We start from the raw sequence: 57,671 nt of genomic DNA, 5'->3' as shown, positions 1-57,671 counted from the left end.
GGTGGAACACATATGCCATTTGAAGAAATTGGATTGTTACGTTTAATTCCTAAATCAATCATTTTTGAAGCAACTGATGATATCCAATTTCGTGAAATCTTGAACCAGACATTAGAATTAAAAGGACTAAAATATATTCGAACAATTAGAAAAGCTCCAGAGGCTGTATATCAAGGTGGAGAAGATTTTTCTAAAGGCTACATTGAGTTAAGACACGGTGAAGATGTTGTAATAGTTGCTTCTGGCATAATGGTTGCTCCAAGTATTCGAGTTGCGGATGAACTGTCTAAATTAGGTTATTCAGTAGGTGTGATAGATTTATTTAGAATCAAACCGATACCAGAACAGATAAAAACAATATTAAGTGGAAAAACTATATTTACTGTAGAAAACCACAATCAGATAGGTGGAATTGGCAGTGCTTTATGTGAATTATTCTCTGATGATGGAATAACAAAAATTCATCGGATGGGTGTTCAAGAAAGATTCGGTCAAGTAGGGAAAATGGATTATCTTCTTAATGAGTATGGTTTGAGTGAATCGAATATAAAAGAGAAAGTTCTAGAGTTTTATAATGCAAGATAGATGTTAAATACACTTATCTGAAAGAACTTCTGTAAAAATTACATTACGTTATTTAAAGCAAGCGGATTAAAAGCATATTCTGGTAATCAGAAAGTGCCCTGATCCGCTTTGTTGTTTTTAATTTAAAATGTTTATATATGTATAGAATTTTCTGAAAATTCAAGAATTTTCTTCTGTTCATTACTTTTAAAATGTGCTATAATAGTAAAAACTGAAATGGGAGGGAACAAATGACTGAATTAGATAAACGTCACCGCAGTAGCATTTATGACAGCATGGTAAAATCACCAAACCGTGCCATGCTTCGTGCGACTGGTATGACAGATAAGGACTTTGAAACACCGATTGTAGGGGTTATTTCGACCTGGGCGGAAAATACACCATGTAACATTCACTTGCATGATTTCGGGAAATTGGCTAAAGAGGGTGTCAAATCAGCAGGTGCTTGGCCTGTGCAGTTTGGGACTATCACTGTAGCGGACGGGATTGCTATGGGAACGCCTGGTATGCGTTTCTCTTTGACATCTCGTGATATCATCGCGGACTCTATCGAGGCGGCGATGGGTGGTCACAACGTCGATGCCTTTGTCGCTATCGGTGGCTGTGACAAGAACATGCCTGGTTCTATGATTGCTATTGCTAATATGGATATCCCAGCTATTTTCGCCTATGGTGGAACCATTGCACCGGGAAATCTTGATGGCAAAGACATCGACTTGGTTTCTGTTTTTGAAGGTATCGGAAAATGGAATCACGGTGACATGACGGCTGAGGATGTGAAACGTCTTGAATGTAATGCCTGCCCTGGCCCTGGTGGTTGTGGTGGTATGTACACTGCTAATACCATGGCGACAGCTATTGAAGTTCTCGGTATGAGTTTGCCAGGTTCATCCTCTCACCCAGCTGAATCAGCTGACAAGAAAGAAGACATCGAAGCAGCAGGACGTGCTGTTGTTAAGATGTTGGAACTTGGTCTCAAACCATCAGATATCTTGACTCGTGAAGCCTTTGAAGATGCCATTACTGTGACTATGGCTCTCGGTGGTTCTACAAATGCCACTCTTCACTTGCTTGCTATTGCCCATGCGGCTAATGTTGACTTGTCACTTGAGGACTTCAATACGATCCAAGAGCGCGTGCCTCACTTGGCCGACTTGAAACCATCTGGTCAGTATGTCTTCCAAGATCTCTATGAAGTCGGTGGTGTGCCTGCGGTTATGAGATATCTCTTGGCAAATGGATTCCTTCACGGAGATCGCATCACATGTACTGGTAAGACTGTAGCTGAAAACTTAGCTGACTTTGCAGACCTCACACCAGGTCAAAAAGTCATCATGCCACTTGAAAATCCTAAACGTGCGGATGGTCCGCTTATCATCTTGAACGGGAACCTTGCCCCTGATGGTGCGGTTGCTAAAGTATCAGGTGTTAAAGTGCGCCGTCACGTTGGACCAGCTAAGGTCTTTGACTCAGAAGAAGATGCTATCCAGGCTGTTTTGACAGATGAAATCGTTGATGGCGATGTAGTCGTTGTCCGTTTCGTTGGACCTAAAGGTGGTCCTGGTATGCCTGAGATGCTGTCACTTTCATCAATGATTGTTGGTAAAGGTCAGGGAGATAAGGTGGCCCTCTTGACGGACGGACGTTTCTCTGGTGGTACTTATGGTCTGGTTGTTGGACATATCGCTCCTGAAGCTCAGGATGGTGGACCGATTGCCTACCTCCGTACAGGCGATATCGTTACGGTTGACCAGGATACCAAAGAAATTTCCATGGCCGTATCCGAAGAAGAACTTGAAAAACGCAAGGCAGAAACAACCTTGCCACCACTTTACAGTCGTGGTGTCCTTGGTAAATATGCCCATATCGTATCATCTGCTTCACGCGGAGCCGTGACAGACTTCTGGAATATGGACAAGTCAGGTAAAAAATAAACTCAAAAAGCAAGCCAATCTCGACTTGCTTCTTTTCATCTCCAAAAGTGATTTGCCTGCTTATACTCAATCAAAATTAAAGAGCAAACTAGAAAGCTAGGCGCAGGTTGCTCAAAACACTGTTTTGAGGTTGCAGATAGAACTGACGAAGTCAGTAACATCTATACGATAAGGCTAAGCTGACGTGGTTTGAAGAGATTTTTGAAGAGTATTAACGAGGTGGCAGTCCAAGGGCAATGCGGCCGTAGCGACTGATTCGTGTAATCTTCCAGGCAGGCGACCAGGTAACTTCAACCTTGACATCTTCGATACCCTCGATTTGTTTCAGACCTGCCACGATTTCGATAGGCAGGCTTTCGGCGCAATCGCAGGCGGTGTCGGTGAAGGTCATGACAATTTTGCAGAGGCCTGTTTCGTCTAGATTGATCTCATAAATCAGCCCTAGATTGTAAACATCCAATTCCACATCTGTATCAAAAACCTTCTCTAGTTTTTCGATAATTTGGTCTTGCAAGGCCAAAGCCCGGTCATTGATTTTGATATCGTCTCTCATTACAGTCCCTCCACGTGATAAATATCCTCTATTTTCTCATAATTCTGACAATTTGGCAAGTTTTTGATGAATTTTCTGAAAAAATATGATAATATAAAGAAAACACTGAATCAAGGGGAAGCCTATGGAGCAGATTGGAAAAGTCTTTAGACAATTACGAGAGTCAAGAAATATCTCGCTGAGACAAGCAACTGGGGGACAATTTTCGCCGTCTATGTTATCTCGCTTTGAAACAGGTCAGAGTGAGCTTTCGGTGGAAAAGTTTCTATTTGCCCTAGAAAATATATCTGCCAGTGTAGAGGAAATCCTCTTTCTAGCGAGAGGTTTTCAGTATGATACAGATTCTGAGTTGAGAAAAGAAATCCTAGATGTCTTGGATCCAAAGAATATAGCACCTCTTGAAGACCTGTATCGCAAGGAGTACCAAAAGCATACCCATTCTCAAAACAAACAGAAACATATTCTAAATGCCATTATTATCAAGTCTTATATGAAGAGCATGTATGATACGGTAGAGTTAACGGCAGAGGAGGGGAAAGTCCTTCATGATTATTTGTTTTCTACCGAGATCTGGGGAATCTATGAACTCAATTTATTTTCAGTCAGTTCACCATTTCTATCTGTTTCTCTTTTCACTAGGTATGTTAGAGAGATGGTACGTAAATCTGATTTTCTAATGGAAATGTCTGGTAATCGAAACCTTTTTCACACTATACTCTTGAATGGTTTTTTAGCCAGCATTGAGTGTGAAGAATTTACCAATGCCTCTTATTTTAAACGTGTCATCGAAGAGCATTTCTACAATGAAAATGAAACCTATTTCCGAATTGTCTATTTGTGGGCGGAAGGTCTCTTTGATAGCAAGCAAGGCAGAGTCAAGGAAGGGCGAAAAAAGATGGAGGATGCTGTCCGTATTTTTGAGATGCTTGGCTGTAACAAATCTGCTGAATACTATAGAAAAACCCCCGATTATTGAATATCTGCAAACTAAGAAAATAAGTTGAAATTTGAAGCGATAGAACTGTTGGGCTCTCTCGTGTCACTGGAGGGATTCTATCGTTTCTTTTTGCTCATTTTATTTGTTGCATATATTCAAAAGTTTTTCCTCTAAAATTTCTAAGTGCTATACTATAGTCATACTTCACATAAAACTTCGAACAAGAAGGGAGATTACCTATGAAACTATTGTTCAGAAATCAAGCTTATCGTCTCTTGACTTTGTCACGCTTCTTCAATGCTTTTGGTGCTTCGATTTTCAATCTGGTCTTTATCGTCTATGCATCGACCTTGTCACAAGCATCTTTTGCTGTTGCTATGGCGAATATTGTCATGCTTCTTCCGACTCTCTTTACAGTTTTTGTAGGGATTCGGGCAGATTACACGAGGGACAAGGTCAAATGGATGGTCTATAGTGGTTTGTTTCAGGCGGTTTTATTTTTTCTAGCAGCCCTAGTTGTTCAGCAAGCTAGTCTCTTTGCCTTTTCTAGCCTGTGTTTAATCAATGTCATTAGCGATGTCATCAGTGATTTTGCTGGTGGTTTGCGCATGCCTCTTATTAAGGAAAAAGTAGCTGAAGATGATCTGATGGAGGCTTATTCTTTTTCCCAGTTCATCACCTATATTTCAGCCATTGGTGGTCAAGCTTTCGGAGTCTGGCTCTTAGGGCTATCGGTCAATAATTTTTCTCTCGTTGCGGGAATCAATGCCTGTTTTTTCCTAGTATCAGCCGTTATCCTCTTTTTCGGAAAAAGCAAATTGAGACTGTCGATTTCATCCGCTGATGGTGAATCACTAAAAAATGAGAAGCTTTCTATCAAAGACCAGTTCCTAACAATTTACCGAAATTTACGTCTCGTTTTTCTTAAAGGTGGACAGAAAAACTTTGGATTCATGATCTTTGCTGTCTTGCTTATCAATGCCTTGGGTGGCGCTTTAGGAAGCATCTATAACATCTTCTTTTTGAGCCATTCTCTTTTGGACTTTTCTTACACAGAGGCATTATTTATCAGTCAAGTCTGTGCTTTGTTAGCAATCATCATCAGTAGCCTTACGGGCAATGATTATTTTGGGAAGCAGTCCTTGCCTAGATTGATGATGTGGGTGACCGTAGGACTCAGTCTAGTTGGTCTAGCTAATTTATTCAATCAAGTCGTACTTGGTTTACTATTTCTCTTTTCAACTCTGTATGTGTCTGGTAAAGTTCAACCAAAGATTAGTGCCATGCTTATGAAAAATCTAGCTCCAGAAGTTCTAGCTCGTACCAGTAATTTTTTAGGTTTATTGTTTACCTTATCCATACCTGTGGGAACAGCCTGTTTTTCACTTGTAGCTGTATGGAATATACAGTTGACTTGGATGCTATTTGTTGGTCTTTCCTTGCTAGCTATTCTTTTGACAGTTATTAATCTCAAAAATGATATCTAAATCCTAATTTTTTTCTCACTGTTTTAATCCCTCTATTTATGGTAAAATAAGACTATTAAGTTTAAAGAGGATTCCCTATGAAATTACAAAAACCAAAAGGAACGCAGGATATTTTACCTGCTGAGTCTGCCAAGTGGCAGTATGTTGAGGGCTTTGCCCGTGAGATTTTCAAGCGCTACAACTACGCAGAAGTGCGCACGCCCATTTTTGAGCATTACGAGGTTATCAGTCGCTCTGTCGGAGATACAACGGATATCGTAACTAAGGAAATGTATGACTTTTATGATAAGGGTGACCGTCATATCACCCTCCGTCCAGAAGGAACTGCGCCAGTTGTCCGTTCCTATGTGGAAAATAAACTCTTCGCCCCAGAAGTGCAAAAGCCAAGTAAGTTCTACTACATGGGACCTATGTTCCGCTATGAGCGTCCACAGGCAGGACGTTTGCGCCAGTTCCACCAGATTGGTGTTGAGTGCTTTGGCTCTAGTAATCCAGCTACCGATGTGGAAACCATCGCTATGGCAGCTCATTTCTTGAAAGAAATCGGCATCCAAGGTGTCAAATTGCACCTCAACACGCTTGGAAATCCTGAGAGCCGTGCGGCTTATCGTCAGGCCTTGATTGACTATTTGACACCGCTTAAGGAGACTTTATCTAAGGATAGCCAACGCCGTTTGGAGGAAAATCCTCTCCGTGTCTTGGACTCTAAGGAAAAAGAAGACAAGGTAGCAGTAGAGAATGCGCCTTCTATCTTGGACTTCCTTGATGAAGAAAGCCAAGCACACTTTGATGCTGTGCGTCAGATGTTGGAAAATCTTGGAGTAGACTATATCATCGATACCAATATGGTGCGTGGTCTGGACTACTACAACCACACCATTTTCGAGTTTATCACTGAGATTGAGGGCAATGACCTGACAGTCTGTGCGGGTGGTCGTTACGATGGTTTGGTTTCTTACTTTGGAGGCCCGGAAACTGCTGGATTTGGTTTTGGACTTGGTGTAGAGCGCCTGCTTCTCATTCTTGAAAAGCAAGGTGTTGCTCTTCCTATCGAAAACGCCCTAGATGTCTATATCGCAGTCTTGGGTGATGGAGCAAATGTAAAAGCCCTAGAACTAGTCCAAGCTCTTCGCCAACAAGGTTTCAAAGCAGAGCGTGATTACCTTAACCGTAAACTCAAAGCTCAGTTCAAGTCAGCTGATGTCTTTGCAGCTAAGACCCTCATCACCCTAGGTGAGAGTGAAGTCGAAAGCGGACAAGTAACGGTCAAGAACAACCAAACCCGAGAAGAAGTGGAAGTTGCGCTTGAGACAATCAACCAAAACTTCTCAGAAATCTTTGAAAAACTAGGATTTTAATGATAGATAAACTGGTCAGGAACCTACTCCTGACCTTTTTCTTTTGCAAAATGACAAAAATCATAAACTTTTTGACAAATATGCTTGTCAAAAAGAAAAAGATATGTTACAATGTAAGCAAGTTAAGAGAAAAGGAGAAAGGAATGCTTAAAAATCGTTTAAAAGAGCTTCGGGCTCGCGATGGTCTCAACCAAACCGACCTAGCCAAGCTAGCAGGGGTTTCCAGGCAGACCATTAGTCTACTAGAACGGGATGAGTACACCCCGTCCATTATCATTGCCCTGAAAATATCTCAAATTTTCAACGAAACAGTCGAATCGGTATTTCGCTTGGAGGAGGACGAGTGATGAACAAGTATAAAGTAATCTATTATGTAGTTGCCATAGCTCTATTAGTCAGCGCGTTTCTACTAATTGGGATGGATCTAGGCTGGTTTAATCCCTATCAAAGTGACCAATTTATTTGGGCCTACTTTGCCCTCATCCCAGTAGTTGAATGGATTGAAAAGAAATCCAAAAACCTAGCAAGTGAATAAGGAGAATGAATATGAAAAAGAAACGTGGATTGTTATTATTTTTAATGTCTATTGTCTTGGGATTTTTTTTGGCCATGTTTGTAGGGACGTTTAAGGCACTTGCTGAATCCCACGGAATTATGTTAGATGTAAAAGTCTTGATACCATGGATATCAGCTATTTGTTTAGTGTTAGGTTTCATTAGCATACTTTTGACATTCAATTTCTTAAAGAAAAGCAGAAAATTTCATTCCTTGTATCAAGAGGAAATGGATGATGATCTGAATGAAACCTATTATGTGCAGATGTATCGGAATCTCGAGTTTGGAACCATTGCTTTTAATATTGCAAGTGTAGCGATTTTATTAGCTCTTTTCATCTCAGCAAGTGAAATGGTTGTACTAAATGGAAGCCATATAACCTTACCTCTTTCTTTTTTGGCATTAGTGCTGATTTTCAGTGTTCAAAAATATCTTTTTAAGACCATTGCGATTGTTCGTCAGTTTGATTTGGTATTTTTCTCTACACCAAAGGATATCTTAGAGCATTTCGATTCTTACGATGAAGGGGAGCGCAAGGCTAATTTGGAACAGAGTTTTCGGATTTTATTCCAATTAAATCAATATGTCTTACCAATCTTATATATTTTTCTTTTTATCATTTCTTTCTTGACAGGAAAGATTCAATTACTGTCCTTATTGCTTGTAGGAGCAATCCATGTTTATATCAATGTGATGCAGTTGCCTATGGTGAAACGTTATTTTAAATAAAGGAGTTTCTATGATTCGTGTTGAAAATGTAAGCAAAAGTTTTGGGAGCAAAAAAGCTCTTCATCAGATTTCTTTTGAGATTAAGGAAGGTGAAATCTTTGGTTTTCTGGGCCCTTCTGGTTCAGGTAAAACAACCATGATCAATGTCTTGACAGGTCAGTTGGCTACAGATCAAGGTAAAACAGTTTTGTTAGGCAAGAATTCTCAAGATTTAACCTCAAATGATTTGGAACAAATTGGTATTGTGAGTGATGGCAGTGGTTTTTATGAAAAGATGAGTCTTTATAAAAATCTTCTCATCTACGCTAAGTTATATGGTCTCAAGTCAGATAGAGTAAATCAGGTGCTCCAACAGGTTGGATTGGCAGATGCTAAAGACATCATCGCAGAAAAACTATCTACAGGAATGAAACAACGAATGTTCTTGGCTCGTGCCCTTCTGAATGCTCCTAAGATTCTCTTTCTAGATGAGCCAACCAGTGGTTTAGACCCTACAACATCTAAGATGATTCATACCCTACTACAAGAATTAAAGCAGGCGGGGACAACTATCTTTCTGACAACGCATGATATGCATGAAGCAACTCTGCTTTGTGATCGCTTATCTCTTTTGAATAAGGGAAACTTAATAGAGTATGGAAGTCCGCAAGATATCATCCAGAAGTACCATGTGGATAAGAAAGTACGTGTGGTTTATAATGATGGACGAGAACAGATAGTTCCTTTTGAAGAATTACCACATTTAGATACGACAGATTTGATGGTGGTTCACTCTTGTGAGCCAACTTTAGAAGAAATCTTTATCAGATTGACAGGAGAAAAGTTAGATGTTTAGAAAATTAAATGCCCTACTATGGTTAAGATTACAAGTTCTTATCAGCAATTCAACTTTGTTGGCGACTCTATTGATGCCTTTTGGAATAGCTGTTCTATATAATGAATTCTTCAATAAGAATGGAGAATTGAGTATGTTTCTCCTCTCTTCGAGTTTGACGATGGTCTTGAGTATGGGAAGTGGTTATATGGTATCGATTATGATGGCAGAAGATAAGGAAAAACGCAATCTTAAATCACTCATCCTAAGTGGTGTGACAGCAACAGAATATACTTTCAGTATGCTTGTTCTCCCTATTTTGATAATGTTATTTGCTATGATTGTACTGCCCATCTATCTTAAAGTAGATCTATCAAGTTACTTATTGGCCTATGTTATCTATTTGGTCTTAGCAGCTATTAGTGTTATTTTTCTCAACCTTCTAATCGGTGCAGTGTCAGATACTCAGTCTAAAGCGCAAGTTTATAGTATCTTTCCTGTGTTTATCGTCTCTTTTTTACCCATGATTGCTCTTCAAAATGATACGGTTCAGAAAGTGTTGGATTACTCTTTTATTGGTCCAATTGTAAATCTTTTAAATAAAAAAGGTGGGGAAATATCTTTTTCTAATATTGGTATGTTACTTGCCTGGGTACTTGTGTTAGGAATAGCAAACCTCTTTGTATTGAAAAACAGCTATAAAGCAAGATAGGAGAACTTTATGAAACTACTTAAAAACCTTGGCTGGTTTCTTCTAGCTGTTCTATCCTTTTTATTCATCTATGGCTTCATTCAGGGGCTCGCGACTACTTCGCTTGCCTTAGGCGCTTCACCCTATGCTGTTACCCTACTCTATGTGGCCTTGGCTGGAGTTTATGTGTACGGTATTTACAAATGGTACCAGAAAGGTCCTGTTCATATTGAGAAGAGCGGATTTAACCGATTTATTTGGCTCCCTGCCTTGGTTTGGTTTTTATCTCTTGTCGTTCAATTCTTCTTGCCAAACGACCCTTCAGTAAATCAACAAATAGCGATAGACTTGACCTTGTCTCAACCACTTTTCTCATTCTTTGCGGTCGTTATTTTTGCTCCTTTGACGGAAGAACTTATCTTTAGAGGAATGTTGGCACGCTATCTCTTTCCTAAGCAGGACAATAGTAAACAAACTCTGATTTTTCTTCTGGTATCCAGTGTTCTGTTTGCCTTGATTCATTTCCCAGGTGATGTGCAACAATTTTTGGTTTATGCTAGTCTAGGATTGAGTTTGGGGCTGGCTTATGTAAGTCGAAAAGGTCTTCTTTACAGCATTTCTCTTCACGCTTTGAATAATTTAGTGAGCTTTTTGATGATTCTCATGCTATAATAGAGTCAGGAGGTCACATGAAACGAGTAATTTTATTAGCAGTGATTCAAGCAGTCGTTCTATTTTTCATCATTGGAGCGCTAGCTTATGCCTTTAAGGGCGATTTCTTCTATAACTATCTAGCAGTCGTCTTTGCCCCTATTGCAGGTGTCTTGCGCTTTGGGACAGCTTACACAACGGAAATTGTCTTGCCTCGAAAGGCAGCCGAAATTGCTGAAAAGCGTAAAGCAGGCAACAATTCAAAATAAAAGAGTCCGATGAACTTCATCGGATTTTTGTATGGGCGTCAATTTTTAGAGTCTTCACTTGATTTTTAAAGACTGGCAAACTTTTCTGATGATTTTCATGAAGAGCCTGCGCTTTTATGGTAAAATAGTAACAGAATAAAAGAGGAGAGAAACAATGAAACGTAGTATGTATGCTGGTCGTGTTCGTGAGGAACACATCGGACAAGAAATAACCTTGAAAGGATGGGTTGGCCGTCGTCGTGACCTTGGTGGTTTGATCTTTATCGATCTTCGTGACCGTGAAGGAATTATGCAGTTGGTTATCAACCCTGAAAAAGTATCTGCAGAGGTCATGGCAACAGCTGAAAGCCTTCGTAGCGAATTTGTTATCGAGGTGACTGGACAGGTCGCTGCGCGTGAGCAAGCCAATGATAAGTTGCCAACTGGTGCAGTTGAGTTAAACGTGACAGCTCTGACAGTGCTTAATACAGCTAAAACAACCCCATTTGAGATTAAGGATGGCATTGAGGCTAATGACGATACACGTTTACGTTACCGTTACCTTGACCTTCGTCGTCCAGAGATGCTGGAAAACCTCAAACTTCGTGCTAAAGTGACCCACTCTATTCGCAATTACTTGGATGAGTTGGAGTTTATCGACGTGGAGACACCATTCCTTTCTAAGTCAACTCCTGAAGGGGCGCGTGACTATTTGGTGCCATCTCGTGTAAATAGAGGGCATTTCTACGCCCTTCCTCAAAGTCCACAAATCACGAAACAGCTCTTGATGAATGCTGGTTTTGACCGTTACTATCAAATCGTTAAATGTTTCCGTGACGAGGACTTGCGTGGTGACCGCCAGCCTGAGTTCACTCAGGTCGACTTGGAAACATCTTTCCTTACTGAGCAAGAAATCCAAGATATCACAGAAGGATTGATTGCGCGTGTCATGAAGGAAACAAAAGGCATCGAAGTGACGCTTCCATTCCCTCGTATGAAATACGATGATGCTATGGCTCTTTACGGTTCTGACAAGCCAGATACCCGTTTTGACATGTTGCTTCAGGACCTGACAGTAGTAGTCAAAGGTGTAGACTTTAAAGTCTTTTCAGAAGCACCTGCTGTAAAAGCAATTGTGGTCAAAGGAGCTGCGGACAACTATTCACGTAAAGACATCGACAAGATGACCGAAGTAGCCAAACAGTATGGTGCCAAAGGTCTTGCTTGGGTCAAGGTGGTTGATGGAGAATTAAACGGACCAGTTGCCAAGTTCTTGACTAGCATCCAAGCAGAATTGACAACAGCGCTTGCTCTTGAAGATAAGGACTTGGTTCTCTTTGTGGCGGATACGCTTGAAGTGGCTAATGCAACGCTTGGTGCCCTTCGTGGACGTATTGCCAAAGAGCTTGGTTTGATTGATAATGATAAATTCAACTTCCTTTGGGTTGTTGACTGGCCAATGTTTGAATGGTCTGAAGAAGAAGGTCGTTACATGAGCGCCCACCATCCATTTACTCTACCACAGGAAGAGACTGCTCACGAATTAGAAGGCGATTTGGCGAAGGTTCGTGCCATTGCTTACGATATTGTCTTGAACGGTTATGAACTTGGTGGTGGTAGCCTTCGTATCAACCAAAAAGACCTTCAAGAACGTATGTTCAAGGCTCTTGGTTTCTCAGCCGAAGAAGCAAATGACCAGTTTGGTTTCCTTCTTGAAGCCATGGACTATGGTTTCCCACCACACGGTGGCTTGGCTATCGGGCTTGACCGATTTGTCATGCTCTTAGCAGGAGAAGAAAATATTCGTGAAGTTATTGCCTTCCCTAAGAACAATAAGGCAAGTGACCCAATGACACAAGCTCCTTCAACAGTAGCTCTCAAACAACTAGAGGAACTCAGCTTACAAGTAGAAGAAGATGAAACAAGCAAAACGAATTAAGCGGTGGCGCTATTATCTGCGCCGCTTTGCTCATCAGATAAAAATTTTACGTGTCTTACAAAGCATCTCTCGCGAAAAATATGATGAGAAGATTTCGGCCTCTCTGGTCTATGGATTTTTATCAGCAGTAGCGGTCAATTTCTTTTTCCAACCAGGTCATGTGTATTCGAGTGGTGCGACAGGTCTGGCACAGATTATCTCTGCCTTGAGTAATCACTGGTTTGGTTTTCATATCCCGATTTCGTTGACCTTCTATGCCATTAATTTCCCTTTGATGGTCTTGGCTTGGTATCAAATTGGGCATAAGTTCACCGTCTTTACCTTTATAACGGTATCCATGAGTTCCTTCTTTATCCAGTTTGTCCCTGTGGCGACCTTGACGGAGGATCCCATTATCAATGCCCTTTTTGGGGGTGTTGTCATGGGCTTGGGGATTGGTTTTGCTCTTCGAAACAATATCTCCAGTGGTGGGACGGATATCGTCAGCCTGACTATTCGCAAGAAAACGGGTAAGAATGTTGGTAGTATTTCTTTCTTGGTAAATGGGACCATCATGCTGATAGCAGGCTTGACCTTTGGTTGGGAATACGCTCTCTACTCTATGATTACCATCTTTGTCTCTAGCCGTGTCACAGACGCTGTCTTTACCAAGCAAAAACGGATGCAGGCCATGATTGTGACCAATCATCCAGAGAAGGTAATTGAAAAAATCCATAAAAAATTGCACCGCGGAGCAACCATGATCCACGATGCAGAAGGAACCTATAATCACGAAAGAAAGGCAGTTTTAATCACTGTCATTACACGTGCAGAGTTTAATGAATTTAAACAGATTATGAAACAGGTGGATCCAAGCGCCTTTGTCTCTGTCTCGGAGAATGTTCATATTTTGGGACGGTTCGTTGAAACAGATAATTAGTGATCAAAAAAACCAGCTCGAGCTGGTTTTTATTTTTCGATAATTTTGTGGGCAATCAACTGGCGATAACAAATTTGTTTATTGCTTTTAGCATCATTGATGATCTGGAGAATAGTTTCAAAGGAAACACGACCAAGCTCCAAACTATTGATATCGACATAGGCTGCCAAGTTGAGCTTGGGATTGACTGAGTCGAAGCTGAGGACAGGGACATCCAGTTGGTGTTTTGCGATGTAATCACAGACCCCTGCAGCAAGGAGACTATCAATGGTAATAATAGCGTCAATATTTGGATCGTGTTTGAAGAGAAGTCTACTAAAGCGATAACCATTATCTTCAAGAAATTCAGTAGCAAAGTAAGTCAGATTAGTATCGAGAGGAAGTTGGTATTGTTTTAGAGCTAGCTCGTAACCTGTCAGACGGTCTTGTGTTACGAAGAGTCGCTTAGTACCTCCGATAAAGGCAATTCGCTTGCATCCTTTTTTGATGAAATACTCTGTCGCATCAAAACCAGCTTGGACATTGTCATTATCGACAAGTGGAATGAAGGGAGATAGAGATTTACCTAAGATAAGGAAAGGAAATTGCTCGTCTGCTACTAACTTAACCAAAGGGTCCTCTTCTTGGGCATAGAGGAAAATCAAACCATCTACACGCTTACCATAGACCATCTGAGAAATAGCTTTAAGACGCTCTTTGGCATCTTTACCTGTCGCGATCTGAATGGCGTAGTGGTTTTCAGAGGCGACTTGGGCGATACCACGGAGGACAGATGGGAAGAAAGGATTTTGATAGAAGGCGTCTGAGTCGTCAGGAAGCACCAAGCCGATAACTTGGGTATAACTGCTTACCAAACTACGAGCGTTGAGGTTGGGGTGGTAATTGAGCTCCTTCATAGCCTTACGAACACGTTTTTTTGTTTCGTCGCTAATGGTTGATTTGTTTTGAATAACACGGGTTACGGTTGAAGGTGAAACACCAGCAGCCTTGGCCACGTCTTTAATCGTAACGGGCATAAAAATCTCCTATTTATGGTAATCTGGATCACGGAAATGCGTTTTATAAAAGATAGTGACCAGATACAGAACAAAAAGAATGTTTTGTACAGTGATGAGGTTTGACATATTTTGGCCAAAGAGTCCCAAAATAAGTGTAATCAGAGTTGGTAATCCTAAACAGTTCAAGATAAAATGGTAGCACTCTTTAAAGGTCCTAAATGAAAAGAGGCGTGATTTCTTAGTGATATAAAGGAGAAGACTCGCTCCTAGAGAGACGATAAAGAAATTCAAACCAAAGAGGAAGCTCGCACCGAGAACTAGAAAGAGACTGATATAGACACGATTCTGCTGGTACCAGTCTTTAGAAATGGCTTGGGTCAAGCTGTCTTTACTTTTGAAACTCTCAGTCTCAATCGCTCGGTAAGAGACACGGGTCAGTTCTTTACTTTCTTTGCTGATGACGAGCTCATTCGTATCGAAATGCAGTTGCAAGTCCTTAGGTAATTCCTTGCTTTGACTTGGACCGATCACAATAGAAGGCTCTTGACTAGCTGTTCCAGTATAAGTTAATTTGCCATCAACAATTGTAGCGTGTTCAGAGAGATCCTGTACAACCTTATCTGTCAATGGTTCATAGACATTATCGATAAAGGTTTCTAGCGGATAAGTCTCCTGCGAGCTGTTTTGGATGGCAATAGGTACCATAGATAAGCTGATAAGGAAGATACTGGTAAAGAGAAGTTGGAACCAGTTGAGTCCGAAACGTTTGGACAGGGGCTTACGAAATCCCCAAATACTTGAAAAATAGGAAAATGGATATGGAAGCATAGGTATCTTTCTAAAAGGTGTTTTCTATATGAGTATTATTATATAGAGAAATGTGCTTTATTTCAAGTCTAGGGGATAAATTGCTTGTTGTAAGGATATTACTTACAGTAACAATCGCTAATACTCAATGAAAATCAAAGAGCAAACTAGGAAGCTAGCCGCAGGTTGCTCAAAGCACAGCTTTGAGGTTGCAGATAAAGCTGACGTGGTTTGAAGAGATTTTCGAAGAGTATAAAATGAAAAAGGGTGGCGGGGATATATTATCCCTTGTCGCCACCACTTGTAAGTCCTGAAACAAAGTTCTTTTGTAGGAAGAAGAAGAGAATACAGATTGGAAGGGCAATGAGGATAGCACCTGCTGAGAAGTAGGCAATCTTCAAGTTTTTCACATTGCTAACGAAGGTTTGGAGACCTACGGCAACAGTAAAGTATTCTTTCTCACGAAGCAAGAAACTAGAGAGGATATAGTCTCCAAAAGGTCCCATGAAGGCCCAGAGAGCTTGTACGGCAACCATTGGGCGAACAAGTGGAAGAACAATTTGCCAGAAGCGGCGGAAGTGTCCTGCACCGTCTAGTTTTGCAGATTCGTCTAGAGACATTGGCACTGTATCGAAGTAGCCTTTCATGAGCCAAGCATTCATCGGGATACCACCACCAACGTAGAGGAAGATGAGGAACCAGCTGTGGTTAAGGGCGTTCAACATAAGTGCCATAACGAAGAAGGCTGTCAAAGCGGCCATGGTTGGCACCATTTGGATAATCAAGAAGAAAACCAAACTTTGTTTACGAGCCAAGAAGTTGTAACGGCTGTAGGCATAACCAGCAAGTACGATGATACTTGTTTGAACCGCCATAGTAATCAAGGCGATGATCAAGGTATTGAGATACCAAGTACCGTATAGAGTTTCAGTAAAGAGTCCTTTAAAGTTATCAAAATTGAAGTCGATGTTAGTATCTAGTTTAAAGGCTGCGACGTTACCTGCTTTAAAGGCTGACATGATGGTAATCAACAGTGGATAGATGATTACAATTGATAGGCCAATCAAGTAGAGGTAAGTAAGGGTTTGAGTCAGTCTACGTTTGAGTTTAATTGAGTTATTCATCTTAGACGTCCTCCATATCAAATGCGTGTAGTTTCTTGAATGCGATCATAGAGATTGAGATGACAATGATAGAGATAATCAAGGTAACAGCTGCCGCCATTGAGTATTGAGGAGATGTACCTGTTGTCAAACGGTAGATCCATGAGATCAAGATATCGGTTGAACCAGCTCCACCTCCGACACTACCAGGTCCTCCACCATTGAAGAGGTACATGATAGAGAAGTTGTTAAAGTTGAAGGTGTATTGACTGATCAAAGTAGGTGCCGCAACAGCCAAGATCATTGGGAAAGTGATGTTGCGGAATTTTTGCCAAGCATTGGCACCGTCAATATAGGCTGCTTCGTAAAGATCGTTAGGAATAGATTGTAAGATACCCAAGGTCAATACGTAGATGTATGGGAATCCAAGCCAACCCTGCATCATAATCAAGGCAATCTTAGTCCAAGTTGGGTCTGTTTTCCAAGGAATAAGAGCACCATCAAGGAAAGGAAGGAATTTAGCTAAGATTGGCAATACTTGAGTGTTGATGGCTCCGACACTATCGTTAAACATATTTGAGAATGTCAAGATAGTGATGAAGGCTGGAACAGCCCAAGGAAGAAGGAAAATAACACCAAAGATACGTTTTCCTTTGATAAATGGTTGGTTAGCAATGATAGCTGTGAAGATACCGATGACGATCTGTAAAGTTGAGGCAGCCAAAGCCCAGATGATAGTCCAAGAAAGAACGGCACCAAAGGCAGAACGGAAGGTACTCAAACTCCAGATGTTCGTAAAGTTGGTCAAACCAACCCAGTCCAACAATTTGTTTGGTGGCAAGTGCTGGAAGTCATAGTTGGTAAAGGCGATCATCAAGGTTACGATAACCGGGAAGATAATCGCAAAAGTCATGGCAACATAAGATGGAATGATTAAGAGGTAAGGGAAGCCATTTTCATAGATTCCTTTGACCATTTCTTTAAAGGTAAGTGCTACTGGTATGCCATTGTTAATGTGTTTGGCAGTTGTATGTGCGTCTTTGATATTTGCGAAATAAAAGAGTACATAAACAACTACAAAGATTAAATGGAAGGCACCACGAATCAGCATAAAGAGGGAATTATCACGACCTGGTTTGTCACCAAGAGTGATGAGATTGCTCAATTCAGGGGCTGCAAGTGCTAGGAAGTAAAGGACGAATACGATGGTTACACCAAGGAAGATAAAACCTTTGGCTTTTTGTTTATTGTAAATCTGTCCTAACCCAGGAATGATAGACAGCAGAGCTGCTTTACTAGGTTGTTGCTTTTCCATAATAACTCCTTTCATAGGATACTGGTTTCTAATTAAAACCTAAACTATATATGTTTTTGATTGATAAATTCAAAGGGGGATTTGATTTCCACCCCCCTTGAACAAATTTTTTATTCACCAAATTTTTGTTTGATTGTTTCTTTGATCAATGTTACAGCGTCGTTAGCAGCTGTTTTCGCATCTTTCTTACCACTTACAGCATCAAAGAGCATAGTTTTCGCTGGATCCCAAACTGCAGACATTTGAGAAATGTTTGGCATTGGTTGAGCGTTCTTGAACTGTTTGATAACAGCTGTTGTCAACTCATCATTTTTACCTTCAGCATATGTACGAGCTTCAGTGTTAGCTGGGATTTCGTTAGTTGTATCGTAGAAGGCTTTTTGTTCTTCAGTTGAAACAAGGAAGTCTACAAATTTTTGAGCGCCTTCAAGGTTCTTAGTGCTTGATGGGATGATCCAAGCTTTACCACCACCGAATGCAGCATATTCTTTTCCATTTGGAAGAGTTGGGATAGTTGCAACACCGTAGTTTACTTTAGCATCTTTAAAGGCTTGAGCTTTCCAAGGTCCGTCGATGATAGCAGCTGTTTTACCTTCTTGGAATTGAGTTTGGATTAAGTTGCCAGCACCTTCAGTATCTTGCATACCTTTAGGCCATTTTTCATACCAAGATTTAGCGTAGTTGATACCTGCGATAGAACCGTCGTTTGCAAGACCGATATCTTTAGCGTCTTTACCGTTTTGTCCGAATACGTAAGCACCGTTACCAGCAAGAAGTCCATATGCATAGTAGAAGTTTGTCCAGTCAGCTAGGAAAGCAGAAGTTTTTCCATCTTCTCCAGCGAAGGCATATTTGCTATCTTTAGCAAGGTTTTCTAAGTCAGCAAAAGTTTTTGGAGCTTCTTTTACCAAGTCTTTGTTGTAGTACATAACAAGTGACTCGATAACAGCAGGAGCACCGTAAACTTTACCATCAGCAGCTGTTACAAGAGATTTAGTTTTATCATCTGTTTTAGCGCCGTCGCTCAATTTAACTTCTGAAAGTTGTCCGTCAGTACCAAGGCTACCTACACGGTCGTATGGAGCCATCATAACGTCAGCAGCTTGACCTGATTGGTTGTCAAGAGAAAGTTTGTCAAGCCCACCCATTTGGTCTCCTGTTTTGATGGTAACTTTTACGCCAGCTTCTTTTTCGTAAGCTTTTGCAGCTGATTCAGCAAAGGCTTTATATTGGTCTTCAACGTAGAAAGTGAGTTCTTTGGCTTCAGATGAACCAGAATCAGCAGGCTTATCAGCAGTTTTGCTTCCGCAAGCTACCAAAAGCAAGCTAGCAAGTGTAGCAGTTCCAAGCACAGCAGCGCTCTTCATGAATTTAGATGACATAGTGTATTCCTCCTAAAGAATAACAAATTTTATAATGAGGAAACGCAAACGTTTTCCTTTATGGGACTAGTATAACACAATCAGAAAGCGGTTGCAAGTGTTTTTTGTAAAAATTTTTAAAAAAATTGTAAAAAAAGTAAACGCTTCATCATCATATAATAGTAGAAAATCCCAAAAATTGGTTTTGTTTTAAATTTAAAAAAAGTTGAGAAAACGATTGCCTAATTTACAAATGGAAAGCAGAGAGGATTCTCACTTTATTTTTGCTTAATAAGGTAAGTGAAACCCTTATTCCTATTTTGTTTGTTTCCTGAAAGGATATATATACAAGTAAGAAGAAAAAATTTAAAAAAAATAATCAAAAAAGTTATTTAAAACCGCTTGCATTTATCAAGAAAATAAGCTATACTAGTAATAGCGCAAACGTTTGCGTTCATAAAAATGTAATATCTAACTATAAACACATGAGGTGCTTATTATGAAAAAACGTCAAAGTGGTGTGTTGATGCACATTTCTTCTCTTCCAGGAGCATACGGAATCGGATCATTTGGTAAAAGTGCTTACGACTTCGTTGATTTCTTGGTTCGCACAAAACAACGTTACTGGCAAATCCTTCCACTAGGAACAACTAGTTACGGAGACTCTCCTTACCAATCTTTCTCAGCCTTCGCAGGGAACACTCATTTTATCGATTTAGATATCTTGGTGGAACAAGGCTTGTTGCAAGCAAGTGACCTTGAAGGGGTTGACTTTGGTAGTGATGCGTCTGAAGTTGATTATGCGAAAATCTACTATGCACGTCGTCCTCTTTTAGAAAAAGCGGTAAAACGTTTCTTGGAAGTAGGAGATGTTAAGGATTTTGAGAAATTCGCTCAAGACAACCAATCATGGCTTGAACTCTTTGCAGAGTATATGGCTATCAAAGAGCATTTTGACAATCTTGCTTGGACTGAATGGCCAGATGCAGATGCTCGTGCTCGTAAAGCTTCAGCACTTGAAAGCTACCGTGAGCAATTGGCAGACAAGTTGGTTTACCACCGTGTGACTCAATACTTCTTCTTCCAACAATGGTTGAAATTGAAAGCTTACGCTAACGACAACTACATCGAAATCGTTGGGGACATGCCAATCTACGTAGCGGAAGATTCAAGCGATATGTGGGCAAATCCACATCTCTTTAAGACAGATGTTAACGGTAAGGCGACTTGCATCGCAGGATGCCCACCAGATGAATTTTCTGCAACTGGTCAGCTTTGGGGTAACCCAATCTATGACTGGGAAGCAATGGACAAAGATGGTTACAAATGGTGGATTGAACGCTTACGTGAAAGCTTCAAAATCTACGACATCGTTCGTATTGACCACTTCCGTGGTTTCGAATCTTACTGGGAAATCCCTGCTGGTTCCGATACAGCAGCACCTGGTGAGTGGGTGAAAGGTCCTGGCTACAAGCTTTTTGCAGCCGTTAAGGAAGAGCTTGGTGAGCTAAACATCATCGCAGAAGATCTTGGTTTTATGACAGACGAAGTTATCGAATTGCGTGAACGTACTGGCTTCCCAGGAATGAAGATTCTTCAATTTGCCTTCAACCCAGAAGACGAAAGTATCGATAGCCCACACTTGGCACCTGCTAACTCAGTTATGTACACAGGAACACACGATAACAATACGGTCCTTGGTTGGTACCGTAACGAGATCGATGATGCGACTCGTGAATACATGGCGCGCTACACTAACCGTAAAGAATACGAAACAGTGCCACATGCTATGCTTCGTACAGTCTTTTCATCAGTTAGCTTCATGGCAATTGCAACTATGCAAGATTTGCTAGAATTGGATGAGGCAGCTCGTATGAACTTCCCATCTACCCTTGGTGGAAACTGGTCTTGGCGTATGACTGAAGATCAATTGACACCAGCTGTCGAGGAAGGCTTGCTTGACTTGACAACAATCTATCGCCGAATCAATGAAAATTTGGTAGAATTAAAGAAATAATACAATATCAGGAGACACCTTAAACATGTTATCACTACAAGAATTTGTACAAAATCGTTACAATAAAACCATTGCAGAATGTAGCAATGAAGAGCTTTACCTGGCTCTTCTTAACTACAGCAAGCTTGCAAGCAGTCAAAAACCAGTTAACACTGGTAAGAAAAAAGTTTACTACATCTCAGCTGAGTTCTTGATTGGTAAGCTCTTGTCAAACAATTTGATCAACCTTGGTCTTTACGACGATGTCAAAAAAGAACTTGCAGCTGCAGGTAAAGACTTGATCGAAGTTGAAGAAGTTGAACTGGAACCATCTCTTGGTAATGGTGGTTTGGGACGTTTGGCTGCCTGCTTTATCGACTCAATTGCTACTCTTGGTTTGAACGGTGACGGTGTTGGTCTTAACTACCACTACGGTCTTTTCCAACAAGTTCTTAAAAACAACCAACAAGAAACAATTCCAAACGCATGGTTGACAGAGCAAAACTGGTTGGTTCGCTCAAGCCGTAGCTACCAAGTGCCATTTGCTCACTTCACATTGACATCAACTCTTTACGATATCGATGTACCTGGTTACAAGACAGAAACTAAGAACCGCTTGCGTTTGTTTGACTTGGATTCAGTTGATTCTTCAATCATTAAAGACGGTATCAACTTTGACAAGACAGATATCGCTCGCAACTTGACTCTCTTCCTTTACCCAGATGATAGTGACCGTCAAGGTGAATTGCTCCGTATCTTCCAACAATACTTCATGGTTTCAAACGGTGCGCAATTGATCATCGACGAAGCAATCGAAAAAGGAAGCAACTTGCATGACCTTGCTGACTACGCAGTTGTCCAAATCAACGATACTCACCCATCAATGGTTATTCCTGAGTTGATCCGTCTTTTGACTGCTCGTGGTATCGAGCTTGACGAAGCAATCTCAATCGTTCGTAACATGACTGCCTACACTAACCACACAATCCTTGCTGAAGCCCTTGAAAAATGGCCTCTTGAATTCTTGCAAGAAGTGGTTCCTCACTTGGTACCAATCATCGAAGAATTGGACCGTCGCGTGAAAGCAGAATACAAAGATCCAGCTGTTCAAATTATTGACGAGAGTGGACGTGTTCACATGGCTCACATGGATATCCACTACGGATACAGCGTTAACGGAGTAGCAGCACTTCACACTGAAATCTTGAAGAACTCTGAGTTGAAAGCTTTCTACGACCTTTACCCAGAAAAATTCAACAACAAAACAAACGGTATCACTTTCCGTCGTTGGCTCATGCATGCTAACCCAAGCTTGTCTCACTACTTGGATGAGATTCTTGGAGAAGGTTGGCACCATGAAGCTGATGAGCTTGAGAAACTCTTGTCTTATGAAGACAAAGCAGCTGTCAAAGAAAAATTGGAAAGCATCAAGGCTCACAACAAACGTAAATTAGCTCGTCACTTGAAAGAACACCAAGGTGTGGAAATCAATCCAAACTCTATCTTTGACATCCAAATCAAACGTCTTCACGAGTACAAACGCCAACAAATGAACGCTTTGTACGTGATCCACAAATACCTTGACATCAAAGCTGGTAACATCCCTGCTCGCCCAATCACAATCTTCTTTGGTGGTAAAGCAGCTCCAGCCTACACAATCGCTCAAGACATCATCCACTTGATCCTTTGCATGTCAGAAGTTATTGCTAACGATCCAGCAGTAGCTCCACACTTGCAAGTAGTTATGGTTGAAAACTACAACGTTACTGCAGCAAGCTTCCTTATCCCAGCATGTGATATCTCAGAACAAATCTCACTTGCTTCTAAAGAAGCTTCAGGTACTGGTAACATGAAATTCATGTTGAACGGAGCTTTGACTCTTGGTACTATGGACGGAGCTAACGTGGAAATCGCTGAGTTAGTTGGTGACGAAAACATCTATATCTTTGGTGAAGATTCAGAAACTGTTATCGACCTTTACGAAAAAGCAGCTTACAAATCAAGCGAATTCTACGCCCGTAAAGCTATCAAACCATTGGTTGACTTCATCGTTAGCGATGCAGTTCTTGCAGCTGGAAACAAAGAGCGCTTGGAACGTCTTTACAAGGAATTGATCAACAAAGACTGGTTCATGACTCTTCTTGACTTGGAAGACTACATCAAAGTCAAAGAGCAAATGTTGGCTGACTACGAAGACCGTGACGCATGGTTGGATAAAGTTATCGTTAACATTTCTAAAGCAGGATTCTTCTCATCTGACCGTACAATCGCTCAGTATAACGAAGATATCTGGCACTTGAATTAATACTCTTCGAAAATCTCTTCAAACCACGTCAGCGTTGCCTTGCCGTACTCAAGTACAGCCTGCGGCTAGCTTCCTAGTTTGCTCTTTGATTTTCATTGAGTATAAGATACAAGATTTAGACTAATACACTTTCCTATAAAGCGAATTTCGATTGAAATTCGCTTTTTTGAATGCTATGGATTTGAGCCAATCTTGTCTTAAAAAGAGAGAAATCATAGACACATTGAACGTTTAAAAAGTTGGTTTTACTGTCTTTCAACCTCATGCTTCTTCGTAGTTGATTACCTCATATCTCTTGTATTCACTTACACAAAGTATTATAATATGATTGTAGGAAAGAAGGTGTTCTTATGTGGAAAAAATATTTTTCAAAATATAAATGGACTGATTTATTTTGGATTTTATTTGTTATTTTAACATGCCTCTTGGCGGGTAATAGTAATCTTTACCCCCTTACCCATCAAGAAATCTCTTATCATGGGTGCTTATCGGGAATTACACTTGCCTTATTTCACTTGCTATTTATTGATAAGTTTTTTATTTCGAATCGAAAATAAATGGAGAAGCTAAAAGCTTTAAATGTTTTAGACTTTTGGGATAGATAGTTTAAAAATTGAAATTTAAAACCGCAGATCTTCTTGAAATGCGGTTTTTTGTGTCAATTATAGTTCTCTCCCAACCAAAATCTCTGCTTCAATGGTAATCTCTGTCAGTTGGCTCCAGTCAATCTTGCTCTGGTCGATGTGAAAGAGGAGAGGAGTCATACTGAGTAGGGCTTGGAGCTGCTTTGCTGTGATAGACTGGGTTAGTGAGGCAGTTTGACTAGATAGGATGGTAAAGTGATCTTGGAAATGATTTTTGATATCTTGGTTGGAATAGTCCTTGTTTGTCAGCTGGTCTTGTACCTTCTGACGGATTTCCTTGAGGTGATTTTTAGTTGGAATAACCTTTATCAAGATACCGTCTTTGGATAAAACGCGACGAAATTCTCCATAGTTGGCAGGTGAGAAGATATCAAGCAGGATATCCATACTGGCGTCTTTTATAGGAAGTCGTGCCAAGTCACCAACGAACCAATTGACTGCCCAGTTGGGTTCGCTCTTGGCAGCGATTTGGACGGAATCTTTGGAAATGTCGAAGGCATAGAAGGTTTTGTCAGGATGGCTTTCTTGGAGTTTACGAGAATAGAAACCTTCACCACAACCGATATCTAAAATTGTTTTGGCATTTTTTGAGTTTGAAAGTAAATCAGATACAGCCTCTAGAATAGCTTGATAAAATCCAGCTTCTAGGATTTGCTGGCGATTTTGGAAGTTTTCCTTGTCGTAGTTGGCAGATTGCTTGATTTGAGGTGCCAGATTGACATAGCCGAATTTTGACAGATCAAAAGAATGGTGATTGCTACACTTGAGACTGCTAGCTACTAGAGGTAGCTTTTCTTGACAGATGGGACAGGCAAAGGCAGTAGCAGAAGCAAAACGTTGAAGTTTGGGTTTGAGATTTGTATTCATAGTTTAAGTGTATCAAAAGAGGCAAATGAAAGCAACTTTAGGAATAAGTAGATGGGAGATTCAGTAGAAATAAAACTAATTCTCCAATTTATAGAATAAAATTGCTTTTATATCGAAATTTCTATATAATAATGATAAGGAGGAAATAAGTATGTTAAAAGAAGTATTAACCGTTGCAAAAGTTGCGAAAAAATCATCACTCTTTTTGGGTGGTGTCGCATTTGGTACCCTTGGCTTGAAAATCTTAGCAAGTAAGGAAGCTAAAAAAGGTTATTCTAAAGCTTTGGCTAAGGCTTACAAGTTGAAAGACGGGCTAGATGCATCTGTTTCTGTTGTGAAACAACATGGAGACGATGTCTTGCAAGATGCCAAATATTTGTACGAGCAAGAGAAAAAAGAAGAGCAATTAGATAGCCTTATAGGAGAATAATATGTCTTTTAAAGTGCTACATAGAGGATACCAACATATCCGACTATCATCTTCTTTTTCACTCACCTTGGATATTCAAGACTATCTTCGTTCCTTGGCGAGAGATGAAAAGGGGATTGAGTCTATCCAGTTTTACATGGATCAACAGCACTTTACTCTACGTATAAAAGAAGGCTTTTCTGTATTAGATAATGCAGAAGCCTTTTTAAAAAGAATTGATAAAGGGAAAGTTTCTGAGTTGATGACTCTTCCCATTCGTAGAGAAGAGAGTGCTTATTCTATTGTTTCAGGTGCAGCGATTAAGCGTATACTTTTTCGTAGTTTTGTGCCGTATCCTATTCGCTATATATGGACTTGTTATCAGGCTTTTGGCTATATTAGAGAAGCCTATCAAACACTAGCGCGTAAGGAACTAACGATGGAGGTCTTGGACTGTTCGGCGATTTTATTGTCCTTGTTTATGAACCAATCCAAGACAGCTAGCAATATCATGTTTATGCTTGATTTGGGGAATCATTTAGATCAGTGGTCCTTGAAAAAAACTGCAACAGATTTAGAACAAAGCCTTCTTGCAAAAGAGAGCGATGTATTCTTAGTACAGGGCGATACGGTTGTTAGTATCAAGAGTTCCGATGTTCAAATAGGAGATGTCTTGGTCCTATCTCAAGGAAATGAAATTCTGTTTGATGGACAAGTAGTTTCAGGTTTAGGTATGGTCAACGAAAGTTCCTTGACGGGAGAGAGTTTTCCAGTTGAAAAAAGAGAGTCTGATTTGGTTTGTGCAAATACAGTATTAGAAACTGGAGAGTTGCGCATTCGTGTAACCGATAATCAGATGAACAGCCGGATTTTACAGCTGATTGAGTTGATGAAGAAATCTGAAGAAAACAAGAAAACGAAACAACGCTATTTCATCAAGATGGCGGACAAGGTCGTCAAATATAATTTCTTGGGGGCTGGGCTGACTTACCTATTGACAGGTTCTTTTTCGAAGGCTATTTCTTTCCTATTGGTCGATTTCTCCTGCGCTTTGAAAATCTCTACTCCTGTAGCTTATTTGACAGCTATCAAGGAGGGGTTGAATCGTGAAATGGTGATTAAGGATGGGGATGTTCTGGAGAAATATCTGGAAGTTGATACTTTCTTGTTTGATAAGACGGGAACAATCACAACTAGTTATCCTATAGTTGAAAAGGTGTTACCTTTTGGGGACTATAGTGAGGAAGATATTCTCAGAATCAGTGCCTGTCTTGAGGAACACATTTATCATCCTATTGCTAATGCTATCGTCAAGCAAGCTGAGATAGAGGGAATTGAACATGAGGAAATGCATGGGAAACTCCAATATATCGCAAGCAAGGGGATTAAATCTCATATAGATGGGCAACCAGTTCTTATTGGGAATTATGTCTTGATGCAGGATGAACAGATTCATATCAGTTCAGAACAAAATGCTTTAATTGAAGAGTACAAGAGTCACTACAATCTCTTATTCTTGGCTTATCAGAATGAATTGATTGGAATGTTCTGCATTCATACTCCTTTGAGAAAAGAAGCAAAAGCAGCCTTGGAGAAACTTAAGGCACAAGGAAAAAAATTGATTCTGGCAACAGGGGACACCTTGGTTAGAACAGAGGAATTAGTCAAAGATTTGCCCTTTGATCAGGTCTATACAGACTTGAAACCTGATGGAAAATTTGAGTTAGTAGAGGAACTGCAGAAAGCAGGTCACACTATTTTGATGGTTGGAGATGGCTTGAATGACTCAGCGGCTCTAACCCTATCAGATATCGGTGTGGTGATGAATGAGAGTGCAGATATTTCTAAGCAGATGAGTGATATCTTATTGTTAGATAATCGCTTGGATTTCTTCCAAGAGTTGGATTCGCTATCATCATCTTTGCAAACACTCATCAAGAAGAATATTCAAGATACCGTTGTCGTAAATAGTAGTTTGATTGGCTTTGGCTTGTTTAATTGGCTCAGTCCTTCAAATCTCTCTATCTTACATAATCTAACAACCTTACGTATTGTACTGCGTAGCCTGTCTATTAAGGGATAGGTGGGGACTATTAACAGCAAAAAGGAGTTACCTTTCTCGAGGTTAACTCCTTTTTTATAGGTAAATGTTGAACAGTTTAGTAAGTCAATACAAAGTATTTTTTCTTACCGCGACGGATAACAGTCAGTTCGTTCTCAAGCTTATCTGCGTCACTTAAGACATAGTCAAGGTCTTGGATGCGGTCACCGTTTACGTAGATAGCTCCGTTTTGGACATCTTCACGGGCTTGGCGTTTTGAGTTAACTACACCAGATGAGACGAGTAGTTCCACAATATTGTGGTTTTCGTCTGCTTGTACTTGGTAGTTTGGTACACCACTAAGTCCTTGTTTGAGCTCTTTAACAGAAAGATTCTTGATGTTTCCTGCAAAGAGTTGCTCAGTGATGTTGAGGGCTTCTTTGTAGGCTTCTTCGCCGTGAACGAGTGTAACGACTTCACGAGCCAAGACTTTTTGAGCCAAGCGTTCGTGTGGAGCTGCTTCAAATTGTTTACGGATGTCTTCAATCTCATCAAGTGACAAGAAAGTAAAGATCTTCAAGAAGCGAACAGCGTCAGCGTCCATAACGTTCATCCAAAATTGGTACATTTCGTATGGAGAAGTCTTTTCAGGATTGAGCCAGACTGCGTTTCCTTCTGATTTACCAAATTTCTTACCAGTTGCATCTGTGATCAGTGGAACAGTGATAACGTGGCCTGTCTTGTCAGCCTTACGACGAAGCAATTCAGTACCAGCTGTCATATTTCCCCACTGGTCAGAACCACCGATTTGAAGCGTTACGTTGTGGTCTTGGTTAAGAACGAAGAAATCGTAACCTTGCATGATTTGGTAGGCAAACTCAGTGTATGAAATTCCTGTTTCAATCCGTTTTTTCACAGACTCCTTGCTCATCATGTAGTTGACAGTAAAGTATTTTCCGATATCACGGAGGAAATCAATGAAGCTGATGCTGCCAAACCAGTCGTAGTTGTTGACCATGACAGCTTTATTTTCACCATTTTCAAAGTCAAGAAAACGAGAAAGTTGTCCTTGGATAGACTTGACCCAGCCATCTACTGTGTCTTTTGTTTGGAGACTACGTTCAGCATCTTTGAAGGACGGATCTCCGATGAGACCTGTAGCACCGCCAACGAGCGCATAAGGTTTGTGACCTGCTAGTTGCAAGCGACGACTTGTCAAGATTGCGACAAGATGGCCTAGGTGAAGGCTGTCAGCAGTTGGATCGTAGCCAGTATAATAAGAAACTTGACCTTCTTCTAGGGCTTTACGTAAAGCTTCTTCATCAGTCGTTTGAAAAATCAAACCACGCTCTTTTAGCTCATCAAAAATGTGCATGTGTCTTTTCTCCTTTTTAAAATTATTGTTTCTACCTATTGTATCACAAACTTGGGCAATAGCCTAGCAGAATAGGGAAGAAAGTGGCTATTTTATTGAAAGTTTACCTTTTATGGTATAATAGATAAAGTGAGGAAATCCATGCAAAATCAATTAAATGAATTAAAACGAAAAATGCTGGAATTTTTCCAGCTAGTAAAATCAAAAATAAATCATAGAAAATCAGAGAAAGTCTCAGAAGAGAAGAAGTCGGATGGGACAGGTGGGAAAGTTCTGGCTATCCTAGGTAGCATTTTAGTTGCTATTAAGGGAATTTTGAATACTCTCTTTATTCTAGGCTTTATCGGTGGACTTTTTGGTGCTGGTGTAGCTCTTGGTTATGGAGTTGCTTTGTTTGACAAGGCCAAGGTTCCCCAAGCGGAGGACTTGGTCAAGCAGGTTAAAAATATTTCTTCCATCTCAGAAATTGTTTACGCAGATGGGAGTGTCATTGCATCTATTGAGAGTGACCTACTGAGAACTTCTGTCTCATCTGAGGAAATATCGGACAATCTCAAAAAGGCTATCGTTGCAACTGAGGATGAACATTTTCTTGAACATAAAGGGGTTGTACCAAAAGCTGTGATTCGGGCGACTTTGGGAACCTTTGCAGGCTTGGGCTCATCTAGCGGTGGCTCGACCTTGACCCAACAGTTAATCAAGCAACAAGTGGTCGGAGATGCTCCGACTTTGGCTCGTAAGGCTACAGAAATTGTCGATGCCCTTGCCTTGGAACGCAGCATGAGCAAGGATGAAATTTTGACGACTTATCTCAATGTTGCTCCCTTTGGTCGAAATCATAAAGGGCAGAATATTGCAGGTGCCCAGCAAGCTGCTGAAGGGATTTTCGGTATCGATGCCAACAAGTTAAGTATTCCTCAAGCCGCTTTCTTAGCAGGTTTGCCACAGAGTCCGATTACTTATTCCCCTTATGAAAATACTGGAGAGTTAAAGAGTGATGAAGACTTAAAACTTGGTTTGAAGCGGGCCAAGGATGTTCTCTACAACATGTACCGTACGGGTGCTCTGACTCAGGAAGAATACGACCAGTACAAGGATTATAATCTCAAACAAGATTTTTTGCCATCAGGAACTATCAATGCTGTTTCGAGGGATTACCTTTACTTTACGGCTATGGCTGAAGCGACAGACCGTATGTATGATTATTTAGTTCAACAGGACAATGTCTCTAGTCAGGAGTTGAAAAAGGAAGCAGTTCAAAAGGCCTATCATGAGCGAGCTGAGCAGGAACTAAGTAACGGTGGCTATAAAATCACGACAACAATCAATAAAAAAATCCATACTGCCATGCAAAATGCAGTTGCTAACTACGGTCGTTTGGTAGATGATTCGACTGGCCAGCCTGAAGTAGGGAATGTTTTGATGGACAATAAAACGGGGGCTGTTCTAGGCTTTGTTGGTGGTCGTAATTACCAGACTAACCAAAACAATCACGCCTTTGACACTAAGCGCTCGCCAGCCTCTACAACCAAGCCTTTGTTGGCCTACGGTATTGCCATTGACCAAGGTTTGATGGGAAGCGCTAGTATCTTGTCCAATTATCCGACAAAATTCTCTAATGGCAATCCTATCATGTATGTAAATAGTCCAGGTACAGGCATGATGACCCTGGGTGAAGCCTTGAACTATTCGTGGAATATCCCAGCCTATTGGACCTATCGCATGCTTCGTGAGAAGGGCGTGGATGTCAAGGGGTACATGGAGAAAATGGGTTACGAGATTCCAGAGTACGGTATCGAAAGTTTGCCTATGGGTGGTGGGATTGAAGTCACAGTTGCCCAGCATACCAATGGTTATCAAACAATTGCTAATAACGGTGTCTACCATCAGAAACATGTGATTTCTAAGATTGAATCACCTGACGGTAGAGTAATCTATGAATTCCAAGACAAACCAGTTCAAGTGTATTCGAAGGCAACAGCAACGATTATGCAGAGTTTGCTTCGTGAGGTGATTTCATCTCGGATCACTTCAAGTTTCCAAACGGATTTGGCTTCTATCAATTCAAACTTAGCTCGTGCAGACTGGATTGGTAAGACTGGGACAACCAATGAAGATGAAAATATGTGGCTCATGCTTTCGACACCAAGATTGACTCTAGGTGGTTGGCTAGGGCATGATGACAACCGCCCAATGGCTAAGGGGGCTGGGCATTATCGAAACGCCAAATATATGGCTTACTTAGTCAATGCTATTCAACAGGCTGAACCTGGTGTTTGGGGCAATGAACACTTTAATCTTGATTCTAGTGTGACCCAATCTCAGGTCCTCAGATCTACAGGGCAGAAGCCGGGCAAAGTATCCGTTAATGGAAAAACAGTTGATCTTTCAGGTTCTACTGTAACGAGCTATTGGGCTAATAAGGCGGGAGCTCCTACAACAAGCTATCACTTTGCTATTGGAGGAAGTGAAGCAGATTACCAAAATGCTTGGTCAAGTATCGTTAGCACATTGCCAACACCTTCTAGCTCAAGTACTAGTTCGAATAACAGTTCAAGTAGTAGCTCTAGCGATAGCAGTAACTCAAATGCTACACGACCTTCTTCTTCAAGGACGAGACGATAAGTTTTATAAACTGTGCTAAATGAAGTGGCTAATCAATGGATTGCCACTTTTTTCTTTTTTCCTTTCGTGTTACAATAAAGATATGAATCAGTATCAGAAAAAGATTGTTAAAGGAACCATTTATTCTCTTCTATCCGGCTTAATCTGGGGAATCTGTGGAATTTTAGGAGAATATTTCTTTACTCATTATCAAGTGTCCTCTGGCTGGATTACCTCTATGCGTTTGACACTGGCAGGGAGTCTTGTGCTCATTTGGTCTGCAGTGCAATTAAAATCGCAAGTGCTAGATATTTGGCGAGATAAGAAAAATTACCTACCCTTTTTGGCCTATGCTATTTTGGGGATTTTTTCAGTTCAGTATTTTTTCTATCTCTGTGTAGAATACTCAAATGCAGCGACAGCAACAATTTTACAGTTTATTAGCCCTGTCTTTATCCTCTTTTACAATCGTTTGGTTTATCAAAAACGAGCGTCAAAAAGCGCTATTTTCTATGTTTTGGTTGCCATGCTGGGTGTTTGCTTGATGGCGACAAAGGGAGATCTCTCTCAGTTATCCATGACACCGCTAGCTCTTATAACAGGTCTGCTGAGTGCCATGGGTGTCATGTTTAATGTTATCTTGCCCCAACCTTTTGCTAAGCGTTATGGGTTTGTACCCACGGTTGGGTGGGGGATGATTTTGGCAGGTTTATTTAGCAATGTCCTCTCGCCGGTTTACCAGCTTTCCTTTACTCTGGATATTTGGAGTATCTTGATTTGCCTCATTATCGCTTTTTTCGGGACGGCTTTTGCCTTTTTCATTTCTATGAAGGCAGTTTCCTTGGTTTCTCCTTTGGTGGTTTCCGTTATCAGTGCCAGTGAACCTCTCTCTTCTGCTCTCTTGAGTGTTTTGTTTTTAGGATTGGTAGTAGATTGGTCCCTTCTTCTAGCTATGGCCCTGATTATTTTACCCATGATTTTCCTATCGATAGAAGAAGCTAAAGAAAGTGAATAAAAAGTCTTTTCTTAATTCTAAAAGTGTGCTATACTAGAATAGTCAATAAAACACGGGGAGATAGTTGTGAAGAGTGTTTTTAGGTTGTATCGGTAGGGGCTTGCTTTTACCGACAGCACGTTTTATCTCACATCCCTAAAAATCATACCTAAAAACAAACAAAAAGGCTTCAAATTTGAGGCCTTTTTTGGTAGAATAGGTATCATTAAAATGAACTAGGAGGCGCCTATGACTGCTACAAAAATGAACGCACAAGAAATTATTCAATTTATCGCCAATGCTGAAAAGAAAACCAGTGTGAAAGTAACATTTGAGGGACAACTCGCAACTGCTGTACCTAGCTCTGTTGTCAAACTAGGGAATGTCCTATTTGGAGACTGGAAAGATGTGGCTCCGCTTCTCGATGGTTTGGTAGAAAATCAAGACTATGTTGTTGAGCAAGATGCTCGTAATTCTGCAGTTCCCTTGCTAGATAAACGTGCTATCAATGCTCGTATCGAGCCAGGTGCTATTATCCGTGATCAGGTTGAAATTGGTGACAATGCTGTTATCATGATGGGAGCGGTTATCAATATCGGTGCTGAAATTGGTGCAGGAACCATGATTGACATGGGTGCTATCCTTGGTGGCCGTGCTATCGTGGGGAAAAACAGCCACGTTGGTGCAGGTGCCGTTCTTGCAGGTGTGATTGAGCCAGCTAGCGCAGAACCAGTCCGTGTTGGAGATAATGTTCTCATCGGTGCCAACGCAGTGGTTATCGAAGGAGTCCAAATCGGTAGTGGTTCAGTTGTCGCAGCAGGAGCTATTGTTACCCAAGATGTCCCAGAAAACGTGGTGGTAGCAGGTGTTCCAGCTCGTATCATCAAAGAGATTGATGCCCAAACCCAACAAAAAACAGCGCTAGAGGATGCGCTTCGTACCTTATAATTGTAAAAGTAATAAAGAGGCGGAACCCTTCTTCCAGCCTCTTTCTGCTATATCGGAGGATAGATAGATGTTAGATTTGATTCAGACTAGACGAGATTTGCACCAGATTCCAGAGATTGGCTTGGAGGAGTTCAAGACTCAGGCTTATCTGTTGGATGTGATTGAGAAATTGACTGCGGGCAAGGAGTTTGTTCAAGTTCGTACTTGGCGGACAGGTATTTTGGTTTATTTGCAGGGAAGTCAGCCAGAGCATACCATTGGTTGGAGAACAGATATTGATGGCCTGCCTATCGTCGAACAAACAGGTCTTTCTTTCGCTTCCCAGCACCAAGGTCGTATGCACGCTTGTGGACATGATTTTCATATGACTATTGCCTTGGGCTGTTTAGAGCGCGCCCTTGAAGAGCAACCAAAGAACAATCTGCTCTTTTTGTTTCAGCCTGCTGAAGAAAATGAAGCTGGTGGTATGCTCATGTATGAGGATGGTGCTTTTGGAGATTGGTTGCCAGATCAATTTTATGGCCTTCATGTTAGGCCAGATTTGAAGGTTGGACAGATTGCGACCAATACACACACTCTCTTTGCAGGGACTTGCGAGGTGAAGATCCGTTTCAAAGGCAAAGGTGGCCACGCAGCCTTTCCACATGAAGCTAATGATGCCTTGGTGGCGGCTAGCTACTTTGTGACCCAGGTGCAGTCAGTTGTCAGCCGCAATGTCAACCCAATCGAGGGAGCAGTGGTGACCTTTGGAGTTTTCCAAGCCGGAACCACCAACAATGTCATTACAGACACAGCCTTTTTGCATGGAACTATTCGGGCCTTGACTCAAGATATGAGTCTCTTGGTTCAAAAGAGGGTCAAAACAGTTGCAGAAGGAGTTGCAGTTGCCTTTGATATGGAAGTCGAAGTGGAACTCAAGCAAGGTGGTTATCTGCCTGTTGAGAATAATCCAGCCTTGGCGCGTGAACTGATGGACTTCTTTGAAGAGAAAGACGGAATCGAGTTGATTGATATCGATCCTGCTATGACAGGTGAGGACTTTGGTTATCTCCTTTCAAAGGTTAATGGCGTTATGTTTTGGCTAGGTATCGATAGTCCCTACGCCCTTCATCACCCTCAGATGAGTCCCAAGGAAGAGGCATTAGCTATTGGGGTGGATGCGGTCTCTAGTTTCCTGAAAAAGAAGGCAGCAGAGTAGAGGGGTTGTCTATGAAATCGGAATTACGGAAGCAAGTCTTACAAGAAATGAAGGCTTTATCTCGAGAGCAAAAACAGTTTATAGACCAAGCTTTAACTGAGCGACTTTTACAACACCCCTTTTACCAAGAAGCCGAGGTCATCGCAACCTATCTTTCTTTTTCTCATGAGTTTCAAACGCAGGAACTGATTGAGCAGGCGCTGAAGGACGGCAAGAAGGTTCTGATACCTAAAACCTATCCCAAGGGGCGCATGGACTTTGTGGTCTATGATCCACAGCAGTTGGTAAAAACTTCCTTTGGATTACTGGAACCACAGGGAGATTTGGAAGTAGTGGATGCTTCTCAGATTGATTTGATTCATGTTCCTGGTCTGGCTTTTACGACGGAAGGATATCGGATTGGATACGGTGGAGGTTATTATGACCGCTATCTGGAACATTTTTCTGGTCATACTTTGAGTACGGTTTATCCTTGTCAAATTCAGGACTTTATCTCTGAAAATCATGATATTCCTGTTCAGGAGGTACTGATTGATGAAGGAAATCTTTGATAGACGTTACCCTGTGACGAGTTTCTTTCTCTTAGTGACGGCCTTGGTATTTCTACTAATGTTGGTGAGCACAGGCGGAAACTTTGACAGGGCAGACACATTATTTCGATTTGGAGCTATGTATGGACCAGCTATTCGCCTCTTTCCTGAGCAGATTTGGCGTCTCTTTTCTGCCATTTTTGTTCATATTGGTTGGGAGCATTTCATTGTTAATATGCTTTCGCTCTATTATCTTGGTAGGCAGGTAGAGGAAATTTTCGGATCCAAGAAGTTTTGCTTTCTCTATCTTTTATCTGGAATGATGGGCAATCTCTTTGTTTTTGTATTTAGTCCCAAATCCTTAGCAGCAGGAGCCTCTACTTCTCTCTATGGGCTATTTGCTGCGATTATTGTTCTTCGCTATGCAACGCGTAATCCTTATATCCAACAGCTAGGGCAATCTTATCTGACACTTTTTGTGGTTAACATTATTGGAAGTGTTCTGATTCCAGGAATCAGCCTAGCAGGCCATATCGGGGGAGCAGTTGGTGGCGCATTTCTAGCAATTATCTTTCCAGTCCAAGGTGAAAGACGGATGTATAGCGCTAGTCAGAGACTGGTAGCGGTAGTGTTGTTCGTAGGACTCGCAGTCTTACTTCTCTACAAGGGAATGGGGATGTGAAGAAGTTGGAAGACAATTTGTGTAATGAAAAAAGATAAGGCATTTCGAACCTTATCTTTTTTGTTTTATACTCAATGAAAATCAAAGAGCAAACTAGGAAACTAGAAGCAGGTTGCTCAAAGCACTGCTTTGAGGTTGTAGATAGAACTGACGAAGTCAGTAACATATATACGGCAAGGCGACGTTGACGTGATTTGAAGAGATTTTCGAAGAGTATTAGTCCTTTTCAGCTAATTCTTTTCCAAGTTGGATGAGGTAATCTTTCAAGTCATCTTTGACTTGTGGGTGTTTGAGGGCATAGTCAATAGATGTTTTCACAAAGCCAAACTTATCCCCAACGTCGTAACGAGCTCCTGTAAATTCGCGAGCGAAAACACGCTGTGTTTTATTAAGCGTATCAATCGCATCAGTAAGCTGGATTTCATTTCCAGTACCAGGAGCTTGATTTTCGAGGATTTCAAAAATTTCTGGTGTGAGCAGATAGCGTCCGATAATTGCCAAATCACTTGGAGCATCTTCTGGAGCTGGTTTTTCAACGAAAGTTTCGACACTGTAGAGACCATTAATCCCTTCACCCTGAGGAGCTATAACTCCATATGCTGAAACGTCTTCATGAGGGACAGGCATAACAGCAATTGTTGATGCGTGAGTTGTCTCGTAATCATTCATCAGTTGTTTTGTCAATGGGATAGCCTTGTCGTTAGTAATGTCCATTAGGTCATCACCAAGCATGACAACGAAGGGCTCATTCCCTACAAAAGCTTTGGCTTGTAAGACAGCATCTCCAAGCCCACGAGGATGGCTTTGACGGATAAAGTGAAGGCGAATGCCAGTTGTTTCGTCTACCAATTTTAACAAGTCATGTTTGCCTTTTTCTTTGAGGTTGTACTCAAGCTCAAAGTTTGAGTCAAAGTGGTCTTCAATAGAACGTTTTGATTTACCAGTGACAACCAGAATATCTTCAATACCTGATTTAAGAGCTTCTTCTACGATAAATTGGATAGTTGGTTTGTCCACAATTGGCAACATCTCTTTAGCAAGTGCTTTGGTTGCTGGTAAAAATCGAGTTCCAAGTCCAGCGGCAGGGATGACTGCCTTTCTAACTTTTGATGTCATAAGAATCCTTTCTCTAGAGGGTTAAGACCACTCATTTTCTGCTTTAAATTCATTGTTCATGATGTCGTAAATGGCATCTTTAATATTGGTTCCGTGGTAAATAACTTGGTAAATGGCTTGTGTAATTGGCATATAGACTCCAAGTTCTTGCGCTAGTTCATAGGCTGCTCGAGTTGTTGAGATTCCTTCAATCACCATGCCCATATTGGCTTCGATATCAGCTAGAGATTCTCCACGACCAAGAGCATCTCCGGCTCTCCAGTTACGAGAGTGGATGGAGGTTCCCGTTACGATCAAGTCTCCTACACCGGATAAGCCACTATAGGTCAATGGACTGGCCCCAAGTGCTACTCCTAGGCGGGTAATTTCTGCCAAGCCTCGAGCGATGATGGCTGCCTTGGCATTGTCACCAAATCCCAAACCATGTAAAGCTCCAGCACCGACAGCAATAATATTTTTAAGAGCACCAGCAGTTTCAACTCCGATAACATCCGTATTGGTATAAAGTCGAAAGTAGTGATTACTAAAGAGTTCCTGAACATATTGAGCTGTTTGTAAATCTTTAGAAGCAGCAGTGATTAAAGTCAGGTCACGTACAATGGTTTCTTCCGCATGACTAGGTCCTGAAACAACGACAATATCACTGCGGAGATGTTCAGGAATTTCTTCTTCAAGGATAGTTGATAATCGTTTATGGCTATCAGGCTCTAATCCCTTTGATGCGTGCATGATGATAGCCTTATGGTCTAAGGTTTTTGCAACTTGTTGGGCAACAAGTCGTGTCACTTTTGTTGGGACAACAAACAAAATCGCATCTACATCTTTTAATGCCTCTGCTAAGTCAGTGTAGGCAATGATATTTTCATCTAGAACGACATCTTTAAAGTAGTGCTTGTTAGTATGATAGGTATTAATTTCATTGATTTGCTCGGGAAGATTTCCCCAAATACGTACCTCGTGTCCATTGTCATTTAAGACTTGTGAAAGGGCAGTTCCCCAAGAACCAGGCCCCAAGACGGCGACGGTTTGTTTTTCCATGTTTTCCTCCTTAATAGAGTCCTTTTCATTATTCTATCATATTCTAGAGGATTTTGCACTTGCATTACTGGGGAGTGGTGGCTTTGTTACTTGAAAAATACACAAAAACCGAGACGAAGGGACAAACTCTCAGTCTCGGTTTTTATATTCCTTAAAAGAATAGCTCGGTTTATTTCAATTGATCTGTAATGTCTTTTGACAGTAACATTCCCAGATGATAAGTTTTATTGATGTAAGCAATGACATCATTGATATTTTCAGTCGTGTGAATTTTCTCTTTGATATCAGTCCTAAATGTTTCATCCTTCAAAAGTTGTTCTTGGTAGAGTTTTTGCAGTCTCTCCTTCTCGTACTTATTGAGCAGAAAAAGGAAAACCAAGCTAATCACAACGAGGATATAAGCATATTGGCTCATAGGAAATCTCCCTGTATGATAAAGAAGTAGTAGTGAGTAAATCGATTTAGTGGATCTAAAATAGCAGAACAAGTCAGCAAAACTTGATAAGATTTCTGATAGACCTCTAAACCAAAATCCGTATAGATTTAGTGTAAGTTACTTAGATTGCTTTACATTCTAGTGACTTGAAGATTAGCACCAGCCACTAAGCCAATTAATAGATTTGGTTGACCAATTTAGTGAGGCGTTTAGGCAAGTGTCTCTGGTTACGACGTAAAGAAACATAAATCGATAATATTTATGTTTCTTTACTAGTGAAGCAGTTAGCTAGTCCGCATATAAGCGGCTAGCGTCTAACAATTAGGAACTTTAGTTCCAATTGTTAGTACTGAATCACATCTTCTCAGGTGCTTCTACTCCAAGCAAGCGAAGGGCTTCTTTGAGAACGATTGCTGTTGCATAGCTAAGGGCTAGACGGCTGTCGCGTTCTGAGCTTTCATCCAAGATGCGCGTGTGTGCATAGTACTTGTTAAAGGCTTGAGCTAAGCTAATTGCAAATTTAGCAATGATAGAAGGTTCAAAGTTATCCGCCGCACGGTTGATAATACGTGGGAAGTCTTGGATGAGTTTGATGATTTCCCAGCTTTCAGCATCATTCAAGCTATAGTTGCCAGCTGTTTCTGGTTTGAAATCCGCTTTGCGTAAGATAGATTGGATACGAGCGTAGGCGTATTGAACGTAAGGTCCAGTTTCACCCTCGAAGGATACCATAGCCTCTAGGTCGAAGTCGTATCCATTTGTACGGTCGGTCTTAAGGTCATAGAATTTAATGGCTCCAACCCCAACAGCATGTGCTACCTGGTCTTTGTTTTCTAGTTCAGGATTTTTAGCCTCGATTTGGGCCTTGGCACGGCTAATAGCCTCTGCAACAGTAGGCTCTAGTAAGATGACATTCCCTTTACGAGTAGAGAGTTTTTTCCCTTCTTTTGTAACCAAACCAAAAGGAACGTGAGTAATGTCTTCACTCCAATCGTAGCCCATCTCTTGCAAAACAGCTTTGAGTTGTTTAAAGTGGGCAGATTGTTCTTGACCAACAACGTAGATAGATTTAGCAAATTGGTATTCGTTTTTACGGTAAAGGGCTGCAGCCAAGTCACGTGTGATGTAGAGAGTTGCACCATCAGATTTCTTGATGAGGGCTGGATGTTCAATTCCATATTTCTCAAGATTGACAACTTGGGCACCTTCTGACTCAACAAGAAGTCCTTTTTCAGAAAGAATGTCTACAACTGCATCCATCTTATCGTTGTAGAAGGCTTCTCCGTTGTAGCTATCAAATTCGACTTGCAATTCATTGTAAAGGCGGTTAAATTCCACCAAACTTTCATCACGGAACCATTGCCAAAGAGCGAGAGCTTCCTCGTCACCATTTTCAAGTTTACGGAACCATTCGCGTGCTTCTTCATCCAAGCTAGGGTCGTTTTCAGCTTCAGCGTTGATGCGAACGTAGAGTTTAAGGAGTTCATCGATTGGATGAGCTTTTACAGCTTCTTCGTCGCCCCATTTTTTGTAGGCAACAATCAGCATCCCAAACTGCTTACCCCAGTCTCCCAAGTGATTGACCTTAACCGTTTGATAACCGATTTTTTGGAAAATATGTGATAAGCTATCTCCGATAACAGTTGAGCGCAGGTGACCAATAGAGAATGGTTTAGCGATATTGGGACTAGACATGTCGATAACAACATTTTCTTGTTTGCCAATAGTTTGGTCAGCATAGTGTTCTTTTTCAGTGATAACAGCTTGCAATACTTGAGCAGAAATAGCAGATTTATCAAGGAAAAAGTTGACGTAAGGTCCTGTTGCAACAACCTTTTCAAAGGCTTGGCTGTTAATTTTTTCAGCCAGTTCAGCAGCAATCATTTGAGGTGCTTTACGTTCGACTTTTGCAAGAGAAAAAGCAGGGAAAGCGATGTCTCCCATTTCTGAGTTTTTAGGGGTTTCCAGTAAATTTAAAATAGCCTCTTGGTCCAGGCTATCAATGATGCTAGCCAACTCGCTAGCAATCAATTCTTTTGTATTCATTAAGAGCTCCTTTTTGGACTTTTCTACTATTTTATCACAATTTTAAAGAAAGAAGAAAAAATTTTTGAAATCTCCTGTTTTTTTGGTATAATATAGTTATAAAATTAGTTATAAATATGCATATAAGAGGATTTTATGAGAAAAAGAGATCGTCATCAGTTAATAAAAAAAATGATTACTGAGGAGAAATTAAGTACACAAAAAGAAATTCAAGATCGGTTGGAGGCGCACAATGTTTTTGTGACGCAGACAACCCTGTCTCGTGATTTGCGCGAAATCGGCTTGACCAAGGTCAAGAAAAATGATATGGTGTATTATGTACTAGCAAATGAGACAGAAAAGATTGATTTGGTGGAATTTTTGTCTCATCATTTAGAAGGTGTTGCAAGAGCAGAGTTTACCTTGGTACTTCATACCAAATTGGGCGAAGCCTCTGTTTTAGCAAATATTGTAGATGCAAACAAGGATGAATGGATTTTAGGAACAGTTGCTGGTGCCAATACCTTATTGGTCATTTGTCGAGACCAGCACGTTGCCAAACTCATGGAAGATCGTTTGCTAGATTTGATGAAAGATAAGTAAGGTCTTGGGAGTTGCTCTCAAGACTTATTTTTGACAAGGAGAGACGGACAATGACGACAGAAAAGCTATCACCCGGCATGCAACAGTATGTGGATATTAAAAAGCAATATCCAGATGCTTTTTTGCTCTTTCGGATGGGTGATTTTTATGAATTATTTTATGAGGATGCGGTCAATGCTGCGCAGATTCTGGAAATTTCCTTAACGAGTCGCAACAAGAATGCCGACAATCCGATTCCTATGGCGGGTGTTCCCTATCATTCTGCCCAACAGTATATCGATGTCTTGATTGAGCAGGGCTATAAGGTAGCCATTGCTGAACAGATGGAAGATCCTAAACAAGCAGTTGGGGTTGTAAAACGAGAGGTTGTTCAGGTCATTACGCCAGGGACAGTGGTCGATAGCAGTAAGCCGGATAGTCAGAACAATTTCTTGGTTGCCATAGACCGCAAAGGCAATCAATTTGGCCTAGCTTATATGGACCTGGTGACGGGTGACTTTTATGTGACAGGTCTTTTGGATTTCACGCTGGTTTGTGGGGAAATCCGTAATCTCAAGGCGCGAGAAGTGGTGCTGGGCTATGACTTGTCTGAGGAAGAGGAACAAATCCTTAGTCGTCAGATGAATCTGGTACTTTCCTATGAAAAAGAAGGCTTTGAAGACCTTCATTTACTGGATTCACGATTAGCAGCTGTGGAGCAAGCGGCATCTAGTAAGTTGCTCCAGTATGTCCATCGAACTCAGATGAGGGAATTGAACCACCTCAAGCCTGTTATCCGCTATGAAATCAAGGATTTCTTGCAGATGGATTATGCGACCAAGGCTAGTCTGGATTTGGTTGAGAATGCTCGATCAGGCAAGAAGCAAGGCAGTCTTTTCTGGCTTTTGGATGAAACCAAAACAGCTATGGGTATGCGGCTCTTGCGGTCTTGGATTCATCGCCCCCTGATTGATAAGGAACGAATCGTCCAACGCCAAGAAGTGGTGCAGGTCTTTCTCGACCATTTCTTTGAGCGTAGTGATTTGACAGACAGTCTCAAGGGTGTTTATGACATTGAGCGCTTGGCTAGTCGGGTTTCTTTTGGTAAAACCAATCCCAAGGATCTCTTGCAGTTGGCGACTACCTTGTCTAGTGTGCCACGGATTCGTGCGATTTTAGAAGGCATGGAGCAACCTGCTCTAGCTTATTTTATAGAACAACTGGATGGAATTCCTGAGTTGGAGAGTTTGATTAGCGCAGCGATTGCTCCTGAAGCTCCTCATGTGATTACGGAAGGTGGTATTATCCGGACTGGATTTGATGAGACTTTAGACAAGTACCGTCGCGTTCTCAGAGAAGGGACTAGCTGGATTGCTGAGATTGAGGCTAAGGAGCGAGAAAATTCTGGTATCAGCACGCTCAAGATTGACTACAATAAGAAGGATGGCTACTATTTCCATGTGACCAATTCACAACTGGGGAATGTGCCAGCCCACTTTTTCCGCAAGGCGACGCTGAAAAACTCGGAACGTTTTGGAACCGAGGAATTAGCTCGTATCGAGGGAGATATGCTGGAGGCGCGTGAGAAGTCAGCTAATCTAGAGTACGAAATCTTTATGCGTATTCGTGAAGAGGTCAGCAAGTATATCCAGCGTTTGCAGGTTCTAGCCCAAGGAATTGCGACAGTTGATGTCCTGCAAAGTCTCGCAGTTGTTGCTGAAACCCAGCATTTGATTCGACCTGAATTCGGAGATGATTCGCGAATTGATATCCAGAAAGGGCGCCATGCTGTTGTTGAAAAGGTTATGGGGGCTCAGACCTATATTCCAAATACGATTCAGATGGCAGAAGATACCAGTATTCAACTGATTACAGGGCCCAACATGAGTGGGAAGTCAACCTATATGCGTCAGTTAGCCATGACGGCAGTTATGGCCCAGTTGGGTTCTTATGTGCCAGCAGAAAGCGCCTATTTACCTATTTTTGATGCGATTTTTACTCGTATCGGAGCAGCAGATGACTTGGTTTCAGGTCAGTCAACCTTTATGGTAGAGATGATGGAAGCTAACAATGCCATTTCGCATGCGACTAAGAACTCTCTCATTCTCTTTGATGAATTGGGACGTGGAACTGCAACTTATGATGGGATGGCTCTTGCTCAGTCTATCATCGAATATATCCATGAGCACATCGGAGCTAAGACCCTCTTTGCGACCCACTACCATGAGTTGACTAGTCTGGAGTCTAGTTTACAACACTTGGTTAATGTCCACGTGGCAACTTTGGAGCAGGATGGGCAGGTCACCTTCCTTCACAAGATTGAACCAGGACCAGCCGATAAATCCTACGGTATCCATGTTGCCAAGATCGCTGGCTTGCCAGCAGATCTTTTAGCAAGGGCGAATAAGATTTTGACTCAACTGGAGAGTCAAGGGGGAGAAAGTTCAAGTCTGATGAGGCAAACAAGTGCTGTCACTGAACAGATTTCACTCTTTGATACGGCAGAAGAACATCCTATCCTAGCAGAATTGTCTAAATTGGATGTTTACAATATGACACCTATGCAGGCTATGAATGTCTTGGTCGAGTTAAAACAAAAATTATAAAGAATGAATTCCTTGTCATTCTAGCTGTATCAAGGAGACTTCTTTGACAAGTTCCCACTTTTTTGCTAGAATAACATCACACAAACAGAGTGAGAAGGAGCTGACGCATTGTCGCTCCCTTTTGTCTATTTTTTAAGGAGAAAGTATGCTGATTCAGAAAATAAAAACCTATAAGTGGCAAGCCCTGGCCTCGCTACTGATGACAGGCTTGATGGTTGCTAGTTCACTTTTGCAACCGCGTTATCTGCAGGAAGTGTTAGACGCCCTCCTTGCTGGAAAATATGAAGCTATTTATAGTATAGGGGCTTGGTTGATTGGTGTGGCCGTGGTCGGTCTGGTTGCTGGTGGGGTCAATGTTATCCTTGCAGCCTATATTGCTCAAGGAGTTTCATCCGACCTTCGAGAGGATGCCTTCCGTAAAATCCAAACCTTTTCTTATGCCAATATTGAACAATTTAATGCGGGAAATCTAGTCGTTCGAATGACAAATGATATCAACCAGATTCAGAACGTCGTCATGATGACCTTCCAAATTCTTTTCAGACTCCCCCTCTTGTTCATCGGTTCGTTTATCTTGGCGGTTCAAACCCTACCTTCTCTGTGGTGGGTGATTGTTCTCATGGTAGTCTTGATTTTTGCCTTGACTGCTGTCATGATGGGAATGATGGGGCCTCGTTTTGCCAAGTTTCAAACCCTTCTTGAACGCATCAATGCCATTGCCAAGGAAAATCTGCGCGGTGTTCGTGTGGTCAAGTCCTTTGTCCAAGAAAAAGAGCAGTTTGCTAAGTTTACAGAGGTATCAGACGAGCTTCTTGGTCAAAACCTTTACATTGGTTATGCCTTTTCAGTAGTGGAACCCTTTATGATGTTAGTCGGCTACGGGACGGTTTTCCTCTCTATTTGGCTAGTTGCTGGGATGGTTCAGTCGGATCCGTCAGTTGTTGGTTCCATTGCTTCCTTTGTTAATTACCTAAGCCAGATTATCTTTACCATTGTTATGGTTGGATTTTTAGGAAATTCTGTCAGCCGTGCCATGATTTCCATGCGTCGTATTCGAGAAATTCTTGACGCAGAGCCAGCCATGACCTTCAAGGATGTACCAGATGAAGAGTTGGTCGGAAGTCTTAGCTTTGAAAATGTGACCTTTACCTATCCAATGGACAAGGAACCGATGCTGAAAGATGTGAGCTTTACTATTGAACCTGGTCAAATGGTTGGTGTCGTTGGAGCGACTGGTGCAGGAAAATCAACCTTGGCTCAATTGATTCCACGTCTCTTTGACCCACAGGAAGGGGCTATCAAAATCGGAGGCAAGGATATTCGCGAAGTGAGTGAAGGAACCCTGCGTAAAACAGTTTCTATCGTTCTTCAACGTGCCATTCTCTTCAGTGGAACGATTGCAGACAACTTGAGACAGGGTAAGGGAGATGCTACTCTATTTGAAATGGAACGCGCAGCTAATATTGCCCAGGCTAGTGAATTCATTCATCGTATGGAGAAAACCTTTGAAAGTCCAGTTGAGGAAAGGGGAACCAATTTCTCTGGTGGGCAAAAGCAAAGGATGTCGATTGCTCGTGGAATTGTCAGCAATCCACGTATTCTGATTTTTGACGATTCGACCTCAGCCTTGGATGCCAAGTCAGAGCGCCTGGTTCAGGAAGCCTTGAATAAGGACTTGAAGGGAACAACAACTATTATCATCGCTCAAAAGATTAGCTCGGTAGTTCATGCAGACAAGATCTTGGTTCTAGATCAAGGACGATTGATTGGTCAAGGCACGCATGCAGACTTGGTTGCTAACAATGCCGTTTACCGTGAAATCTATGAAACACAGAAAGGAAAGGAGGAGTAAAATGAAGACAGTTCAGTTTTTTTGGAATTATTTTAAAGTTTATAAGCTATCATTTGTAGTTGTTATCCTGATGATTGTTTTAGCGACTCTTGCTCAAGCCCTCTTTCCGGTCTTTTCTGGACAAGCAGTGACGCAGCTAGCTAATTTAGTTCAAGCTTATCAAGATGGCAATCCAGAACTTATTTGGCAAAGTCTATCAGGAATCATGGTCAATCTTGGACTGCTGGTTTTGGTTCTATTTATCTCTAGTGTGATATACATGTGTCTCATGACGCGTGTGATTGCAGAGTCGACTAACGAGATGCGCAAAGGCCTCTTCGGTAAGCTTGCTCGCTTGACGGTTTCTTTCTTTGACCGCCGACAAGATGGAGATATCCTGTCTCGTTTTACCAGTGATTTGGATAATATCCTCCAAGCTTTTAACGAAAGCTTGATTCAGGTCATGAGCAACATCGTTCTATACATTGGTCTGATTCTTGTCATGTTTTCGAGAAATGTGACGCTGGCCCTCATCACTATTGCCAGTACACCAGTGGCCTTTCTCATGCTGATTTTTATCGTGAAAATGGCACGGAAATATACCAACCTCCAGCAGAAAGAGGTAGGGAAGCTCAATGCCTATATGGATGAAAGTATCTCAGGTCAAAAAGCCGTGATTGTGCAAGGTATTCAAGAGGATATGATGGCAGGATTTCTTGAACAAAATGAGCGCGTGCGCAAGGCAACCTTTAAAGGAAGAATGTTCTCAGGAATTCTTTTCCCTGTCATGAATGGGATGAGTCTGGTCAACACAGCCATCGTCATCTTTGCTGGTTCAGCTGTACTTTTGAATGATAAGTCTATTGAAACAAGTACAGCCCTAGGTTTGATTGTTATGTTTGCCCAATTTTCACAGCAGTACTACCAGCCTATTATTCAAGTTGCGGCAAGTTGGGGAAGCCTTCAGTTAGCCTTTACAGGTGCTGAACGGATTCAGGAAATGTTTGATGCAGAGGAAGAAATTCGACCTAAAAATGCTCCGACCTTCACTCAGTTGCAAGAAGGTGTTGAAATTAGTCATATTGATTTTTCATACTTGCCTGATAAACCCATTTTGAAAGATGTCAGCATTTCTGCTCCTAAAGGCCAGATGACAGCGGTTGTTGGTCCGACGGGTTCAGGGAAAACGACTATTATGAACCTCATCAATCGCTTTTATGATGTTAATGCTGGTGGGATTTATTTTGACGGTAAAGACATCCGTGACTATGATTTAGATAGTCTCAGAAGCAAGGTGGGAATTGTCTTGCAAGATTCGGTCTTGTTTAGCGGAACGATTCGAGACAATATCCGTTTTGGTGTGCCAGATGCTAGTCAAGAAATGGTTGAGGCAGCAGCCAAGGCAACCCATATTCACGACTACATCGAAAGCTTGCCTGATAAGTACGATACTCTTATAGATGATGACCAGAGCATCTTCTCGACAGGACAAAAGCAATTGATTTCTATCGCTCGAACCCTGATGACAGATCCAGAGGTTCTCATTCTCGATGAAGCCACTTCGAACGTAGATACTGTGACAGAAAGCAAGATTCAGCATGCCATGGAGGCGGTTGTAGCAGGCAGAACTAGTTTCGTCATTGCCCATCGTTTGAAGACTATCCTCAATGCAGACCAGATTATTGTCCTTAAAGATGGAGAAGTCATTGAACGCGGTAGCCACCATGAACTCTTGAAACTGGGTGGCTTCTATTCAGAACTCTATCACAATCAATTTGTTTTTGAATAAGAAAAAAGTTGTCCCCTTGGGCAGCTTTTTCTTGTCCATAAAAAATATTTATCACAGCCTTAAAAAAAACATATTAGACGAAAGTCATTTTGAGTGATATGATAAGACTATCGTTAACATTCGAAAGGAGAGGCATCATGGCTAGAACGGTTGTAGGAGTTGCTGCAAATCTATGTCCCGTAGACGCAGAGGGCAAAAACATTCATTCATCTGTATCTTGTAGATTCGCAGAGAGCATTCGTCAAGTCGGTGGTCTCCCTTTAGTCATTCCTATTGGTGATGAGTCAGTTGTTCGCGATTATGTAGAAATGATTGACAAACTTATCTTGACAGGCGGTCAAAATGTCCATCCTCAGTTTTATGGAGAGAAAAAGACCATCGAGAGTGATGATTACAACCTAGTGCGTGACGAATTTGAATTGGCACTCTTGAAAGAAGCGCTTCGTCAGAATAAACCAATCATGGCAATCTGTCGCGGTGTCCAACTTGTCAATGTTGCCTTTGGGGGAACTCTCAATCAAGAAATCGAAGGCCACTGGCAAGGACTACCTTTCGGGACATCTCATTCTATTGAGACAGTAGAAGGAAGTGTGGTGGCTAAGCTATTTGGGAAAGAAAGTCAGGTTAACTCCGTCCATCGTCAAAGCATTAAAGATTTGGCACCTAATTTCCGTGTAACTGCTGTTGACCCAAGAGACCAAACCATCGAAGCGATTGAGTCTATCGACGAACACCGCATTATCGGTTTGCAGTGGCATCCAGAATTTTTGGTCAATGAAGAAGATGGCAACTTAGAATTATTTGAGTATTTATTGAATGAATTATAACGACTGGAAACCTAGTCGTTTTTTTGTCTTATTTCGTTCAAATTTTAATATTGTAACATTTTTTACGCAAATGTTTAAATTATGATAAAATTTGGAAAAATTCAGTATAAAAACTTGAAAAAATCTAAGGTAAGGGTTATGATAGAAGAGAAGAAATTTTGGAGGAATATTATGTCACATATTAAATTTGATTATTCAAAAGTATTAGATAAATTTGTTGCACCACATGAACTAGATTATATGCAGCCTCAAGTGACTGCAGCAGATTCTGCTCTGCGAAATGGTACAGGTCCTGGGGCAGAAATGACTGGCTGGTTGAACTTACCTGAAGAATATGACAAAGATGAATTTGCTCGTATTCAAAAGGCTGCTGCTAAAATCCAATCTGATAGTGAGGTATTGATCGTAATCGGTATTGGTGGTTCCTATTTAGGAGCTCGTGCAGCTATTGATTTCTTGAATAATTCATTTGTAAACTTGCAAAGAAAGGAAGAACGCAAGGCACCTCAGATCCTCTATGCTGGAAACTCTATCTCTTCAAGCTATTTGGCTGATTTGGTAGACTATGTATCAGACAAAGATTTCTCAGTAAACGTGATTTCTAAATCAGGTACAACAACTGAACCGGCTATTGCTTTCCGTGTCTTCAAAGAACTCTTGGTTAAGAAGTACGGTCAAGAAGAAGCTAACCAACGTATCTACGCAACTACAGACCGCGCTAAAGGTGCAGTTAAGGTTGAAGCAGATGCTAATGGCTGGGATACTTTTGTAGTGCCTGATAGTGTAGGTGGTCGTTTTACAGTATTGACAGCAGTGGGGCTCTTGCCAATCGCAGCTGCAGGAGCTGATATCAGCAAGTTAATGGAAGGAGCAAATGCTGCTCGCAAGGCTTATGCTTCTGATAAGTTGGCTGAAAATGAAGCATATCAATATGCAGTTGTACGCAATATCTTGTACCGTAAAGGTTATCTGACAGAAGTTCTAGCTAACTATGAACCATCTCTGCAATACTTCTCTGAGTGGTGGAAGCAACTGGCTGGTGAGTCAGAAGGGAAAGACCAAAAAGGGATTTATCCAACTTCAGCTAACTTCTCAACAGACTTGCACTCTCTGGGACAATTTATCCAGGAAGGTACCCGTATCCTCTTTGAAACAGTTATCCGTGTAGATAAACCTCGCAAAAATGTGCTGATTCCTGAATTGGCAGAAGACTTGGACGGTCTTGGCTACTTGCAAGGAAAAGATGTTGACTTTGTCAATAAAAAAGCTACAGATGGAGTGCTGTTAGCACACACTGATGGTGGAGTTCCAAATATGTTTGTGACTCTTCCTGAGCAAGATGAGTTCACTTTGGGCTACACTATTTACTTCTTTGAGTTGGCTATTGCTCTTTCTGGCTACCTGAATGGTATCAATCCATTTGACCAGCCTGGAGTTGAAGCTTATAAGAAAAACATGTTTGCTCTTCTTGGGAAACCAGGCTTTGAAGAGCTGGGTGCTGAGTTGAATGCACGCCTTTGATTCTCATATGCTTTGAGTTCATTTAGAATATAAAAAGATCCACAAGTTCATTTCTTGTGGATTTTTAGTACAAGCCTCTTAATTAGTTTATTATTTTTTTTAAAAGTGTAAAAAAGAGTGTCTTAATTCTTTTATGAAAGCGCTGTATAATTGCCTTGTAAATAAAATTTGAGAGGTATCAAAATGAATGATTGGTTAAACATAAAAGGCAAAACAGTTCTTGTGACTGGCGCGTCATCTGGGATCGGTAAGGCAATCGTTGAAGAATTGCTGGAATTAGGTGTCAATGTAGCGAATTTCGATCTTAGCGACAACGATTTGCGTCATCCAAATCTATTATTTGTGAAAGTTGATGTAACTTCTCGCTCTGAAGTAGAAGAGGGTGTTGCCAAAATAGTTGAAAGATTTGGCAATATTGATGCAGTGGTCAATAATGCAGGGATTAATATCCCTAGATTATTAATCGATGCAGAAAATCCTAAAGGTCCTTACGAATTGGACGATGAGACGTTCGAAAAAGTAACGATGATTAATCAAAAAGGTTTGTATCTGGTTAGTCAGGCAGTGGGACGTATTTTAGTGAAAAATGGAAAAGGTGTAATTGTGAACATGGCTTCAGAAGCAGGCTTGGAAGGTTCTGAAGGACAAAGTGCCTATGCTGCCACAAAAGCAGCAGTCTATAGTTACACTCGTTCATGGGCAAAAGAGCTGGGTAAGCATGGTGTACGTGTGGTTGGAATTGCTCCAGGAATTATGGAAGCTACGGGACTTCGAACTCTTTCTTATGAGGAAGCTCTTGCTTATACCCGTGGAAAGACGGTAGAAGATATTCGAGCTGGTTATGCTTCAACTTCAACAACTCCTTTGGGACGAAGTGGTAAACTACGGGAAGTAGCTGACCTTGTAGCATTCTATATTTCAGACCGTTCTAGCTATATAACTGGAGTCACTACAAATATTGCCGGAGGGAAAACTCGCGGTTAAAAAAATGAAGGTGAGGAAGAGAGTTGACCATAGTAAATCGATGGTATAACATTTTAGAAAAAATGGTCTCACAGCCAACTTATTCCTTAGTAGATATGCGCTCAGAGCTGGATATTAGTATGCAAACCTTGCAAAAGAGTATCCAACAATTAAATGATGTTTTGGCTCCGAGTATCCAGATTATCTCACAAGATGATAAGTTAATGTTAGAGGTGTATGACTATACTGAGTTGGAAGGGATTTTATCTGGTAGTTTAAAACGGGAGAGTGACTTCAATTCTTCCAGTAAAAGAATTGCCTATTTACTAAAACGTTTAATTAAGTCAACCTCCCCTCTTCTTATTGACGACTTGGCTGAGGAAGCAGGTGTTAGTAGAAGTACCCTTAATAAGGATTTAAAACAAGTAAAATCTTTGGCAGAGAGTTACTCTATCACTATTTCAGGAAAGCCCAACCGTGGGCTGGAGGTCTTGGGGTCCGAGCTGAATTTGCGCTTGCTCTATATTCACCAAGTGGCCCCTTACTTTGAAGGAAAGACACTCACCGAGGCAACATCTTCTTTTCTGGAGACGCTACTCCAGGAGTATAAAATCCCGAAAGAAACAAAGGAACTCCTTCGAAAGACAATTTCAATTATGGTGGAGCGTATTCATGCATCTAGGGTGTTGAGTTGCCCTATTCCTTACTATAGGAATGATTTAACAGAGACACCTTTGGTTGAAAAATTAATCTATCATATTGAGATGACTTATAAGATTTCCCTCAGTCAGTTTGAAATAGACTTTTTGTGTTTTCCGTTTAATATCCGTTTTATTGACACTTTAAGCAAGCCGTCTTATCAATCTGAACAGCTTGCAAACATTTTTCAAGGGATTGTCAAGAAAGTCAAAGAAACAATGTTGGTTAACTTTGATGATGAAGAATTATTTGAAGAAATCAAGTCTCATCTAGGCCCCTTAATCAATCGACTGATTTTCCATGTGCAAGCTAATGATATATTCCATGGCGAGGTTCAAACTCAATATCCTTTTGCTTTTGAAATGGCGAAAATTGCTGGAGAAGAACTATCTGCAATTTTTGGTTCTGAATTGGAATTATCTGAAATCGGATATCTGGCTTTGTATTTTGAAATGATTTTAAGAAAGCAAAACTCTGTTGTAAATGGTTCTCGCAAGCAGATAGCTGTAGTTTGCACAACAGGAAGAGGAACTGCTGCGATGATTATTCAGCAACTCAGACGAATCCTTGGAAATGATGTAGACATTACTCAGTATTCTGAAGAAGATTTTAATCTGGATTTGAATCAGGACTATTTCGCGATTTTTACGACAGTTCCTCTAAAATATAAAGATTCTAAATCTCCAGTCATTCAAGTTAATCATCTTTTTGATGATCAATGGCTGCAGGAAGAATGGCAGAGGGTCAATGCTTTTCATCAAAAAAATCTAGAAACAGTCAGCTTACGTTTTCTTCGGTTGAGTCCCCAAAAAACCTATCAGCAATACTTGCTAAATATGGTTGCAGAGTTAGAGAAACTTCAGATGATTGATGAAGGTTTTAGAAATCGGATAATTGATAGGGAGAAAAAGCAATCAACCATTTTTGGTGGAGGAATTGCCTTCCCCCATACAATTAACCAGGGTTATGCAAAGACTATTTTAATGTTCGGAAAACTAGAAGAGCCTTATCAAAAAGGAGATGAATGGATTGAATTTATCTTTCTAGTCGCCATACCCTCAGAAATTGAAAGAAAAATGGAAAGTGAATTGCTGGAATTGTATGACGATATTTTTCGAATTGCAGGAGAGCCTTCTCTAAAAGAAGCATTGAGGGCTGTAGAAACAGAGACAGAGTTTCTATCATTTTCTAAGAGCAAAGGAGTATTTTAATGAATTCGCTAATAATTTTCGCTGTATTTGTCATGGCAGCTTATATATTTCAAATGTTCCTCGGCTGGCAGCAACTCAAAGACTTCAATAAGACCTATACGATGCTCCGAAAACTGGGGCGCGTAGCGATTGGCAGGAAGTCCGGAAGAATAAAATCCGGTACGATTGTCATGTTCGCGGTTGATGAAAACGGTCGGGTTCTTAAAGCTAGCAAAATGCAAGGAGTCACAATCTTAGCGCGTTTTCAAAATATGGATGATTATGTCGGAGAAGACATCCATTATTTTGACAAGTATAATCCTCTTGTGAGAAAAGAAAATAAGTTGATGCAATCAGCCATAGAAGATGCTAGAAAAGTCTATCTTTGGCATGAGGCAGGTATTGAGAAAGAGACAAGTTCTTCTGATTCTTTTCTGGGATTCGGCTTTTATGCGGATTACTTACAATTATCTATTAAACAGTTATTTAAAAAAAATAAGAAAGGGAGTTCCTTATGAATCACATTACAAATTTTGCAGAGAGTTTTATGAAACTCTTCCAATTAGGTGGAGAAACCTTTATTAGCTGGATGACAAATATTGTACCACTTGTCTTAATGCTATTGATTGCAATGAATACCCTTATCGCTTTCTTGGGAGAAGAGAAGGTCAATTCCCTGGCTAAGATTTCTGCTAAAAATCCTGTTAGCCGGTATATGATTTTACCTTTCATTTCAGCCTTTATGCTGGGGAATCCGATGGCAATCAGTATGGGACGTTTCTTACCAGAATATTATAAACCTAGTTTTGTAGCAGCTCAGATGCAGTTCTGCCATACTTCAAATGGTGTATTTCCGCATATCAATCCTGGGGAATTGTTTGTATGGATGGGAATTGCAACAGGAATTCAAACTTTAGGTTTAAGTCAAATGGACTTAGCCATTCGTTACATGCTTGTTGGGCTTGTCATGAACTTTGTAGGCGGTTGGGTGACCGATTTTACAACTGCTTATGTAGCAAAACAGCAAGGTGTTACCTTGAGTAAAACATTTGATTTATAGAAAGAGTGAAATTATGTCATATAAGAGTATAAAAGTTGTTAAAGGAAATGGCGGTTTCGGAGGACCTTTGGTCATTACACCTAGTGAAGCTAAGCATAAATTCATCTATATCACTGGCGGAGGAGAAAAGCCAGATATTGTGGATAAAATTGCTGATTTGACCGGTATGGAAGCTGTTAATGGGTTTAAAACTTCTATCCCAGATGAGGAAATTGCTTTAGCAATCGTGGATTGTGGCGGTACTCTTCGCTGTGGTATTTATCCTAAAAAGGGGATCCCTACAATAAATATTGTCGCTACAGGGAAAAGTGGGCCTCTAGCTCAATATATAACCGAGGAAATCTATGTGTCAGCAGTTGGCCTTAATCAAATTTCTGCTGCTAATGAAGACGAAAAAGCGACAACTGTGGTAACAGAAAAGCCAACTTACGATACTAGTAAAAAAATTACAGAGCAAAAAGCTGAAACAAGTATTGTAGCAAGAATTGGGATGGGCGCTGGGAAGGTCGTTGCGACTTTCAACCAGGCTGCTCGTGAAGCCATCCAAACAATGCTCAACACGATCATTCCTTTCATGGCCTTTGTTTCCTTGCTGATTGGGGTTATTCAAGGTTCAGGTGTTGGAAATTGGCTGGCAAAATTAATGGTTCCCCTAGCTGGGAACATCTGGGGACTCATTTTGATTGGCTTTATCTGTTCCTTGCCATTCCTATCTCCTTTGTTAGGCCCCGGAGCTGTTATCAGTCAGATTATTGGAACCTTAATTGGAGTTGAAATCGGCAAAGGGAATATTCCGCCCCAAATGGCTCTGCCAGCTATATTTGCTATCAACACTCAAAACGGTTGTGATTTCATTCCTGTAGCACTCGGTCTATCTGAAGCCAAGGCTGAAACAGTTGAGGTTGGTGTCCCTTCTGTGCTTTATTCACGCTTTCTCAATGGTGTTCCGCGGGTGCTAGTAGCTTGGATAGCTAGTATTGGCCTTTATCAGTAAACCTTTGATAGATGCACGTAAACATAGCAACTATTATGTTAAACTTATCTATAAGCATAAGTTTATGACAGATTTGAGAAAGGATGAATAGGAATTAGATGAAGAAAATTTTTGAAGCTAAAGTAATTCAAGTGGGGCCTGAAGCTCAGAATATGATTCAAGATGCCAATATGCTCATTTTGTTTGGAGAAGAAGCTCCGGAAGACTTAGCAGAGTATTGTTTTAAAATCGATAACAAAAATCTTCTAGGTGCAATACTAGAAGGTGGAAAGCTGGTGGTAGATAGTCAGGAATATTCGATTACTGCCGTAGGAAATGTAGTAGAAAAAAATTTAACTGGACTGGGCCATATCACGATTTCTTTTGATGGTTCAAAAGAGGGCAGCCTGCCGGGCACTCTCCATGTTGCAGCAGACCAAGCAGTAGTAATTGAAAAGGACTCTACCATTCAGATTTTCGAAACTGCTTGACCATAACAAAATTTAAAATCAAGCAATTTAGAAAAATAAAAGTCTAAAAAATTGATTCAGAGCCTGGACAAAAAGTCCAGGCTTCTCGGTCTAAATTAGAAAAAATAGATGACGCAGTGGTTGATTGGCAAGTCAATCAAACTAGCCAGTCAGTGTAAGGGAATTTCCAGCAGATGCATCCACAAGGGGTGCTTGAACAGAAGGGAAAGACCAAAAAGGTATCTACCCAACTTCAGCTAACTTCTCAACAGACTTGCACTCATTGGGTCAATTTATCCAAGAAGGAACTCGTATCATGTTTGAAACAGTTGTCCGCGTTGACAAACCTCGTAAGAACGTGATCATCCCTACTTTGGAAGAAGATCTTGATGGACTTGGTTACCTTCAAGGAAAAGACGTTGACTTTGTAAACAAAAAAGCTACTGATGGTGTTCTTCTTGCCCACACAGATGGTGACGTGCCAAACATGTACGTGACTCTTCCTGAGCAAGATGCTTTCACTCTTGGTTACACAATCTACTTCTTCGAATTGGCTATCGCTCTTTCAGGTTACTTGAATGCTATCAACCCATTTGACCAACCAGGTGTTGAAGCTTACAAACGTAACATGTTTGCCCTTCTTGGAAAACCAGGATTTGAAGAATTGAGCAAAGAACTTAACGCACGTCTATAATAGAAGAAAAGAGTGGCTTGTCCACTCTTTTTACTCTCTTTATCCATAGAAATTGGCCTCAGCCAAGACTTGTGATATAATATAGAGAGCAAAAAGGCAGACGCCTAGAGACTTTATAGGAGAAACTATGTCAAAAGATATCCGCGTACGTTACGCACCAAGTCCAACAGGACTACTACACATCGGGAATGCCCGTACAGCATTGTTCAACTACCTTTACGCACGTCATCATGGTGGAACTTTTATTATCCGTATCGAAGATACTGACCGTAAACGCCATGTCGAAGATGGTGAACGTTCACAACTTGAAAACCTTCGTTGGTTAGGTATGGATTGGGATGAAAGCCCAGAAACACATGAAAATTACCGCCAGTCTGAGCGTTTGGACTTGTATCAAAAATACATCGATCAACTATTAGCTGAAGGAAAAGCCTACAAATCTTACGTTACAGAAGAAGAGTTGGCAGCTGAACGCGAACGCCAAGAAGCAGCTGGCGAAACACCACGCTACATCAACGAATACCTTGGTATGAGTGAAGAAGAAAAAGCAGCTTACATCGCAGAACGTGAAGCAGCAGGAATCATCCCAACAGTTCGCTTGGCGGTCAATGAGTCAGGTATCTACAAGTGGCATGATATGGTCAAAGGTGATATCGAATTTGAAGGTGGCAATATCGGTGGTGACTGGGTTATCCAAAAGAAAGATGGTTACCCAACTTACAACTTTGCCGTTGTCATCGATGACCATGATATGCAAATTTCTCACGTAATCCGTGGAGACGACCACATTGCTAATACACCAAAACAGCTCATGGTTTATGAAGCACTTGGTTGGGAAGCTCCAGAGTTCGGTCACATGACTTTGATTATCAACTCTGAAACTGGGAAAAAATTGTCTAAACGTGACACCAACACCCTTCAGTTTATCGAAGACTACCGTAAAAAAGGTTATTTACCAGAAGCAGTCTTTAACTTTATTGCTCTTCTTGGTTGGAACCCAGGTGGCGAAGATGAAATCTTCTCTCGTGAAGAACTCATTAAACTTTTCGATGAAAACCGCCTGAGCAAGTCACCAGCAGCCTTTGATCAGAAGAAACTCGACTGGATGAGCAATGACTATATCAAGAATGCAGACCTAGAAACTATCTTTGAAATGGCAAAACCATTCTTAGAGGAAGCAGGCCGATTGACTGACAAGGCTGAAAAATTAGTTGAGCTCTATAAACCACAAATGAAATCAGTAGATGAGATTATCCCATTGACAGATCTTTTCTTCTCAGATTTCCCAGAATTGACAGAAGCAGAGCGCGAAGTCATGGCGGGGGAAACAGTCCCAACAGTTCTTGAAGCCTTCAAAGAAAAACTTGAGGCGATGACAAATGATGAATTTGTAACAGAAAATATCTTCCCACAAATCAAAGCTGTTCAAAAAGAAACAGGTATTAAAGGAAAAAATCTTTTCATGCCTATTCGTATCGCAGTTTCGGGTGAAATGCATGGACCAGAATTGCCAGATACAATCTTCTTGTTAGGCCGTGAAAAATCAATCCAGCATATCGAAAATATGTTAAAAGAAATCTCTAAATAAGAAGGATGCAACAATGGACATCTGGGAAAAGATGTACGAAGAAGCACAGAAACTGTATAATCCACATGAAGTATCTGATTTTGTTTATACTAATCATGTCGTTGCCGCTGTAGAAGCAGAAGATGGACAACTATTTACAGGATTCTGTATGGAGGGAAGCTGTGGTGTTTTCCATCTCTGCGCAGAACGGGCGGCCCTCTTCAATATGTACCAATTCTCGGGACAAACTAAGGTTAAGAAAGTATTAGCCTTTCGAGATAAACCACCTTATGGTGGAAGTTCAGCCATGCCTTGCGGTGCCTGTAGAGAATTCCTTTTAGAGCTTGATGCTGAAAATAAAGATGCAGAATTTATGATGGACTATAATATAAGAAAAACAGTTAAAGTCGCAGAACTAATCCCATATTGGTGGGGAGAAGAACGGGCTTCCAAGTTTAATAATCAATAGAAGAGTCAGTATAATGCTGACTCTTTTTACTTAAAGCTTAAGTTCAACTGGTTTTACTAATGCTTGATTAGTCGAAAAGAATCGAAAAAAGAGTGCACAAAATCCTCTAATCTGAAAGCGTTTCAGATTAAGTTTCGCTATGGTGGAAGTTACGTTGAGAAGTTACCACTTAAAAAAAGTTTAAAAAAGTTGTTGACAAAAAATAAAAAGCCTGTATAATAGTAAGAGTTGAAAACAG

The 57,671-nt window shown here is 41.0% G+C and carries 51 protein-coding genes and 1 pseudogene (1 of these 52 running past the window's edge); 40 read left to right on the top strand and 12 right to left on the bottom strand.

Annotated elements, in window-relative coordinates; genetic code table 11:
- Positions 1-585 carry the 3' portion of a transketolase family protein gene (locus tag ACLNCV_RS03535; RefSeq protein ID WP_078228436.1) on the top strand. 348 nt of this gene lie to the left of the window's left edge, so only the last 585 of its 933 coding nucleotides appear in the window; its start codon lies beyond the left edge, outside the window; the stop codon is at positions 583-585.
- Between the two features lie 230 nt (positions 586-815).
- Positions 816-2,519 (top strand): dihydroxy-acid dehydratase, encoded by a 1,704-nt coding sequence (gene ilvD, locus ACLNCV_RS03530; RefSeq protein WP_000137346.1) that lies wholly within the window; start codon positions 816-818, stop codon positions 2,517-2,519.
- Between the two features lie 211 nt (positions 2,520-2,730).
- Here the strand turns inward: ilvD and ACLNCV_RS03525 are convergent, their stop codons facing one another.
- Positions 2,731-3,072, bottom strand: coding sequence for a metal-sulfur cluster assembly factor (locus ACLNCV_RS03525; RefSeq protein WP_001204052.1), 342 nt, complete (start codon positions 3,070-3,072; stop codon positions 2,731-2,733).
- Between the two features lie 124 nt (positions 3,073-3,196).
- Here ACLNCV_RS03525 and ACLNCV_RS03520 point away from each other — a divergent pair, with 124 nt between their 5' ends.
- The 12 genes from ACLNCV_RS03520 to ACLNCV_RS03465 all read left to right on the top strand — a co-directional run bounded on the left by ACLNCV_RS03520 (position 3,197) and on the right by ACLNCV_RS03465 (position 13,400).
- Positions 3,197-4,048, top strand: a complete 852-nt coding sequence (locus ACLNCV_RS03520) for an Rgg/GadR/MutR family transcriptional regulator (protein WP_424844870.1) — start codon at positions 3,197-3,199, stop codon at positions 4,046-4,048.
- A gap of 200 nt (positions 4,049-4,248) precedes the next feature.
- Complete coding sequence (locus tag ACLNCV_RS03515) at positions 4,249-5,496, top strand: transporter (RefSeq protein ID WP_424844869.1); 1,248 nt, start codon at positions 4,249-4,251, stop codon at positions 5,494-5,496.
- Between the two features lie 77 nt (positions 5,497-5,573).
- The gene (gene hisS, locus ACLNCV_RS03510; protein WP_023947591.1) at positions 5,574-6,854 is read left to right on the top strand and encodes a histidine--tRNA ligase; all 1,281 of its coding nucleotides are present in this window, start codon (positions 5,574-5,576) and stop codon (positions 6,852-6,854) included.
- 143 nt (positions 6,855-6,997) lie between these two features.
- Positions 6,998-7,201: a helix-turn-helix transcriptional regulator gene (locus ACLNCV_RS03505; RefSeq protein ID WP_031237122.1), complete on the top strand. Its 204-nt coding sequence runs from the start codon at positions 6,998-7,000 to the stop codon at positions 7,199-7,201.
- Positions 7,201-7,389, top strand: a complete 189-nt coding sequence (locus ACLNCV_RS03500; protein ID WP_049487721.1) for a hypothetical protein — start codon at positions 7,201-7,203, stop codon at positions 7,387-7,389. Before ACLNCV_RS03505 ends, ACLNCV_RS03500 begins: the two co-directional genes overlap by 1 nt.
- Positions 7,390-7,394: 5 nt before the next feature.
- Positions 7,395-8,138 (top strand): DUF3169 family protein, encoded by a 744-nt coding sequence (locus ACLNCV_RS03495; protein WP_424844868.1) that lies wholly within the window; start codon positions 7,395-7,397, stop codon positions 8,136-8,138.
- 10 nt (positions 8,139-8,148) lie between these two features.
- Positions 8,149-8,973, top strand: a complete 825-nt coding sequence (locus ACLNCV_RS03490; protein ID WP_000621680.1) for an ABC transporter ATP-binding protein — start codon at positions 8,149-8,151, stop codon at positions 8,971-8,973.
- Positions 8,966-9,664 (top strand): ABC transporter permease, encoded by a 699-nt coding sequence (locus ACLNCV_RS03485; protein WP_424844867.1) that lies wholly within the window; start codon positions 8,966-8,968, stop codon positions 9,662-9,664. Before ACLNCV_RS03490 ends, ACLNCV_RS03485 begins: the two co-directional genes overlap by 8 nt.
- 9 nt (positions 9,665-9,673) lie before the next feature.
- Positions 9,674-10,315, top strand: coding sequence for a lysostaphin resistance A-like protein (locus ACLNCV_RS03480; protein ID WP_424844866.1), 642 nt, complete (start codon positions 9,674-9,676; stop codon positions 10,313-10,315).
- A 17-nt stretch (positions 10,316-10,332) separates the two neighbouring features.
- On the top strand, positions 10,333-10,563 hold the full coding sequence (locus ACLNCV_RS03475; RefSeq protein ID WP_000832185.1) for a hypothetical protein: 231 nt from the start codon (positions 10,333-10,335) through the stop codon (positions 10,561-10,563).
- Between the two features lie 154 nt (positions 10,564-10,717).
- Complete coding sequence (gene aspS / locus ACLNCV_RS03470) at positions 10,718-12,481, top strand: aspartate--tRNA ligase (protein ID WP_424844865.1); 1,764 nt, start codon at positions 10,718-10,720, stop codon at positions 12,479-12,481.
- Positions 12,459-13,400: a YitT family protein gene (locus tag ACLNCV_RS03465; RefSeq protein ID WP_024057518.1), complete on the top strand. Its 942-nt coding sequence runs from the start codon at positions 12,459-12,461 to the stop codon at positions 13,398-13,400. Before aspS ends, ACLNCV_RS03465 begins: the two co-directional genes overlap by 23 nt.
- A gap of 29 nt (positions 13,401-13,429) precedes the next feature.
- Here the strand turns inward: ACLNCV_RS03465 and ACLNCV_RS03460 are convergent, their stop codons facing one another.
- The 5 genes from ACLNCV_RS03460 to ACLNCV_RS03440 form a co-directional block, all read right to left on the bottom strand.
- Positions 13,430-14,416 (bottom strand): LacI family DNA-binding transcriptional regulator, encoded by a 987-nt coding sequence (locus ACLNCV_RS03460; RefSeq protein WP_001145419.1) that lies wholly within the window; start codon positions 14,414-14,416, stop codon positions 13,430-13,432.
- Between the two features lie 9 nt (positions 14,417-14,425).
- Complete coding sequence (locus ACLNCV_RS03455; RefSeq protein ID WP_020903392.1) at positions 14,426-15,226, bottom strand: DUF1189 domain-containing protein; 801 nt, start codon at positions 15,224-15,226, stop codon at positions 14,426-14,428.
- A gap of 260 nt (positions 15,227-15,486) precedes the next feature.
- On the bottom strand, positions 15,487-16,329 hold the full coding sequence (locus ACLNCV_RS03450; RefSeq protein ID WP_033675775.1) for a sugar ABC transporter permease: 843 nt from the start codon (positions 16,327-16,329) through the stop codon (positions 15,487-15,489).
- Position 16,330: 1 nt separating this feature from the next.
- Positions 16,331-17,623 carry a sugar ABC transporter permease gene (locus ACLNCV_RS03445; RefSeq protein WP_000414956.1) on the bottom strand — a complete coding sequence of 431 codons (1,293 nt, stop codon included), beginning with the start codon at positions 17,621-17,623 and terminating at the stop codon, positions 16,331-16,333.
- Positions 17,624-17,733: 110 nt separating this feature from the next.
- A complete protein-coding gene (locus tag ACLNCV_RS03440; protein WP_023947615.1) occupies positions 17,734-19,005 on the bottom strand; it encodes an extracellular solute-binding protein in 1,272 nt (423 codons plus the stop codon).
- A 478-nt stretch (positions 19,006-19,483) separates the two neighbouring features.
- Here ACLNCV_RS03440 and malQ point away from each other — a divergent pair, with 478 nt between their 5' ends.
- The 3 genes from malQ to ACLNCV_RS03425 all read left to right on the top strand — a co-directional run bounded on the left by malQ (position 19,484) and on the right by ACLNCV_RS03425 (position 23,842).
- A complete protein-coding gene (gene malQ / locus ACLNCV_RS03435) occupies positions 19,484-21,001 on the top strand; it encodes a 4-alpha-glucanotransferase (RefSeq protein WP_045610937.1) in 1,518 nt (505 codons plus the stop codon).
- Between the two features lie 25 nt (positions 21,002-21,026).
- Positions 21,027-23,285, top strand: a complete 2,259-nt coding sequence (glgP, locus tag ACLNCV_RS03430) for a glycogen/starch/alpha-glucan family phosphorylase (protein WP_084926038.1) — start codon at positions 21,027-21,029, stop codon at positions 23,283-23,285.
- Between the two features lie 350 nt (positions 23,286-23,635).
- On the top strand, positions 23,636-23,842 hold the full coding sequence (locus ACLNCV_RS03425) for a hypothetical protein (protein ID WP_000265676.1): 207 nt from the start codon (positions 23,636-23,638) through the stop codon (positions 23,840-23,842).
- A 105-nt stretch (positions 23,843-23,947) separates the two neighbouring features.
- On the opposite strand, the gene ACLNCV_RS03420 is transcribed toward ACLNCV_RS03425, so the two are convergent.
- The gene (locus ACLNCV_RS03420) at positions 23,948-24,796 is read right to left on the bottom strand and encodes a methyltransferase domain-containing protein (protein ID WP_045610942.1); all 849 of its coding nucleotides are present in this window, start codon (positions 24,794-24,796) and stop codon (positions 23,948-23,950) included.
- Positions 24,797-24,947: 151 nt separating this feature from the next.
- On the opposite strand from ACLNCV_RS03420, the gene ACLNCV_RS03415 reads away from it, so the two are divergent.
- Positions 24,948-25,226, top strand: a complete 279-nt coding sequence (locus ACLNCV_RS03415) for a DUF6110 family protein (protein WP_000910910.1) — start codon at positions 24,948-24,950, stop codon at positions 25,224-25,226.
- 1 nt (position 25,227) lies between these two features.
- Positions 25,228-27,288 carry a heavy metal translocating P-type ATPase gene (locus ACLNCV_RS03410; protein WP_084887282.1) on the top strand — a complete coding sequence of 687 codons (2,061 nt, stop codon included), beginning with the start codon at positions 25,228-25,230 and terminating at the stop codon, positions 27,286-27,288.
- A gap of 76 nt (positions 27,289-27,364) precedes the next feature.
- On the opposite strand, the gene tyrS is transcribed toward ACLNCV_RS03410, so the two are convergent.
- Positions 27,365-28,621 carry a tyrosine--tRNA ligase gene (gene tyrS, locus ACLNCV_RS03405; protein ID WP_153209217.1) on the bottom strand — a complete coding sequence of 419 codons (1,257 nt, stop codon included), beginning with the start codon at positions 28,619-28,621 and terminating at the stop codon, positions 27,365-27,367.
- 141 nt (positions 28,622-28,762) lie between these two features.
- Between tyrS and pbp1b the strand changes: the two genes are divergently transcribed.
- The 6 genes from pbp1b to ACLNCV_RS03375 all read left to right on the top strand — a co-directional run bounded on the left by pbp1b (position 28,763) and on the right by ACLNCV_RS03375 (position 35,577).
- Entirely contained in the window at positions 28,763-31,246 is a 2,484-nt protein-coding gene (gene pbp1b / locus ACLNCV_RS03400; RefSeq protein WP_424844864.1) for a penicillin-binding protein PBP1B, read from the top strand.
- Between the two features lie 82 nt (positions 31,247-31,328).
- Entirely contained in the window at positions 31,329-32,240 is a 912-nt protein-coding gene (locus ACLNCV_RS03395) for a DMT family transporter (RefSeq protein ID WP_261050173.1), read from the top strand.
- Between the two features lie 228 nt (positions 32,241-32,468).
- The gene (dapD, locus tag ACLNCV_RS03390) at positions 32,469-33,167 is read left to right on the top strand and encodes a 2,3,4,5-tetrahydropyridine-2,6-dicarboxylate N-acetyltransferase (RefSeq protein ID WP_000127460.1); all 699 of its coding nucleotides are present in this window, start codon (positions 32,469-32,471) and stop codon (positions 33,165-33,167) included.
- A 67-nt stretch (positions 33,168-33,234) separates the two neighbouring features.
- Positions 33,235-34,365: an N-acetyldiaminopimelate deacetylase gene (locus ACLNCV_RS03385; protein WP_261050175.1), complete on the top strand. Its 1,131-nt coding sequence runs from the start codon at positions 33,235-33,237 to the stop codon at positions 34,363-34,365.
- An 11-nt stretch (positions 34,366-34,376) separates the two neighbouring features.
- On the top strand, positions 34,377-34,916 hold the full coding sequence (locus ACLNCV_RS03380; protein ID WP_045610951.1) for a 5-formyltetrahydrofolate cyclo-ligase: 540 nt from the start codon (positions 34,377-34,379) through the stop codon (positions 34,914-34,916).
- A complete protein-coding gene (locus ACLNCV_RS03375) occupies positions 34,900-35,577 on the top strand; it encodes a rhomboid family intramembrane serine protease (RefSeq protein ID WP_261100380.1) in 678 nt (225 codons plus the stop codon). Before ACLNCV_RS03380 ends, ACLNCV_RS03375 begins: the two co-directional genes overlap by 17 nt.
- A gap of 216 nt (positions 35,578-35,793) precedes the next feature.
- Here ACLNCV_RS03375 and galU read toward each other — a convergent pair whose 3' ends face one another.
- The 4 genes from galU to argS all read right to left on the bottom strand — a co-directional run bounded on the left by galU (position 35,794) and on the right by argS (position 40,213).
- Positions 35,794-36,693: a UTP--glucose-1-phosphate uridylyltransferase GalU gene (gene galU / locus ACLNCV_RS03370; RefSeq protein WP_424844863.1), complete on the bottom strand. Its 900-nt coding sequence runs from the start codon at positions 36,691-36,693 to the stop codon at positions 35,794-35,796.
- A gap of 21 nt (positions 36,694-36,714) precedes the next feature.
- Complete coding sequence (locus tag ACLNCV_RS03365) at positions 36,715-37,731, bottom strand: NAD(P)H-dependent glycerol-3-phosphate dehydrogenase (protein WP_020903403.1); 1,017 nt, start codon at positions 37,729-37,731, stop codon at positions 36,715-36,717.
- 169 nt (positions 37,732-37,900) lie between these two features.
- Entirely contained in the window at positions 37,901-38,146 is a 246-nt protein-coding gene (locus tag ACLNCV_RS03360) for a hypothetical protein (protein ID WP_000084858.1), read from the bottom strand.
- Positions 38,147-38,521: 375 nt separating this feature from the next.
- A complete protein-coding gene (gene argS / locus ACLNCV_RS03355) occupies positions 38,522-40,213 on the bottom strand; it encodes an arginine--tRNA ligase (RefSeq protein WP_424844862.1) in 1,692 nt (563 codons plus the stop codon).
- A 135-nt stretch (positions 40,214-40,348) separates the two neighbouring features.
- Between argS and argR the strand changes: the two genes are divergently transcribed.
- The 15 genes and pseudogenes from argR to ACLNCV_RS03280 all read left to right on the top strand — a co-directional run bounded on the left by argR (position 40,349) and on the right by ACLNCV_RS03280 (position 57,433).
- Positions 40,349-40,795, top strand: coding sequence for an arginine repressor (gene argR, locus ACLNCV_RS03350; RefSeq protein ID WP_001231476.1), 447 nt, complete (start codon positions 40,349-40,351; stop codon positions 40,793-40,795).
- Positions 40,796-40,845: 50 nt separating this feature from the next.
- On the top strand, positions 40,846-43,380 hold the full coding sequence (gene mutS / locus ACLNCV_RS03345) for a DNA mismatch repair protein MutS (protein ID WP_424844861.1): 2,535 nt from the start codon (positions 40,846-40,848) through the stop codon (positions 43,378-43,380).
- A 145-nt stretch (positions 43,381-43,525) separates the two neighbouring features.
- The gene (gene patA / locus ACLNCV_RS03340; RefSeq protein WP_125393528.1) at positions 43,526-45,232 is read left to right on the top strand and encodes a multidrug efflux ABC transporter subunit PatA; all 1,707 of its coding nucleotides are present in this window, start codon (positions 43,526-43,528) and stop codon (positions 45,230-45,232) included.
- Between the two features lies 1 nt (position 45,233).
- Complete coding sequence (patB, locus tag ACLNCV_RS03335) at positions 45,234-47,000, top strand: multidrug efflux ABC transporter subunit PatB (protein WP_424844860.1); 1,767 nt, start codon at positions 45,234-45,236, stop codon at positions 46,998-47,000.
- Between the two features lie 137 nt (positions 47,001-47,137).
- Positions 47,138-47,827 (top strand): gamma-glutamyl-gamma-aminobutyrate hydrolase family protein, encoded by a 690-nt coding sequence (locus ACLNCV_RS03330; protein WP_424844859.1) that lies wholly within the window; start codon positions 47,138-47,140, stop codon positions 47,825-47,827.
- A 171-nt stretch (positions 47,828-47,998) separates the two neighbouring features.
- Positions 47,999-49,348 (top strand): glucose-6-phosphate isomerase, encoded by a 1,350-nt coding sequence (locus tag ACLNCV_RS03325; RefSeq protein WP_000018239.1) that lies wholly within the window; start codon positions 47,999-48,001, stop codon positions 49,346-49,348.
- Between the two features lie 183 nt (positions 49,349-49,531).
- Positions 49,532-50,332 (top strand): SDR family oxidoreductase, encoded by an 801-nt coding sequence (locus tag ACLNCV_RS03320; protein WP_001000837.1) that lies wholly within the window; start codon positions 49,532-49,534, stop codon positions 50,330-50,332.
- A gap of 62 nt (positions 50,333-50,394) precedes the next feature.
- Positions 50,395-52,221, top strand: a complete 1,827-nt coding sequence (locus tag ACLNCV_RS03315; protein ID WP_424844885.1) for a BglG family transcription antiterminator — start codon at positions 50,395-50,397, stop codon at positions 52,219-52,221.
- Entirely contained in the window at positions 52,221-52,718 is a 498-nt protein-coding gene (locus ACLNCV_RS03310; protein WP_424844858.1) for a transcriptional regulator GutM, read from the top strand. The genes ACLNCV_RS03315 and ACLNCV_RS03310 overlap by 1 nt, the downstream gene beginning before the upstream one ends.
- The gene (gene srlA, locus ACLNCV_RS03305; RefSeq protein ID WP_001015684.1) at positions 52,715-53,260 is read left to right on the top strand and encodes a PTS glucitol/sorbitol transporter subunit IIC; all 546 of its coding nucleotides are present in this window, start codon (positions 52,715-52,717) and stop codon (positions 53,258-53,260) included. Before ACLNCV_RS03310 ends, srlA begins: the two co-directional genes overlap by 4 nt.
- Positions 53,261-53,273: 13 nt before the next feature.
- Complete coding sequence (gene srlE / locus ACLNCV_RS03300) at positions 53,274-54,254, top strand: PTS glucitol/sorbitol transporter subunit IIB (protein ID WP_020992831.1); 981 nt, start codon at positions 53,274-53,276, stop codon at positions 54,252-54,254.
- A gap of 98 nt (positions 54,255-54,352) precedes the next feature.
- The gene (locus tag ACLNCV_RS03295; protein ID WP_008808177.1) at positions 54,353-54,724 is read left to right on the top strand and encodes a PTS glucitol/sorbitol transporter subunit IIA; all 372 of its coding nucleotides are present in this window, start codon (positions 54,353-54,355) and stop codon (positions 54,722-54,724) included.
- Between the two features lie 196 nt (positions 54,725-54,920).
- Positions 54,921-55,397 (top strand): annotated as a pseudogene (gene pgi, locus ACLNCV_RS03290) (glucose-6-phosphate isomerase); the annotation flags it as partial.
- A 127-nt stretch (positions 55,398-55,524) separates the two neighbouring features.
- On the top strand, positions 55,525-56,985 hold the full coding sequence (gltX, locus tag ACLNCV_RS03285; RefSeq protein WP_424844857.1) for a glutamate--tRNA ligase: 1,461 nt from the start codon (positions 55,525-55,527) through the stop codon (positions 56,983-56,985).
- 13 nt (positions 56,986-56,998) lie between these two features.
- Entirely contained in the window at positions 56,999-57,433 is a 435-nt protein-coding gene (locus ACLNCV_RS03280) for a cytidine deaminase (RefSeq protein WP_261019339.1), read from the top strand.
- Positions 57,434-57,671: the final 238 nt, after the last annotated feature.

This window comes from Streptococcus sp. CL5.50, from assembly GCF_049738015.1.
Classification (GTDB): domain Bacteria; phylum Bacillota; class Bacilli; order Lactobacillales; family Streptococcaceae; genus Streptococcus; species Streptococcus mitis_CA.
Note: the sequence above shows the minus strand (reverse complement) of the source record. Positions and strands in the feature narration are given on the sequence as shown.

Excerpts from the sequence above, each read along its gene's own strand:
- ACLNCV_RS03425 (WP_000265676.1), top strand. The coding sequence starts at position 23,636 with ATGTGGAAAAAATATTTTTCAAAATATAAATGGACTGATTTATTTTGG.
- argR (WP_001231476.1), top strand. The coding sequence starts at position 40,349 with ATGAGAAAAAGAGATCGTCATCAGTTAATAAAAAAAATGATTACTGAG.
- ACLNCV_RS03375 (WP_261100380.1), top strand. The coding sequence starts at position 34,900 with ATGAAGGAAATCTTTGATAGACGTTACCCTGTGACGAGTTTCTTTCTC.
- ACLNCV_RS03440 (WP_023947615.1), bottom strand. The coding sequence starts at position 19,005 with ATGTCATCTAAATTCATGAAGAGCGCTGCTGTGCTTGGAACTGCTACA.
- ACLNCV_RS03410 (WP_084887282.1), top strand. The coding sequence starts at position 25,228 with ATGTCTTTTAAAGTGCTACATAGAGGATACCAACATATCCGACTATCA.
- ACLNCV_RS03415 (WP_000910910.1), top strand. The coding sequence starts at position 24,948 with ATGTTAAAAGAAGTATTAACCGTTGCAAAAGTTGCGAAAAAATCATCA.
- ACLNCV_RS03455 (WP_020903392.1), bottom strand. The coding sequence starts at position 15,226 with ATGCTTCCATATCCATTTTCCTATTTTTCAAGTATTTGGGGATTTCGT.
- ACLNCV_RS03480 (WP_424844866.1), top strand. The coding sequence starts at position 9,674 with ATGAAACTACTTAAAAACCTTGGCTGGTTTCTTCTAGCTGTTCTATCC.
- argS (WP_424844862.1), bottom strand. The coding sequence starts at position 40,213 with ATGAATACAAAAGAATTGATTGCTAGCGAGTTGGCTAGCATCATTGAT.
- ilvD (WP_000137346.1), top strand. The coding sequence starts at position 816 with ATGACTGAATTAGATAAACGTCACCGCAGTAGCATTTATGACAGCATG.
- ACLNCV_RS03450 (WP_033675775.1), bottom strand. The coding sequence starts at position 16,329 with ATGAATAACTCAATTAAACTCAAACGTAGACTGACTCAAACCCTTACT.
- ACLNCV_RS03315 (WP_424844885.1), top strand. The coding sequence starts at position 50,395 with ATGGTCTCACAGCCAACTTATTCCTTAGTAGATATGCGCTCAGAGCTG.
- ACLNCV_RS03280 (WP_261019339.1), top strand. The coding sequence starts at position 56,999 with ATGGACATCTGGGAAAAGATGTACGAAGAAGCACAGAAACTGTATAAT.
- ACLNCV_RS03325 (WP_000018239.1), top strand. The coding sequence starts at position 47,999 with ATGTCACATATTAAATTTGATTATTCAAAAGTATTAGATAAATTTGTT.
- srlA (WP_001015684.1), top strand. The coding sequence starts at position 52,715 with ATGAATCACATTACAAATTTTGCAGAGAGTTTTATGAAACTCTTCCAA.
- ACLNCV_RS03320 (WP_001000837.1), top strand. The coding sequence starts at position 49,532 with ATGAATGATTGGTTAAACATAAAAGGCAAAACAGTTCTTGTGACTGGC.
- gltX (WP_424844857.1), top strand. The coding sequence starts at position 55,525 with ATGTCAAAAGATATCCGCGTACGTTACGCACCAAGTCCAACAGGACTA.
- ACLNCV_RS03505 (WP_031237122.1), top strand. The coding sequence starts at position 6,998 with ATGCTTAAAAATCGTTTAAAAGAGCTTCGGGCTCGCGATGGTCTCAAC.
- ACLNCV_RS03520 (WP_424844870.1), top strand. The coding sequence starts at position 3,197 with ATGGAGCAGATTGGAAAAGTCTTTAGACAATTACGAGAGTCAAGAAAT.
- ACLNCV_RS03385 (WP_261050175.1), top strand. The coding sequence starts at position 33,235 with ATGTTAGATTTGATTCAGACTAGACGAGATTTGCACCAGATTCCAGAG.
- ACLNCV_RS03380 (WP_045610951.1), top strand. The coding sequence starts at position 34,377 with ATGAAATCGGAATTACGGAAGCAAGTCTTACAAGAAATGAAGGCTTTA.
- ACLNCV_RS03465 (WP_024057518.1), top strand. The coding sequence starts at position 12,459 with ATGAAACAAGCAAAACGAATTAAGCGGTGGCGCTATTATCTGCGCCGC.
- ACLNCV_RS03495 (WP_424844868.1), top strand. The coding sequence starts at position 7,395 with ATGAATATGAAAAAGAAACGTGGATTGTTATTATTTTTAATGTCTATT.
- ACLNCV_RS03490 (WP_000621680.1), top strand. The coding sequence starts at position 8,149 with ATGATTCGTGTTGAAAATGTAAGCAAAAGTTTTGGGAGCAAAAAAGCT.
- ACLNCV_RS03460 (WP_001145419.1), bottom strand. The coding sequence starts at position 14,416 with ATGCCCGTTACGATTAAAGACGTGGCCAAGGCTGCTGGTGTTTCACCT.
- ACLNCV_RS03330 (WP_424844859.1), top strand. The coding sequence starts at position 47,138 with ATGGCTAGAACGGTTGTAGGAGTTGCTGCAAATCTATGTCCCGTAGAC.
- ACLNCV_RS03515 (WP_424844869.1), top strand. The coding sequence starts at position 4,249 with ATGAAACTATTGTTCAGAAATCAAGCTTATCGTCTCTTGACTTTGTCA.
- malQ (WP_045610937.1), top strand. The coding sequence starts at position 19,484 with ATGAAAAAACGTCAAAGTGGTGTGTTGATGCACATTTCTTCTCTTCCA.
- srlE (WP_020992831.1), top strand. The coding sequence starts at position 53,274 with ATGTCATATAAGAGTATAAAAGTTGTTAAAGGAAATGGCGGTTTCGGA.
- hisS (WP_023947591.1), top strand. The coding sequence starts at position 5,574 with ATGAAATTACAAAAACCAAAAGGAACGCAGGATATTTTACCTGCTGAG.
- glgP (WP_084926038.1), top strand. The coding sequence starts at position 21,027 with ATGTTATCACTACAAGAATTTGTACAAAATCGTTACAATAAAACCATT.
- pbp1b (WP_424844864.1), top strand. The coding sequence starts at position 28,763 with ATGCAAAATCAATTAAATGAATTAAAACGAAAAATGCTGGAATTTTTC.
- ACLNCV_RS03420 (WP_045610942.1), bottom strand. The coding sequence starts at position 24,796 with ATGAATACAAATCTCAAACCCAAACTTCAACGTTTTGCTTCTGCTACT.
- dapD (WP_000127460.1), top strand. The coding sequence starts at position 32,469 with ATGACTGCTACAAAAATGAACGCACAAGAAATTATTCAATTTATCGCC.
- ACLNCV_RS03295 (WP_008808177.1), top strand. The coding sequence starts at position 54,353 with ATGAAGAAAATTTTTGAAGCTAAAGTAATTCAAGTGGGGCCTGAAGCT.
- mutS (WP_424844861.1), top strand. The coding sequence starts at position 40,846 with ATGACGACAGAAAAGCTATCACCCGGCATGCAACAGTATGTGGATATT.
- aspS (WP_424844865.1), top strand. The coding sequence starts at position 10,718 with ATGAAACGTAGTATGTATGCTGGTCGTGTTCGTGAGGAACACATCGGA.
- ACLNCV_RS03445 (WP_000414956.1), bottom strand. The coding sequence starts at position 17,623 with ATGGAAAAGCAACAACCTAGTAAAGCAGCTCTGCTGTCTATCATTCCT.
- patB (WP_424844860.1), top strand. The coding sequence starts at position 45,234 with ATGAAGACAGTTCAGTTTTTTTGGAATTATTTTAAAGTTTATAAGCTA.
- ACLNCV_RS03365 (WP_020903403.1), bottom strand. The coding sequence starts at position 37,731 with ATGGAAAAACAAACCGTCGCCGTCTTGGGGCCTGGTTCTTGGGGAACT.
- ACLNCV_RS03475 (WP_000832185.1), top strand. The coding sequence starts at position 10,333 with ATGAAACGAGTAATTTTATTAGCAGTGATTCAAGCAGTCGTTCTATTT.
- ACLNCV_RS03395 (WP_261050173.1), top strand. The coding sequence starts at position 31,329 with ATGAATCAGTATCAGAAAAAGATTGTTAAAGGAACCATTTATTCTCTT.
- ACLNCV_RS03485 (WP_424844867.1), top strand. The coding sequence starts at position 8,966 with ATGTTTAGAAAATTAAATGCCCTACTATGGTTAAGATTACAAGTTCTT.
- ACLNCV_RS03360 (WP_000084858.1), bottom strand. The coding sequence starts at position 38,146 with ATGAGCCAATATGCTTATATCCTCGTTGTGATTAGCTTGGTTTTCCTT.
- galU (WP_424844863.1), bottom strand. The coding sequence starts at position 36,693 with ATGACATCAAAAGTTAGAAAGGCAGTCATCCCTGCCGCTGGACTTGGA.
- tyrS (WP_153209217.1), bottom strand. The coding sequence starts at position 28,621 with ATGCACATTTTTGATGAGCTAAAAGAGCGTGGTTTGATTTTTCAAACG.
- ACLNCV_RS03310 (WP_424844858.1), top strand. The coding sequence starts at position 52,221 with ATGAATTCGCTAATAATTTTCGCTGTATTTGTCATGGCAGCTTATATA.
- ACLNCV_RS03500 (WP_049487721.1), top strand. The coding sequence starts at position 7,201 with ATGAACAAGTATAAAGTAATCTATTATGTAGTTGCCATAGCTCTATTA.
- ACLNCV_RS03525 (WP_001204052.1), bottom strand. The coding sequence starts at position 3,072 with ATGAGAGACGATATCAAAATCAATGACCGGGCTTTGGCCTTGCAAGAC.
- patA (WP_125393528.1), top strand. The coding sequence starts at position 43,526 with ATGCTGATTCAGAAAATAAAAACCTATAAGTGGCAAGCCCTGGCCTCG.